General features: G+C 64.9%; 53 protein-coding genes and 1 tRNA gene (1 of these 54 cut by a window edge). 23 read left to right on the top strand and 31 right to left on the bottom strand.

The window, feature by feature from the left end:
• The 5 genes from VSR82_RS27595 to VSR82_RS27575 all read right to left on the bottom strand — a co-directional run.
• Positions 1–129 carry the start of a DUF427 domain-containing protein gene (locus VSR82_RS27595; RefSeq protein WP_013090413.1) on the bottom strand. The gene continues 252 nt to the left of window position 1, outside the view, so only the first 129 of its 381 coding nucleotides appear in the window; it begins with the start codon at positions 127–129; its stop codon lies off the left edge, out of view.
• 147 nt (positions 130–276) lie between these two features.
• Positions 277–771 carry a carboxypeptidase regulatory-like domain-containing protein gene (locus VSR82_RS27590; RefSeq protein WP_429458024.1) on the bottom strand — a complete coding sequence of 165 codons (495 nt, stop codon included), beginning with the start codon at positions 769–771 and terminating at the stop codon, positions 277–279.
• 266 nt (positions 772–1037) lie between these two features.
• Complete coding sequence (locus VSR82_RS27585; protein WP_429458022.1) at positions 1038–2564, bottom strand: DegQ family serine endoprotease; 1527 nt, start codon at positions 2562–2564, stop codon at positions 1038–1040.
• A 168-nt stretch (positions 2565–2732) separates the two neighbouring features.
• Positions 2733–4031 (bottom strand): ATP-binding protein, encoded by a 1299-nt coding sequence (locus tag VSR82_RS27580; RefSeq protein WP_429458020.1) that lies wholly within the window; start codon positions 4029–4031, stop codon positions 2733–2735.
• Between the two features lie 4 nt (positions 4032–4035).
• The gene (locus VSR82_RS27575) at positions 4036–4698 is read right to left on the bottom strand and encodes a response regulator (RefSeq protein WP_429458018.1); all 663 of its coding nucleotides are present in this window, start codon (positions 4696–4698) and stop codon (positions 4036–4038) included.
• A gap of 315 nt (positions 4699–5013) precedes the next feature.
• Between VSR82_RS27575 and dacB the strand changes: the two genes are divergently transcribed.
• From dacB to VSR82_RS27560, 3 genes are all read left to right on the top strand, one after another.
• A complete protein-coding gene (gene dacB / locus VSR82_RS27570; RefSeq protein WP_429461833.1) occupies positions 5014–6597 on the top strand; it encodes a D-alanyl-D-alanine carboxypeptidase/D-alanyl-D-alanine endopeptidase in 1584 nt (527 codons plus the stop codon).
• A 188-nt stretch (positions 6598–6785) separates the two neighbouring features.
• Complete coding sequence (locus tag VSR82_RS27565; protein WP_410848569.1) at positions 6786–7796, top strand: sterol desaturase family protein; 1011 nt, start codon at positions 6786–6788, stop codon at positions 7794–7796.
• A gap of 95 nt (positions 7797–7891) precedes the next feature.
• A complete protein-coding gene (locus VSR82_RS27560) occupies positions 7892–9121 on the top strand; it encodes an SGNH/GDSL hydrolase family protein (protein WP_429458016.1) in 1230 nt (409 codons plus the stop codon).
• 106 nt (positions 9122–9227) lie between these two features.
• Here VSR82_RS27560 and VSR82_RS27555 read toward each other — a convergent pair whose 3' ends face one another.
• From VSR82_RS27555 to VSR82_RS27515, 9 genes are all read right to left on the bottom strand, one after another.
• Positions 9228–10277 (bottom strand): L-threonylcarbamoyladenylate synthase, encoded by a 1050-nt coding sequence (locus VSR82_RS27555; protein WP_498858245.1) that lies wholly within the window; start codon positions 10275–10277, stop codon positions 9228–9230.
• 10 nt (positions 10278–10287) lie between these two features.
• A complete protein-coding gene (locus VSR82_RS27550; protein WP_429458011.1) occupies positions 10288–11484 on the bottom strand; it encodes a 5-(carboxyamino)imidazole ribonucleotide synthase in 1197 nt (398 codons plus the stop codon).
• Between the two features lie 104 nt (positions 11485–11588).
• Positions 11589–12107 carry a 5-(carboxyamino)imidazole ribonucleotide mutase gene (purE, locus tag VSR82_RS27545; protein WP_368583969.1) on the bottom strand — a complete coding sequence of 173 codons (519 nt, stop codon included), beginning with the start codon at positions 12105–12107 and terminating at the stop codon, positions 11589–11591.
• A 57-nt stretch (positions 12108–12164) separates the two neighbouring features.
• On the bottom strand, positions 12165–13055 hold the full coding sequence (locus tag VSR82_RS27540; RefSeq protein ID WP_013090424.1) for a phosphoribosylaminoimidazolesuccinocarboxamide synthase: 891 nt from the start codon (positions 13053–13055) through the stop codon (positions 12165–12167).
• A 133-nt stretch (positions 13056–13188) separates the two neighbouring features.
• Positions 13189–14253, bottom strand: coding sequence for a class II fructose-bisphosphate aldolase (fba, locus tag VSR82_RS27535; protein ID WP_368583970.1), 1065 nt, complete (start codon positions 14251–14253; stop codon positions 13189–13191).
• Between the two features lie 187 nt (positions 14254–14440).
• Entirely contained in the window at positions 14441–15877 is a 1437-nt protein-coding gene (gene pyk, locus VSR82_RS27530; RefSeq protein ID WP_013090425.1) for a pyruvate kinase, read from the bottom strand.
• A gap of 436 nt (positions 15878–16313) precedes the next feature.
• Positions 16314–17507 (bottom strand): phosphoglycerate kinase, encoded by a 1194-nt coding sequence (locus VSR82_RS27525; protein WP_429458008.1) that lies wholly within the window; start codon positions 17505–17507, stop codon positions 16314–16316.
• A gap of 279 nt (positions 17508–17786) precedes the next feature.
• On the bottom strand, positions 17787–18110 hold the full coding sequence (locus VSR82_RS27520) for an AzlD domain-containing protein (protein WP_429458006.1): 324 nt from the start codon (positions 18108–18110) through the stop codon (positions 17787–17789).
• A complete protein-coding gene (locus tag VSR82_RS27515; protein WP_429458003.1) occupies positions 18107–18862 on the bottom strand; it encodes an AzlC family ABC transporter permease in 756 nt (251 codons plus the stop codon). Before VSR82_RS27515 ends, VSR82_RS27520 begins: the two co-directional genes overlap by 4 nt.
• Positions 18863–19088: 226 nt before the next feature.
• Here VSR82_RS27515 and VSR82_RS27510 point away from each other — a divergent pair, with 226 nt between their 5' ends.
• From VSR82_RS27510 to VSR82_RS27485, 6 genes are all read left to right on the top strand, one after another.
• On the top strand, positions 19089–20012 hold the full coding sequence (locus VSR82_RS27510) for a branched-chain amino acid transaminase (RefSeq protein ID WP_429458000.1): 924 nt from the start codon (positions 19089–19091) through the stop codon (positions 20010–20012).
• Between the two features lie 74 nt (positions 20013–20086).
• Positions 20087–20281 carry a zinc-finger domain-containing protein gene (locus VSR82_RS27505; RefSeq protein ID WP_013090430.1) on the top strand — a complete coding sequence of 65 codons (195 nt, stop codon included), beginning with the start codon at positions 20087–20089 and terminating at the stop codon, positions 20279–20281.
• Positions 20282–20479: 198 nt separating this feature from the next.
• A complete protein-coding gene (waaF, locus tag VSR82_RS27500; RefSeq protein WP_176105137.1) occupies positions 20480–21505 on the top strand; it encodes a lipopolysaccharide heptosyltransferase II in 1026 nt (341 codons plus the stop codon).
• Between the two features lie 167 nt (positions 21506–21672).
• On the top strand, positions 21673–22119 hold the full coding sequence (locus VSR82_RS27495; protein ID WP_368583975.1) for a nuclear transport factor 2 family protein: 447 nt from the start codon (positions 21673–21675) through the stop codon (positions 22117–22119).
• Positions 22120–22171: 52 nt separating this feature from the next.
• Positions 22172–23224 carry a hydrolase gene (locus VSR82_RS27490; RefSeq protein ID WP_429457997.1) on the top strand — a complete coding sequence of 351 codons (1053 nt, stop codon included), beginning with the start codon at positions 22172–22174 and terminating at the stop codon, positions 23222–23224.
• On the top strand, positions 23217–23795 hold the full coding sequence (locus VSR82_RS27485; RefSeq protein ID WP_368583977.1) for a DUF2946 family protein: 579 nt from the start codon (positions 23217–23219) through the stop codon (positions 23793–23795). Before VSR82_RS27490 ends, VSR82_RS27485 begins: the two co-directional genes overlap by 8 nt.
• A 30-nt stretch (positions 23796–23825) precedes the next feature.
• Here the strand turns inward: VSR82_RS27485 and VSR82_RS27480 are convergent, their stop codons facing one another.
• The gene (locus VSR82_RS27480; protein ID WP_429457994.1) at positions 23826–25556 is read right to left on the bottom strand and encodes a M48 family metalloprotease; all 1731 of its coding nucleotides are present in this window, start codon (positions 25554–25556) and stop codon (positions 23826–23828) included.
• 187 nt (positions 25557–25743) lie between these two features.
• Between VSR82_RS27480 and moaC the strand changes: the two genes are divergently transcribed.
• Positions 25744–26223 carry a cyclic pyranopterin monophosphate synthase MoaC gene (gene moaC, locus VSR82_RS27475; protein WP_368583979.1) on the top strand — a complete coding sequence of 160 codons (480 nt, stop codon included), beginning with the start codon at positions 25744–25746 and terminating at the stop codon, positions 26221–26223.
• A 31-nt stretch (positions 26224–26254) separates the two neighbouring features.
• Positions 26255–26605 carry a nucleotide pyrophosphohydrolase gene (locus VSR82_RS27470; protein ID WP_368583980.1) on the top strand — a complete coding sequence of 117 codons (351 nt, stop codon included), beginning with the start codon at positions 26255–26257 and terminating at the stop codon, positions 26603–26605.
• Between the two features lie 57 nt (positions 26606–26662).
• Here VSR82_RS27470 and VSR82_RS27465 read toward each other — a convergent pair whose 3' ends face one another.
• From VSR82_RS27465 to recA, 8 genes are all read right to left on the bottom strand, one after another.
• Positions 26663–28447 carry a PglL family O-oligosaccharyltransferase gene (locus VSR82_RS27465; protein ID WP_429457989.1) on the bottom strand — a complete coding sequence of 595 codons (1785 nt, stop codon included), beginning with the start codon at positions 28445–28447 and terminating at the stop codon, positions 26663–26665.
• A gap of 167 nt (positions 28448–28614) precedes the next feature.
• Positions 28615–29238: a pilin gene (locus tag VSR82_RS27460; RefSeq protein ID WP_429457987.1), complete on the bottom strand. Its 624-nt coding sequence runs from the start codon at positions 29236–29238 to the stop codon at positions 28615–28617.
• Positions 29239–29395: 157 nt separating this feature from the next.
• On the bottom strand, positions 29396–30100 hold the full coding sequence (locus VSR82_RS27455) for a TerC family protein (protein WP_018437749.1): 705 nt from the start codon (positions 30098–30100) through the stop codon (positions 29396–29398).
• Positions 30101–30266: 166 nt separating this feature from the next.
• The gene (gene sucD, locus VSR82_RS27450) at positions 30267–31148 is read right to left on the bottom strand and encodes a succinate--CoA ligase subunit alpha (protein WP_013090441.1); all 882 of its coding nucleotides are present in this window, start codon (positions 31146–31148) and stop codon (positions 30267–30269) included.
• Positions 31149–31278: 130 nt separating this feature from the next.
• A complete protein-coding gene (sucC, locus tag VSR82_RS27445; protein WP_013090442.1) occupies positions 31279–32448 on the bottom strand; it encodes an ADP-forming succinate--CoA ligase subunit beta in 1170 nt (389 codons plus the stop codon).
• Positions 32449–32505: 57 nt separating this feature from the next.
• Positions 32506–33180 carry a DUF2889 domain-containing protein gene (locus tag VSR82_RS27440; protein ID WP_368583983.1) on the bottom strand — a complete coding sequence of 225 codons (675 nt, stop codon included), beginning with the start codon at positions 33178–33180 and terminating at the stop codon, positions 32506–32508.
• Between the two features lie 129 nt (positions 33181–33309).
• Positions 33310–34077 (bottom strand): recombination regulator RecX, encoded by a 768-nt coding sequence (recX, locus tag VSR82_RS27435; protein WP_429457984.1) that lies wholly within the window; start codon positions 34075–34077, stop codon positions 33310–33312.
• A gap of 7 nt (positions 34078–34084) precedes the next feature.
• Positions 34085–35161, bottom strand: coding sequence for a recombinase RecA (gene recA, locus VSR82_RS27430; protein ID WP_368583985.1), 1077 nt, complete (start codon positions 35159–35161; stop codon positions 34085–34087).
• A 254-nt stretch (positions 35162–35415) separates the two neighbouring features.
• Between recA and VSR82_RS27425 the strand changes: the two genes are divergently transcribed.
• The 4 genes from VSR82_RS27425 (at position 35416) to VSR82_RS27410 (ending at position 39815) form a co-directional block, all read left to right on the top strand.
• The gene (locus VSR82_RS27425) at positions 35416–36216 is read left to right on the top strand and encodes a response regulator (protein ID WP_429457981.1); all 801 of its coding nucleotides are present in this window, start codon (positions 35416–35418) and stop codon (positions 36214–36216) included.
• Positions 36217–36225: 9 nt separating this feature from the next.
• Entirely contained in the window at positions 36226–37764 is a 1539-nt protein-coding gene (locus VSR82_RS27420; protein WP_368583987.1) for a sensor histidine kinase, read from the top strand.
• 229 nt (positions 37765–37993) lie between these two features.
• The gene (locus VSR82_RS27415; RefSeq protein ID WP_368583988.1) at positions 37994–39652 is read left to right on the top strand and encodes an MFS transporter; all 1659 of its coding nucleotides are present in this window, start codon (positions 37994–37996) and stop codon (positions 39650–39652) included.
• Positions 39653–39738: 86 nt separating this feature from the next.
• Positions 39739–39815, top strand: a tRNA-Met gene (locus tag VSR82_RS27410).
• A 63-nt stretch (positions 39816–39878) separates the two neighbouring features.
• Here the strand turns inward: VSR82_RS27410 and VSR82_RS27405 are convergent.
• Positions 39879–41090 (bottom strand): MFS transporter, encoded by a 1212-nt coding sequence (locus tag VSR82_RS27405; RefSeq protein ID WP_429457977.1) that lies wholly within the window; start codon positions 41088–41090, stop codon positions 39879–39881.
• 433 nt (positions 41091–41523) lie between these two features.
• Between VSR82_RS27405 and VSR82_RS27400 the strand changes: the two genes are divergently transcribed.
• Complete coding sequence (locus tag VSR82_RS27400; RefSeq protein ID WP_176121782.1) at positions 41524–41859, top strand: hypothetical protein; 336 nt, start codon at positions 41524–41526, stop codon at positions 41857–41859.
• Between the two features lie 76 nt (positions 41860–41935).
• On the opposite strand, the gene VSR82_RS27395 is transcribed toward VSR82_RS27400, so the two are convergent.
• Complete coding sequence (locus VSR82_RS27395; protein ID WP_429457974.1) at positions 41936–42379, bottom strand: MarR family winged helix-turn-helix transcriptional regulator; 444 nt, start codon at positions 42377–42379, stop codon at positions 41936–41938.
• A gap of 137 nt (positions 42380–42516) precedes the next feature.
• Here VSR82_RS27395 and VSR82_RS27390 point away from each other — a divergent pair, with 137 nt between their 5' ends.
• Complete coding sequence (locus VSR82_RS27390; protein ID WP_410848584.1) at positions 42517–44055, top strand: DHA2 family efflux MFS transporter permease subunit; 1539 nt, start codon at positions 42517–42519, stop codon at positions 44053–44055.
• 23 nt (positions 44056–44078) lie between these two features.
• On the opposite strand, the gene VSR82_RS27385 is transcribed toward VSR82_RS27390, so the two are convergent.
• On the bottom strand, positions 44079–44792 hold the full coding sequence (locus tag VSR82_RS27385; protein WP_368584071.1) for a FadR/GntR family transcriptional regulator: 714 nt from the start codon (positions 44790–44792) through the stop codon (positions 44079–44081).
• 132 nt (positions 44793–44924) lie between these two features.
• Here VSR82_RS27385 and dgoD point away from each other — a divergent pair, with 132 nt between their 5' ends.
• The gene (gene dgoD, locus VSR82_RS27380; RefSeq protein WP_176121784.1) at positions 44925–46073 is read left to right on the top strand and encodes a galactonate dehydratase; all 1149 of its coding nucleotides are present in this window, start codon (positions 44925–44927) and stop codon (positions 46071–46073) included.
• 177 nt (positions 46074–46250) lie between these two features.
• A complete protein-coding gene (locus VSR82_RS27375) occupies positions 46251–46553 on the top strand; it encodes a hypothetical protein (RefSeq protein ID WP_498858244.1) in 303 nt (100 codons plus the stop codon).
• A gap of 180 nt (positions 46554–46733) precedes the next feature.
• Here the strand turns inward: VSR82_RS27375 and VSR82_RS27370 are convergent, their stop codons facing one another.
• Together VSR82_RS27370 and copC are read right to left on the bottom strand one after the other, a co-directional pair.
• Complete coding sequence (locus VSR82_RS27370; protein ID WP_368583992.1) at positions 46734–47663, bottom strand: CopD family protein; 930 nt, start codon at positions 47661–47663, stop codon at positions 46734–46736.
• A complete protein-coding gene (gene copC / locus VSR82_RS27365) occupies positions 47660–48037 on the bottom strand; it encodes a copper homeostasis periplasmic binding protein CopC (RefSeq protein WP_368583993.1) in 378 nt (125 codons plus the stop codon). The genes VSR82_RS27370 and copC overlap by 4 nt, the downstream gene beginning before the upstream one ends.
• A 342-nt stretch (positions 48038–48379) precedes the next feature.
• Between copC and VSR82_RS27360 the strand changes: the two genes are divergently transcribed.
• The 4 genes from VSR82_RS27360 (at position 48380) to VSR82_RS27345 (ending at position 52970) form a co-directional block, all read left to right on the top strand.
• Positions 48380–49111, top strand: a complete 732-nt coding sequence (locus VSR82_RS27360; protein ID WP_176380868.1) for a c-type cytochrome — start codon at positions 48380–48382, stop codon at positions 49109–49111.
• A 21-nt stretch (positions 49112–49132) separates the two neighbouring features.
• A complete protein-coding gene (locus VSR82_RS27355; RefSeq protein ID WP_368583994.1) occupies positions 49133–50434 on the top strand; it encodes a c-type cytochrome in 1302 nt (433 codons plus the stop codon).
• A gap of 132 nt (positions 50435–50566) precedes the next feature.
• A complete protein-coding gene (gene trhA / locus VSR82_RS27350) occupies positions 50567–51187 on the top strand; it encodes a PAQR family membrane homeostasis protein TrhA (protein WP_429457968.1) in 621 nt (206 codons plus the stop codon).
• Between the two features lie 226 nt (positions 51188–51413).
• Positions 51414–52970, top strand: coding sequence for a DEAD/DEAH box helicase (locus VSR82_RS27345; RefSeq protein ID WP_410848586.1), 1557 nt, complete (start codon positions 51414–51416; stop codon positions 52968–52970).
• Positions 52971–53029: 59 nt separating this feature from the next.
• On the opposite strand, the gene VSR82_RS27340 is transcribed toward VSR82_RS27345, so the two are convergent.
• The 3 genes from VSR82_RS27340 to VSR82_RS27330 form a co-directional block, all read right to left on the bottom strand.
• Positions 53030–53563, bottom strand: coding sequence for a hypothetical protein (locus VSR82_RS27340; protein ID WP_429457965.1), 534 nt, complete (start codon positions 53561–53563; stop codon positions 53030–53032).
• A gap of 99 nt (positions 53564–53662) precedes the next feature.
• Complete coding sequence (locus VSR82_RS27335; RefSeq protein ID WP_368583997.1) at positions 53663–54490, bottom strand: ferritin-like domain-containing protein; 828 nt, start codon at positions 54488–54490, stop codon at positions 53663–53665.
• 340 nt (positions 54491–54830) lie between these two features.
• Positions 54831–56201, bottom strand: a complete 1371-nt coding sequence (locus VSR82_RS27330; RefSeq protein ID WP_429457963.1) for an MFS transporter — start codon at positions 56199–56201, stop codon at positions 54831–54833.
• Positions 56202–56277 lie beyond the last annotated feature (76 nt).

Below are 56277 nucleotides of genomic sequence, written 5' to 3'. Positions count from 1 at the left end.
TAGCGTCAGCGCAGCCTGGGTGTCGGCCATCGTCACGCCGCCGTGAATCACGCGCACGCGATGGCCGTTGTCGCGAATCACGATGGTATGGCCGTCGGGCCGCTCCGCAGATGTCGACGCATCACTCATGTCCAGGCTCCATGGTGGGGTGGGCGCTGCACTACCGGCTGTTGCCGCATGAACGGCAAAGCCACGGGACACGCCCGTGGCTTCATTATCGGCCAAACTCCGGCCGATTGCGCGCGCTTCCTGCGCCGCGGCGGACGGATCGAGCCGCTACTTCACGTTCCAGGTGAACGCCGATTTGACGTTGCCGTGCGCGGGCACACTGACCGAGCGCGTCTGTTCGCGGTCGTTGTAGTTCGCGTGCACCGTATAGCTGCCGGGGCTCAGGCGCACCAGCATGAATGGTCCGCGCGACGTCGTGTTCAGCACTTCGCTGTTATGTGCATCCACGATGCGCACGTGCACATCGGCCAGAAAATCGGCGTTGGGTCCGGTGAAACGCAAGGTCAGTGGCCACTGGGTTCGCGCTTGTCGCAGCGCCCGCGATTCGTCGAGGCCGACACCGCCCGATACGTACGATACGTCGCCCTGCTGCTGGACTTGTGGCAGACCGCCGCCGTTGGTGTTGCCCGCGCTGGTGTTGTCGGTCGTCGAGCCACCCGTTACTCCCGCCTGCTGCGCGTATGCGCCGCCCGCCAGTCCGAGCGTGAGCGCCACGCACAGCGCGGCGGCTACGATCTTTTGCTGCTTGCGTTGCATTTCCATCAGTTCGCTCTCCTTGTTCGAGTCCTTGCTCGGACCCTGAACGGGTTAAGCAACCTACGTGCCAACCGCCCGGCAGCGTCAACCAACATGCATCACCATCGTGGCATCAAGCCGCCTGACGCCCCTCGGTCTGTCCATGCCGCTCGCGGCAGCGCGGTGGATAGGCGAAAAAAAGCCGGTCCTTGCAGTAAATGCAAAGGACCGGCAATCGCTACTACAGCTCAAACTGGGGTGGGCGATCCCTTCGAAACGCCCGGGTAACTGGATCAGCCGAGGTCAACAGGCACGAAAATCTGCGCGTTGTCCCGCTGGATCAGCAGCGCAATGCTGTTGCCTGCGCCCGAGATCATCTGCTTCAACTGATCGATGTTCGTGACCGGACGGCCGTTGACCGCGAGAATCACGTCGCCCGCCTGGATGCCGGCGCTCGCCGCCGCACCGCCCGCCTGCTGCACGAGCAGACCGTGCGACACCGACGCGCTGCTCTTCTCTTCCGGCGTCAGCGGCCGCACCGCGACCCCGAGACGGCCTTGCAACTGAGTCTGCTGATCGGTCTTGCTCGCCGACGCGACCTTCGCGTCCGAGAACGAACCAATCGTCACCTTCAGGTCCTTGCTGGCCTTATCGCGCCACACTTTCAGCGTCGCCGAACTGCCCGGCGCGAGGCCTGCGATCTTCGACGGCAGATCCGTCGAATCGTTGACTTCGTCGCCATTCACCGACAGGATCACGTCGCCCGGCTGCAAGCCAGCTTTGGCCGCCGGACCGTTGGCGTCGACCGAACTGACCAGCGCGCCTTGCGGCTTCTGCATGCCGAACGACTCGGCGAGCGTCTGGTTCAAGCCCTGCACTGCGACGCCGAGGCGTCCGCGGCTCACGTGACCGGTCTTAACGAGATCGTCCTTGACCTTGATCGCCTCGCTGATGGGGATCGCGAACGACAGACCCTGGAAGCCGCCCGTCTGCGAGTAGATCATGGAGTTGATGCCGATGACTTCGCCTTGCAGATTAAAGAGCGGACCACCCGAGTTGCCTGGGTTCACCGGCACATCGGTCTGGATGAACGGCGTGTAGTTTTCGTTGGGCAGCGTGCGCGACTTCGCGCTGATGATGCCCGAGGTCACGGTGTTGTCGAAGCCATACGGCGAGCCGATCGCGACGACCCACTGACCAACCTTGCTCTGGCGCGGATCGCCGATCTTCACGGTCGGCAGATCGCTCGCGTTGATCTTCAGCACGGCGACGTCGGACTGTTTGTCGGCGCCAACCACCTTCGCCTTGAACTCGCGCTTGTCGGTGAGCTTCACGGTGACGACGTTCGCGCCATCGACCACGTGCGCGTTCGTCAGAATGTAGCCGTCGTTGCTGATGATGAAACCCGAGCCGAGGCTCGAGCTCGGCTGGTCGGGCAAGTCGCCGCCGTCGCCGCCATCGCCGCCTTGCATGCCAGGCACGCCGCCGAAGAACCGCTTGTAGAACTGATAGAAAGGATCGTTCGGATCGATCGGCAACTGGTTGCCATGGCGGTTGCCGCCATTACCGCGCATCGCCGCTTGCTTGACCACGTGCTTCGCGCTGATGTTGACGACGGCCGGACCGTAGGTCTCGACGAGACCGGAGAAATCGGGGATACCAGTTTTGGCGGCAGCCTCGGCCGGCATCATCGCGGCGGCTTCCGCCGGCGAGATGATCTGCGGTGCGGGCACATCGCGATGGCCCGCCACATAGCCGGCTGAAAGCGCAGCGGCCACAGCTACCGCAACGGCGCCGCGGGACAAGGTTTTCGCGTTCATCATGAGCTCCTGACTGGAGAAAGTGACTTTGGATGTCGAGGAGCGTAAGGGGCGTCACTTAAAAGAATCTTAAGCAGCGCCAGATCGCGGGAACCTTATCGGACCGCCCGCAACAGCCCGTCGCAACGGCATGAACGCCGGTTTTGGCCGAACAGTAAACCACCATGCTCAAAAGCGGACGATGACCTGTAAACCACCGGCCGGCGAATCATCGAGCGAGACTTGAGCATGATGTTGCGTGGCGATCCGGCGCACGATCGCGAGACCGAGGCCACTGCCCGCCACGTCGGTGCGCGCGCGGTTCGCGCCCGCTCCCGCGCGATAGAAGCGGTCGAATACGCGCTCGCGATCGGCCGGATCGATGCCGGGGCCGCTATCGGCGATCCGCACCACCGGACGGCCGTCCTCGACGCGCAGGCTGACGTCGACACTGCCGCCGCGCGGCGTGTACTTGGTCGCGTTGTCGAGGAGGTTGTTGAACATCACGCGCAGCGCTTCGGCGTCGCCGGTCACGCTGGCAGGCTCGCTCGCCTCGATGCCGAGGTCGACGCCGCGATTCAGCGCGAGCGGCGCGTAGGTCGCGACGCACTCCTGAAGCAGCTCGCGCAGATCGAGCGCCCCGGCGACGGCGGCGCCGTCCGGCTCGGCGCGCGCGAGCGCGAGCAGTTGCTCGGCGAGCCGCGTCGCGCGCGTGACGCCCGCCTGCAAATCCGCGAGCGCTTCGCCGCGGGCCGTGTCGTCCTTGGCTCGCGCAACCAGTTGCGCCTGAATCTGTACCGCGGCAAGCGGCGTGCGCAATTCGTGCGCGGCATCGGCAACGAAAGCTTTCTGGATATCGAGCGCGGTCGCGAGCCGTTGCAGCAGCCCGTTCAGCGCCCGCACGAGCGGCCGCACTTCGAGCGGCAGACGCTGATCGGGCAATGGATCAAGCGCTTCGGGATGACGCAAGTCGAGCGCGCTCGTCACGCGCCGCAGCGGCTGTAGCCCACGGCCGACGATCACCCACACCGCGAGCCCGAGCAGAGGCAGCAGCACGATCAGCGGCCACAGCGTGCGCAGCGCGACATCGGCGGCGAGCCGGTTGCGCACCGACAGCGGCTGCGCGAGCTGCACGACGTTATCGCCGACGATCGCGCCATACACGCGCCATTCGCCGCGGTCGGTGCGCTCGGTCGAAAAACCCAGTTCGGCGCGCGGCGCGAGCGGCGCGCGCGGCCGCGAGTAATACATCAGCATGCCGTTGCGGTTCCAGATCTGAAGCACGATGCCCTCGTCGCCGGTATCGCGGCCGAGCACCTGCGAGAAAGGTTCCGCCGGCAGCGCCGCGGCGATCTGCTCGAGCTGGTAGTCGAACAGTTCGTTCGCTTCGGCGAGCGCCTGCCGGTAGATCAGCCAACCCGCGATGCCGACGCCGAGCAGCATGAGCGCCAGCAGCCAGAACAACAGTTGTCGGCGAATCGAGCGCATCGGCTCAGGCGTCCTTCGCGATCATGTAGCCCAGCCCGCGCACGTTGCGGATCAGATCGGCGCCGAGCTTCTTGCGCAGCGCGTGGATATAGACCTCGACGGTGTTGCTGCCGATCTCCTCGCCCCAGCCGTACATCTTTTCCTCGAGCTGGCTCTTTGAAAGCACCGCGCCGGGCCGCGCGAGCAGCGCTTCGAGCAACGCGAATTCGCGCGCGGACAGCGCGACCGGCGCGCCATCGAGCGTCACCTGGTGCGACGCGGGATCGAGGGTCAAGTTGCCGTGGCGAATCGTCGAATCGCTGCGGCCGGCTTGGCGCCGGATCAGCGCTCGCATGCGCGCGCCGAGTTCGTCGAGATCGAAAGGTTTGACAAGGTAATCGTCAGCGCCGGCGTCGAGGCCTTTGACACGATCGGCCACCGCGTCGCGCGCGGTGACGATCAGCACCGGCAGCGCATTGCCGCGCGCGCGCAGTGCGCGCAGCACTTCGAGACCGTCGCGCTTGGGCAGACCGAGGTCGAGCAACGCGAGGTCGTAAGGCTGGGCGGCCGCCGCGTGCAGCGCCGCTTCGCCGTCCTCGACCCAATCGACGGCAAAGCCTTCGCCGCGCAGCGCCTTGCGCACGCCTTCGGCGATCATCCGGTCATCTTCGACTAGCAGGATGCGCATGGTTGTCCGTTCCAAATCATTGGATGATGCCGCATTCTAGCGCCCGCTTCCGGCCTGCGCGGTGTGTGGCGCTTTTTTCACCGCAGCGTCGCAGCATGTCACTACAATGGGCGCTTTGCGTCGCGCGACGGCCGTTGGGCAGCGCGACGGCGCGCTACCGCGCCATCGAACCGCCCAGCTTGCCGTTTCATTCTCCCGCGCACGCCGCGCGCAGCACACCTTGAAATCCCGCTCGTCCGTTCTCCCGTTCACCCGTTCATGACGCACGCTTTTCTGTCTTCCGTCGCACGCCCTATGGCGCTGCGCTCGCGCCGTATGCTCCATCGCGCAGTCTTCATGCCTAACCGCTTCGCGACGCGCGCGGCCGTCTGGCTCTGCGCCGCCGCGCTCGGCGCGGGCGCGCTGCTGCCGCTGGCCGCGCAGGCACGCATCAAGGCCACCCATCCGAGCGTCAACGTCACGACGGTACTGCCGCAACCGGTGATGGCCGGTCTGCACCGCGCGCACGTGCCGTTGTCGTCGATCAGCGTGGTCGTCGAAAAGGTCGGCGATCGCACGCCGATCCTCGCGCTGAACGCCGGCAAGCCGATGATGCCCGCCTCGACGATGAAGCTCGTCACCACCTATGCAGGCCTGTCGATCCTCGGCCCCGGCTACCGCTGGCGCACCAGCGCATACGCGGACGGCCCGCTCGACGCGAGCGGCGTGCTGCACGGCAATCTGTACATCCAGGGCACCGGCGACCCGAAGCTCGTGCCCGAAGAGCTGATCGACCTCGTGCAGAAGATTCACAAGGCGGGCATCAACGGCATCGACGGCGCGCTGGTGCTCGACAAGCGCTACTTTGATCCGTCGACCCGTGACCTGCCCGCGTTCGACGACGACGTGAACGCGCCGTACAACGTCGGCCCCGATCCGCTTCTGTACGCGTTCAAATCGCTGTCGTTCACGCTGACGCCATCGCCGGACGGCACAGTGGCGATCGACGTGCTGCCCGCGCTCGCTCAGTTGCGCATCGACAACCAGTTGCGCGCGACGAACGGCCCATGCCGCGGCGAACTGCCGACGCCGACCGTCACGCCACAGCCTGACGGCACACTCGTTGCGTCGTTCATCGGCGACCTGCCGGTGCGTTGCGACTCGCGCACGATCAACGTCGCGGTGCTGGATCACTCGACGTTCTTCGCGCGCGGCTTCCTCGCGCTGTGGCAGCAAACTGGCGGCACCTTCACGGGCACGATCCGCGAAGGCGCGGTGCCCGTCGGCGCGAAGCTCGTCGCGACGCATGAGGGGCCGATGCTGTCGGACATCGTTCGCGACATCAACAAGTTCAGCAACAACACGATGGCGCGCAACCTGTTCCTGACGATCGGCGCCGCCGAGGAAAGGGCGCCCGCCACACCCGCGAAAGCCGCGCGCGCGGTCGAGGCTTTCCTGACGCGCGACAGCCTGAACACCGAATACCTATCGCTCGACAACGGCTCGGGCCTGTCGCGCGACGAACACATCACCGCGCTCGCGCTCGCCGATGTGCTGCAGCGCGCGAACGCGAGCCCGGTCGCGCAGGTGTTCGTCGATTCGCTGCCGATCGCCGGTGTCGACGGCACGATGCGCAACCGCCTGACCAGCCAGGGCGCGGGCGGCAACGCCCATATCAAGACCGGCACGCTGCGCGACGTGCGCGCGATCGCGGGCTACGTCGCATCGGCCGACGGCAACAGCTACATCGTCGTCAGCCTGATCAACGATCCGCATTCGGAAGCGGCGCGCGCCGCGCACGACGCGCTGCTCGAATGGGTGTACGAAGGCCCGTCGCAGGGCTTCACGAAGGTCTCCGCGCCCATCGAGGAAGTGCGCGAGAAGCCCAGGAAAAACCCGCGCAAGCGCGGCGGCCACTGAGTATTCCTTCTAGCGATGCCGCGCGCGGCAAGCTTCTAACCGTGTACGCTGTCGGGCAACATGCGGTGCGCGACATCACGCGCTTGCCGCGCAGGGCGCCGGTCGTCGGACCGCGCGACCTTCACCAACGATAACGACACCACCCGCCGCGTACCGCGCGGCGGTCAGGGACCAGGAAGGGAGACACGATGCAATTCGATGCCGAATTGCTGCTGCTCGCCATGGCGCCCGTCTTTCTTGCCTGCATCGGCTGGGAGGCGTGGCACGCGAGCCGCACGCGCCCGGCCGAGAGGCTCTACAGCTGGCGCGACACGCTGTGCAACGCCGCCCTCGCGCTGCTGCAGCAGGCGGCCGACAAGCTCGCATGGCTCGCGATCATCCCTGTCTACGCGTTCTTCTACGAGCACTACCGCATTCATACATGGCCGGCGACGTGGCTGTCGTTCGTCGTGCTGTTCGTCGCGCAGGACCTGCTCTATTACGTGTTTCATCGCTGCAGTCATCGGGTGCGCTGGCTGTGGGCCGCGCACGTCGTGCACCACTCGTCGGAGCGGATGAATTTTTCGACCGCGTTCCGCCAGAGCCTGATGTATCCGATCTCCGGCATGTGGGTGTTCTGGATTCCGCTCGCGTTCCTCGGCTTTGCCCCTAAGCAGATCGTCGCGATCGTGCTGATCAATCTCGGCTTCCAGTTCTTCGTGCATACGCAGGTGATCGGCAAGCTCGGCTGGCTCGAGTACGTGTTCAACACGCCGTCGATCCATCGTGTGCATCATGCGCGCAACGATCGCTACATCGATCGCAATTACGCAGGTGTACTGGTGATCTGGGATCGCCTGTTCGGCAGCTACGTCGACGAAGATCCGCACGAGGCGCCGCAGTACGGCATCGTCGAGCCGCTTTACACGTACAACCCGCTGAAGGCGACGTTTCACGAATGGGCGTCGATGGCCGCGGACTTCGCGAGCGTGCGCGGCTGGCGCAACAAGTGGAGCGCGCTGTTCGCGCCGCCCGCCTGGGCCGCCGCTTATCATGCGCAGCAGCGCGCGGTGTTGCCTGGCGGCGCCAGCGGCCTCCACGCGGGATCGAACTTGCATACGCATGCGGGTACGAACGACATCATGAGCAAAGCTTCCGCCGAACTACCCGGCTTGAACACCAACCATACGGCCGCGCTGCGGACATCGCGCAGGCCGTAGAAGATTCTGTAAGCTGTCGTCACGCCGCCAACGCGGTGGACGCCGCCTGCAACGCATGGCATCAAGGGCCACATATAAGAGGAGATGTAGTCAACATGAATCAAACCGCTTCGAAGAAACAGCAATGGTTGCGCGTCACGCAGATCGCCGTGGCGAGCGCCGCGTTCGCCGCGCTGGCGGCATGCGGCGGTGGCGGCGACAACAATAGTTCGAGCAGCAACACGCCGCCGGGGGGCGTCTCGCTGCAGGTCGTGTCGTTCGGCGACAGCCTGTCGGATGTCGGCACCTACCAGGCCGCGGTTCAGGCGAACGTCGGCACGGGCGGCGGCCGCTTCACGACCAATCCGGGCGAAATCTGGACGCAGAAGGTCGCCGAGTACTACGGCGGCACGCTCACCCCCGCCTACGTCGGCGGCTTCGGCAACCCGCTCACCGCGGCGGGCGGTCTCGGTTATGCGCAAGGCGGATCGCGTGTCGATTTGCAACCGGGCATCGGCTTCGCGCCGAACAGCATGGCCGCGACTACGGTGCCGGTCACGACACAGGTCAGCCAGTATCTGTCTGCGCACAACAACAGCTTCAATGGGAACCAGCTCGTGCTGATCAACGGCGGCGCGAACGACATCTTCATCGCGGTGCAAACGATCTCGGCTGCCAGCGCGCAAGCGGCGGCAACGGCGGCGGCGGCGATCGCAAACGGCGCCAACCCGGCCGACGCGCAGGCGGCAGCAACTGCCGCGATCCAGTCGGTCGCGCAGGCCCAAGGAGCGGCGATCGTGACCGCGGCGACCAAGTTCGTCGGCACAGTGCAAAAGATCGTCGCCGCGGGCGCGCAACATGTGGTGGTGTCGAACGTGCCTGATATCGCGAAAACGCCGCAAGGCCTCGCCGCGGGCCCACAAGGCCTGGCAGTCATCGACGGGCTGGTCCAGGCCTACAACAGCGTGCTGAAGCAAGGCCTCGCGTCGACCTCGCAGGTGATCTACCTGGACTCGTACACGTTGCTGGACCAGACGTTGGCCAACTATCAGGCGCTCGGCTTCACCGTGTCGAATACGGGCACCGCGTGTAACTTGGCGTCGATGAACGCGGCCGCGACCGCCTACGCGACGAAGAACCCGAGCGTGCTCGCATCCGGTCAGACGCCCGCGGATTTCGGCAACTTACTCGCGTCGTCGCTGTTCTGCTCGCCGCAGACCTACACGGTGGCCGGCGCGGACCAGAGCTACGTTTTCGCCGACCTCGTGCATCCGAGCACCCATACGGGCGCGCTGATCGCGCAGCAGGTCGAGAAGCAAATCGCTGCTAGCGGGCTTGGCAAGTAACACAGCGTCAAGCTTGCCTGGATAGCAAAAGGCCCGGCTCGTTGAACGAGCCGGGCCTTTGCCTTTTTCGGGTAGCCGCGCTATGCACCGCAGCGAGCCGATCGCATCAGTTCTGCGCTTCGAATGCCGCCGCCGCGCGCCCGAGCCGATCGTTGACCGCGATCCATTCGATCGTGTCCGGCAGCTTCTCGATCAGAATTCGCGTGACGTTCGCGCGATCGAGCGCGCGCAGCAAGCCGTAGAGTTCGCGTGCATAGACGTGCGGATCTTCCGGCGCGGCGACGAAATGCACGCCGTCGGCATCGGCCCACTGTCCCGCACGCGACGCGCGCGCGACCAGCGCGACGCGCTCGCCCTGCTCGCGCACCGCGAGCAGCGGCTCGAGCTCGCTGAACGGCAGCAGCGCGAGCGGCGTGCGCGGCGCGTAATGCGCTTTCAACGTGCCCGACGCGCGTGGCGCGGTCGCGTCCGACCCGTCGGGCAGACGCGGCGCGTCGCCGAGCACGTCGGCGATATCCTGCGGCGTCACGCGACCTGGCCTCAGCAGCGCCGGAAAGCCGCGCGACAGATCCAGAATCGTCGACTCGATGCCGACATCCGACGCGCCGCCATCGAGCACATGAATCGCGCTGCCGAACTCGTCGCGCACATGCTGCGCGGTGGTTGGGCTCACATGTCCGAAGCGGTTGGCCGACGGCGCGGCGACGCCGCCATGCCCGCTGCGCAACGCGCTGAACGCTTCGAGCAACGCCTGCGCAACCGGATGCGACGGGCAGCGCAAGCCCACCGAGTCCTGTCCGCCGCTGACCGCCGCGGGTATGCGCGCGGCGCGCTTGAGGATCAGCGTCAGCGGTCCCGGCCAGAATGCGTCGATCAGGCGCTGTGCATCGGATGGCAAATGTTCGACCCAGTAGTTCGGATCGCCGTGCGGCGCGAGATGCACGATCACCGGATGATTGGCCGGCCGCCCCTTCGCCGCGTAAATGCGCGCGACCGCGTCCGGGTTCTCGGCATCGCCGCCGAGGCCGTACACGGTCTCCGTCGGAAACGCGACCAGCCCACCCGCGTCGAGCAAGGCCGCCGCCTGCTCGATCTGCGCCGCGCTGACCGGCAACGCGTTGGTAGCGTCCTCGGCGGGTTTCTGTTGATCCGGCATGGCGCGCGCTTCAGCTGGTAGCGATATGCAGCAGCCGCGCGCAATCGCGCGCCGCCGTGCGGGCTTCTTCGAGCGTCGACGCGGTGAAGTTCACGTGACCCATCTTGCGGCCGCAACGCGCCTCTTCCTTGCCGTACAGATGCAGGCGCGCGGCCGGCATCGCCGCGACTTCCTGCCACGGCGGCGTGACCGCCGCGCGCTTCGGACCGTCCGGGAACCACACGTCGCCGAGGATGTTCAGCATCACCGCCGGCGAATGCTGGCGCGTGTCGCCGAGCGGCATGCTGGTCATCGCGCGCACCTGCTGCTCGAACTGGCTCGTCGCGCACGCGTCGACCGTGTAGTGGCCGGAGTTGTGCGGACGCGGCGCCATTTCGTTGGCGACCAGCGAGCCGTCTTCGAGAACGAAGAACTCGACGCACAGCACGCCGACATAGCCGAGCTTCCCGGCGATCTGCAGCGCGGCCTGTTGAGCCTGCTGCACGAGCGCGGGCGATGCGTCCGGCGCGGGAACGATGGTGTGCGACAGCACGCCGTCGCGATGGGTGTTCTGCGCAAGCGGATAGACAACCGACGCCCCGCTCGCCGTGCGCGCGATCAGCGCCGACACTTCGAACTTCAGCGGCAGGCGCTTCTCCAGCACGCACGGCACGCCGCCGAGCGATGCATGCGCCTCGCGCACTTCCTCGGCGTTGCGCACGCGAACCTGGCCCTTGCCGTCGTAACCCATGCGCGCCGTTTTCAGGATGCCGGGCAGCACCGCTTCGAGCTCGGCATCGCCCAGCGCCGCAAGCGCATCCGACGACTCGATCACGACGTGCGGCGCAACCGTCACGCCCGACGACGCGATAAAGCGCTTCTCGGCGATCCGGTCTTGCGCGACGGCGACGCAACGCCCGGCCGGGCTCACGAAGGTAGTCTTGCCGAGAAAGTCGAGGCTCGCGGCCGGCACGTTCTCGAATTCGGTCGACACCGCCGCGCACAGCCGCGCGAGTTCGGTCAGCGCCGCTTCGTCGTCGTAGGCTGCGCGCAGGTGGCGGTCGGCGACCGCGCCGGCCGGGCTGGTTTCGTCCGGATCGAGCACGGCGACGCGATAGCCCATCGCCTGGGCGGCAAAACAGAACATGCGGCCGAGCTGGCCGCCACCGACCATGCCAAGCCATGCGCCGGGCAGAATCGGTGAAACCGGTGTGTTGTCTGGGTTCATCTTGGTGGTCGGTCGCAGCCGGATACGCGTCGCGCTCGCATACAGAGCGGCGGGCACCCGGCCGGGGGTCGGACAGGGGACGTCTTATCAAACAACCGGCGCGCTTACAGCGCCGGCAATACCATCGCGTGAGCCGCTTCGTTCTGGCGCACGCGGAATGCAGCGAGCTTGTCCGCGTATTCGGTGCTGGTGCCGGACAGCAGCGACACCGCGAACAGCGCCGCGTTCGCGGCGCCCGCCTCGCCGATCGCAAAGGTCGCGACCGGCACGCCCTTGGGCATCTGCACGATCGAATGCAGCGAATCGACGCCCTTCAGATACTTGCTCGCGACCGGCACGCCGAGCACCGGCACCGTGGTCTTCGCGGCCAGCATGCCCGGCAGGTGTGCGGCGCCGCCCGCGCCCGCGATGATTGCGCGAATGCCGCGCTCGCGCGCGCTTTCAGCATAGGCGAACATTTCGTCTGGCATGCGGTGCGCGGACACGACCTTCGCTTCGTACGGCACGCCGAATTCCTGCAGAATCGCGACGGCGTTTTTCATCACTTCCCAGTCGGAACTGGAGCCCATCAATACGCCGACGACCGGCGCATCATGCTTGTGGGCGGTTTGTGCTTCACTCATCTTTACGGCTTCCTTGTTTCCGGGCGATGCGCGCCTGACACGGCGCGCGCAATCAGATCAGTCGAGCTTGTGCCCGGTCAGGCGCTCGAGCGCTTCCTGGTACTTCTCGCCCGTCTTCGCGACCACGTCGTCCGGCAGCTTCGGCGCCGGCGGCTCTTTCTTCCACGGCTGGGTTTCGAGCCAGTCGCGCACGAACTGCTTGTCGAACGACGGCGGGTTGGTGCCGACCTGGTACTGATCGGCCGGCCAGAAGCGCGACGAATCGGCCGTGAGCGCCTCGTCCATCAGATACAGCTTGCCGTGGTTGTCGAGACCGAATTCGAACTTCGTGTCCGCGATGATGATGCCGCGCGTCGCCGCGTAATCAGCGGCTTCCTTGTACAGCCGGATCGAGATGTCGCGGATCGTGGCCGACAGCTCGGTGCCGATGCGGCGCTCCATCTCGTCGTAGGTGATGTTTTCGTCGTGGTGGCCCATCTCGGCCTTGGCGGCCGGCGTGAAGATCGGCTCGGGCAGCTTCTGCGCGTTCTGCAGGCCTGCCGGCAGTTGCACGCCGCAGACCGAACCGGTGGCCTGGTAATCCTTCCAGCCGCTGCCGGCCAGATAGCCGCGCACCACCGCTTCGACGAGAATCGGCTCGAGACGCTTGACGACCACCGCGCGACCCTTGACCTGCTCGACTTCGTCCGGCGCGACCACCGACTCGGGCGCGACGCCCGTCAGGTGGTTCGGCACCACGTGCTGGAGCTTCTCGAACCAGAAGTTCGCCATCGCGTTGAGCACGCGGCCCTTGTTCGGAATCGGCTCGCCCATGATCACGTCGAACGCCGACAGACGGTCGGTCGTGACGATCAGCAACTGGTCGTTGCCCACCGCATAGTTGTCGCGGACTTTGCCGCGGCCGAGCAGCGGCAGCGAGCGGAGCGTGGATTCGTAGAGGGTAGACATCGTCGTGATTCGCTAAAAGTGGGGCAAAAAATGTGACCGGAACAAAAGGGAAACGCCGTTCCCCCGATGATGCGGGAACGGCGATCGGACGACAACCTGGCCAAACGGCCAGGTGCGGAGCCAAAACTACAGCTTAGCGGACGACTTGCGAGAGCTCGCCCGACTTGTACTTCTCCGCAATTTTATCAAGCGAAACCGGCTTGATCTTGCCAGCCTGGCCTTCGCAGCCGAATTGCATGTAACGGTCGATACAGATCTTCATCGCCGCTTCGCGCGCCGGCTTCAGGTAATCGCGCGGATCGAACTTGCTCGGGTTGGTCGCCATGTAGCGGCGGATCGCGCCCGTGATCGCCAGACGCAGGTCGGTGTCGATGTTGACCTTGCGCACGCCGTGACGAATACCTTCCTGGATTTCCTCGACCGGCACGCCGTAGGTCTCCTTCATGTCGCCGCCGAATTCGCGGATTTCCGCGAGCAATTCCTGCGGCACCGACGACGAACCGTGCATCACGAGGTGCGTGTTCGGAATGCGCTGATGGATTTCCTTGATGCGCTGGATCGAAAGAATATCGCCCGTCGGCTTCTTGCTGAACTTGTAGGCGCCGTGCGAGGTGCCGATCGCGATGGCCAGCGCGTCGCACTGGGTCAGCTTGACGAAGTCGGCGGCCTGCTCCGGATCGGTCAGCAGCTGCTCGCGCGTCATCGTGCCTTCGGCGCCGTGGCCGTCTTCCTTGTCGCCCTTCATCGTTTCGAGCGAACCGAGCACGCCCAGTTCCGCCTCGACGGTGACGCCGATCGAGTGCGCCGCTTCGACGACTTTGCGCGACACTTCGACGTTGTACTCGTACGATGCGACCGTCTTGCCGTCGGCTTCGAGCGAACCGTCCATCATCACGCTGGTGAAGCCGCTGCGGATCGCCGCCATACACACCGCCGGCGACTGACCGTGATCCTGGTGCATCACGACCGGAATGTGCGGATACGACTCCACCGCTGCTTCGATCAGATGGCGCAGGAACGGCTCGCCCGCGTACTTGCGCGCACCAGCCGACGCCTGCATGATGACCGGGGCGTTGACCTTGTCGGCCGCGGCCATGATCGCCTGCACCTGCTCCAGGTTGTTCACGTTGAATGCCGGAAGGCCATAGCCGTTTTCCGCGGCATGGTCCAGCAGTTGACGCATTGATACGAGAGGCATGCTTAAACTCCTTGGATTGAAACGAATTCTTTTGCCGTCGGCATCTTTTGCGGCGATTTTATCGCGAAGCAGGCGGCGTTCCCGCGGCGACACCGGCGCTTTGGTGCGCCGTCGCACATGGGCCGTGCGGCTCTCGCCGGCCTGCTTCGCTCAATCGAGCCCGTGCCGATCGAGCAGTCCTGCCTGATCAGTACGGCTCACCGACCCGCACGATCTTCAACGTATTGGTGCCGCCCGCTTGACCCATCGGCTCGCCGACCGTCAGCACGACCATGTCGCCGTGCGAAGCGTAGCCCTTGCCGACCACCGTTTCGAGCGCCTGCTGCAGCGCCGTGTCGCGGTCGGTGTTGGTGTCCAGATGCAGCGACGTCACGTTGCGGTAAAGCGCCATCGCCCGTTCGCTGCCGACGCGCGGCGTCAGCGCGAAGATCGGCACGTGGGTCCAGTGGCGCGACATCCACAGAGCGGTCGAGCCCGACTCGGTCAGCGCGACGATCGCCTTGGCGCCGAGGTGATAGGCGGTGAACAGCGCACCCATCGCGATCGACTGGTCGATCCGCGTGAACGTGCGGTCGAGGAAGTCCTTGTCGAGCTCCGACTGCTCGGACTTTTCCGCTTCGACGCAGATCGCGGCCATGGTCTCGATGGTCTGCACCGGATACTTGCCCGCCGCCGATTCCGCCGACAGCATCACCGCGTCGGTGCCGTCGAGCACCGCATTGGCGACGTCCGACACTTCCGCGCGGGTCGGTACCGGCGCGTGGATCATCGACTCCATCATCTGCGTCGCGGTGATCACGAACTTGTTCGACTCGCGCGCCATGCGGATCATGCGCTTTTGCAGCGCCGGCACGGCGGCATTGCCCACTTCCACGGCCAGGTCGCCACGCGCGACCATGATGCCGTCCGACGCGTCGAGAATGCCTTGCAGCGCCGGAATCGCTTCAGCGCGTTCGATCTTCGCGATCATCTTCGGCTTGATGCCGTACGGCGCGCCGGCGATGTTCGCGAGCTGGCGGGCCATTTCCATGTCGGTCGCGTTCTTCGGGAACGACACCGCGATGAAATCGACACCGAGCGACATCGCCGTGCGGATGTCCTCCATGTCCTTCGCGGTCAGCGCGGGCGCCGACAGACCGCCGCCCTGGCGGTTGATGCCCTTGTTGTTCGACAGCTCACCGCCGATCTTCACGATCGTGTGGATCTCCTGGCCGATCACGCGCTGCACGTTGAGCACGATCAGGCCGTCGTTGAGCAGCAGCACGTCGCCCGGTTTCAGGTCGCGCGGCAGATCCTTGTAGTCGAGGCCGACGCGCTCGTCGTTGCCGAGCTCGCATTCCGCATCGAGGATGAAAGGATTGCCGGTGACGAGCGTCGTCCGGCCGTTCTCGAATTTGCCGACGCGAATCTTCGGGCCTTGCAGGTCCGCCATGATGGCGACTTCGCGGCCGGCCTGACGGGCCGCCTCGCGAACGTATTCGGCGCGCTGACGATGGTCGTCGGCGGTGCCGTGTGAGAAATTGAGCCGCACCACGTCCAATCCTGCCTGAATCATTTGCAGCAGGATTTCCGGCGTGCTGGAAGCCGGACCGACAGTAGCGACAATCTTGGTGGCGCGATGCATGAGTCTCCTCGTCTGGATGGGATCGCTGGAAAGAGCGCTGCGGGGCTGCTGCGGAGTTCGCGCATCGAAAGATGCTACGTGGGGTCGCGCGCCGGTTGTGGCCGGTGTCGCTTTGTGGAGTGAGGCAGGTGATGCGGGTGATGCGGTATTCGGGACCGGCGCCTCGCGCGCCGGAGATCCGCTGTGCTGCTTGCCGGAAGGCTGTTCCGGCCGGGCCGAATCGTGTTGGCCAGATTCGGCTTGCAAAGTTGGCGGCTGCTCCGCGTCGGTGGCCGCCGGCGCTACTAGCGCCTCGGCGGCCACGTCCTGTTCGGCCCTCGCCGACGCAGCGACCGCGCGTGTCGCGCGCTCCCGTGCCGGCGTTGTCGCGTTACCGCGCGGCGCTTTCGCGCCACGCGCCTTGGTCGACTTCGCCGCTGGGGAGCGCGTCGCCACGTTAAGCCCGCGATTCCAGAACTTCGACCGCCGGCAGCTTCTTGCCCTCGAGGAACTCGAGGAACGCGCCGCCGCCCGTCGAAATGTAGCTGACCTGATCGTGGATGCCGTACTTGGCGATCGCCGCGAGCGTGTCGCCGCCGCCCGCGATCGAGAACGCCGCCGAGCGCGCGATCGCGTCCGCGAGCGTCTTCGTGCCGTTGCCGAACTGGTCGAACTCGAACACGCCGACCGGGCCGTTCCACACGATCGTGCCGGCCTTCTCGAGCTGTGCGGCGAGCACCTTGGCCGTTTCCGGGCCGATGTCGAGGATCATGTCGTCGTCCTGCACATCGGCGACGGCCTTCACTTCGGCCTCCGCGGTCGGCGAGAACTCCTTGGCCGTGACCACGTCGGTCGGGATCGGCACTGAGGCGCCGCGGGCCTTCGCCGCGTCGATGATCGCCTTCGCTTCGGCGACAAGATCGGCCTCGGCGAGCGACTTGCCGATCTTCAGGCCGGCCGCGAGCATGAACGTATTGGCGATGCCACCGCCGACGATCAGCTGGTCGACCTTCTCAGCGAGCGACTTCAGGATGGTCAGCTTGGTCGACACCTTCGAACCCGCGACGATCGCCACCAGCGGACGCTTCGGTGCGCCGAGCGCCTTGCCGAGTGCCTCGAGCTCAGCCGCGAGCAGCGGACCGGCGCAGGCAACCGGCGCGTACTTCGCGATGCCGTGCGTGGTCGCTTCCGCGCGGTGCGCGGTGCCGAACGCGTCGTTCACGTAGATGTCGCAGAGCTTGGCCATTTTCTGCGCGAGCTCGTCGGAATCTTTCTTTTCGCCCTTGTTGACGCGGCAGTTTTCGAGCAGCACGACCGAGCCCGGCGCGACGTTCACGCCGTTTTCGACCCAGTTCGCGACGAGCGGCACGTCGCGGCCGAGCAGCTCGGCGAGACGCTTCGCCACTGGCGCGAGCGAATCTTCCGGCTTGAAGTCGCCTTCGGTCGGGCGACCCAGGTGCGAGGTGACCATCACGGCGGCGCCGGCGTCGAGCGCGGCCTTGATGGCCGGTACGGAAGCGCGGATGCGGGTGTCTTCGGTGATGTTGCCTTGATCGTCCTGCGGCACGTTCAGATCGGCGCGGATGAACACGCGTTTGCCGGACAGCTTGCCTTCGGCGATCAGGTCGGAGAGACGCAATACCTTGTTCATGGGCTTGAGTAGGCGAGTTGATGAGAAGGCGGTGGCGGACAGCGCGCGGGGACGAGGCGCGGCGAACTCCGGCGCTTCGGCCCAACGGCTCCGCGGGATCGGGCGCCGGCGGCCGGCCGCGGCACTAGGCGCCTTGCTGCGGCGCGCTCAACCCGGAAAAGGGCATTTTAACTGATCCCAACGGCCATCTGACCGCGACGCGGCGAATGTCGCGTATTTGACCGCGAGGCCGTCGATGCCGCGCGCCGCGGCGTCATCGCCACACCTGGGGCCGGACCGTCACAGGAAGACGCGCATCAGCGTGAACACGACCATCCCGGTCACGATCGTGCCGAGCATGGTGCGGCGCCACAAAAACCAGCCGAGGCCGGCGAGGGTCGCGTAGAGCTCATGATTGGAAGCCGCGAACGACAGCCCCTCGGGTGTCGTCAGCACGTCGGGCACCACCACGGCGGCGAGCGCGGCGGCCGGCGCGTAGCGCAGCATTTTCTGCACGCGCGCGGGCAGCACCGTGCGCTCGCCGCCGATCAGGAACATCGCGCGCGTGAGCGCGGTGACGAAGGTCATGCCGATGATGGCGAGCCAGATTTGCGTTGAGGTCATCGGGAGTCTCCGGCGCGATCGTTTACGCCGCGGATGCGGCGCAGGTCCGCGCGCTCGATCATCAGGTCGGCTGCGCTGCCGGCGACGATCGCCGCGATCACCGCGAACGGCAGCGCGAGCCGGTACGGCAGATCGAGCGCGAGCAGCGCCACGATGGCGGCCACGCTGACCGCGGCCAGCGTGGAGCGCGTCGCGACCGCCGACACCATGATGGGCAACAGCGCGAGCGTACCGGCGAGCGCGAGCCCCCAGTTGTCGGGAATCAGGCTCGCGAGCAGGATGCCGACGATCGACGACACCTGCCACGACAGCCAGCTCGCTACCGCCATGCCCCAGAAGTACGCCTCCTTGCCCGGCACGTAGCCGGTCGGAAAGCTCCTCTTGACGAACAGCAGATAGATCACGTCGCCGTTGAAATAGCCGAGCACGATGCGCCGCCACATCGGCAGATAAGAGAAGTGCGGCGCGAGGCCGACGCTGAAGATCACGAAGCGGGTGTTGACCATCGCCGCGGTCAGCAGCACGGTCCACACCGGCAGCTTCGCCGCGAGGAGCGGCAGCACCGCCAGCTGCGACGAACCGGCGTAGCACAGCAGCGACATCGTGAGCGCCTGCGGCAGCGTCAGCACGGACTTGCTCATCGCGATGCCCGTCACGAGGCCCCAGGAAAAAATTGCCATCAGCGTGGGCGCATAGGCGCGCGCGCCTTCACGAAAAGCGCGGCGATCGGTGTCGGACAGTCGAGCGAGCATCGGGCGAAGATTGCGGGCGCAGGAAACGCCGTCGAGAAGGCCGGGCCGGCACCAGCTTGCGAGACCTCCTGCTGGCGCATCCCGATTGGATTTATGCGTGCGCTGGATTATAGCGTCCAGGGTGCGCCCAAATGCCCGTTGTGTGTGCAAAAGACGCTAAAATAGCGCTCCCGGCTATGTCCTGCGCTCATGGCCGCACCTCATAACGCACCTGCTGGAGAACCGTATGTCAATGGCCGACCGCGACGGCAAGATCTGGATGGATGGCAAGCTCATCGACTGGCGCGATGCCAAAATCCACGTGCTCACCCACACGCTGCACTACGGCATGGGCGTGTTCGAGGGCGTGCGCGCTTACAAGACGGCCGACGGCGCCACCGCGATTTTCCGCCTGCAGGAGCACACCAAGCGCCTGCTGAACTCGGCGAAGATCTTCCAGATGGACGTGCCGTTCGACCATGAAACGCTCGCCGCCGCGCAGCGTGAAGTGGTGCGCGAGAACAAGCTCGAAACCTGTTATCTGCGCCCGATCATCTGGGTCGGCTCGGAAAAGCTCGGCGTGTCGGCCAAGGGCAACACGATCCACGTCGCGATCGCCGCGTGGCCGTGGGGCGCGTACCTCGGCGAAGACGGCATCACCAAGGGTATTCGCGTGAAGACGTCGTCGTTCACGCGCCATCACGTGAACGTGTCGATGGTGCGCGCAAAGGCGTCGGGCTGGTACGTGAACTCGATCCTCGCGAACCAGGAAGCGATCGCCGACGGCTATGACGAAGCACTGCTGCTCGATGTCGACGGCTACGTGTCGGAAGGCTCGGGCGAGAACTTCTTCCTCGTCAACAACGGCAAGCTGTACACGCCCGACCTGTCGTCGTGCCTCGACGGCATCACGCGCGACACCGTGATCACGCTCGCGCGCGACATGGGCATCCATGTGATCGAAAAGCGCATCACGCGCGACGAAGTCTATACCTGCGACGAAGCGTTCTTCACCGGCACGGCAGCCGAAGTCACGCCGATCCGTGAACTCGACAACCGCCAGATCGGCGCCGGCGTGCGCGGCCCGATCACCGAAAAGCTGCAGTCCGCCTTCTTCGGCGTCGTGAACGGCAAGAGCGAGAAGTACGCGCACTGGCTCACGAAAATCTGAGCGACGTTCTGAGATGCGCAGCGCCGCCCGTCGGCGGCGCACTGCAAGCACCCCGCATACAACGAGAAAGTGTCATGAGCGAAATCAAGGAAATGCCGCTGGTCGAACTGACGGCAAAAGATCTGCCGGCATATTGTCCGAACCCGGCCATGCCGCGCTGGAGCGCGCATCCGCGCGTCTTCATCGACGTGTCGCACGGCGAAGCGCGTTGCCCGTATTGCAGCACGCGCTACAAGCTGCGCGACGGCGAAGTGATCAAGGGTCATTGATCGAACGCATCGAGCGGTTCTGAGCCGGCTTCAGCGGCGCGAGGCGTGACGTTCTGATCGCGCGCTCGACGCGCCGCAGGCTCGATCGCACGACCCGCGGGCCTCGCGCCGCGCGGCTTCCCGCTTTCCCCTTCTACCCATCCGAGCGCCACGCGCATCGCGCGCGGCGCTTGTTATCGACACCGGACACTCACCCTGATGCGTCGCGCGTTGGTTATCGCACCGAACTGGATCGGTGACGCATTGATGGCGCAGCCGCTGTTTGCGCGCCTCGTGAAATTGCATCCGCGCATCGTCATCGACGCGGTCGCGCCCAGCTGGGTCGCCCCCGTGCTCGAACGCATGCCGGAAATCCGCGACGTCTACGCGACCGATCTCGCCCACGGTAAGCTGCAGATGCTGCGCCGCTGGCAGCTGTCGAGCGATCTGCGCGACGTCGGCTACGACGCGGCCTACGTGCTGCCGAACTCGTTCAAGTCAGCGCTGATTCCGTGGCTGGCGGGCATTCCGCTGCGCATCGGCTACACCGGCGAGAGTCGCTACGGCATGTTGAACGTGCGTCACGCGAATCCGCGCAAGGACGCCCGGCCGCCGATGGTCGGCCACTACGCCGCCCTCGCCTACGCGCCCGGCGCCAAGGTCCCCGAAGATCTGCCGATGCCCCGTCTCGACACGGATCTGAACGAGGCGTCGCGCGTATCGGCGCGCTTCAATCTCGATACCCGCGTGCCGCTGCTGGTGTTCTGCCCGGGCGCCGAGTACGGTCCCGCCAAGCGCTGGCCGCCCGAGCACTTCGCGGCGCTTGCGCAGATGGTCGGCCAGTCGTTCCCGTACACGCAGATCGTCGCGCTCGGTTCGCCGAAAGACGCGCCGCTCGCGCAGGCGATCGCCGAAAAAGCGCCGAACGTGCGCAACCTGTGCGGCCAGACCGCGCTCGGCGAGGCCTGCGCGCTGATCGCTCGGGCCAACGCGGTCGTCACCAACGACTCCGGCCTGATGCACGTCGCCGCCGCGCTGCGCCGCCCGCTCGTGGCCGTTTTCGGTTCGACCGATCCGCGCCACACCCCGCCCTTGTCCGAGCTCGCGAAGGTACAATGGCTTCATCTCGAATGCAGCCCCTGTTTTGAGCGCGAGTGCCCACTCGGTCATCTGAACTGCCTGAAGCAGCTGAGCGCCGAGCAGGTTTTCGGCGATTTGCGCGGCATGCTGCTCGCGCAGCGCTGAGCCGACTGGTACTTGCACGCAACACCGCACGCCCCCGAGCGCGTCGCGTCATGTTCGCGCCTTGCGGCACGGGCAAGCTGACGCCCGGGGGCGATGGTCCGGCGCTCTGGACCGTCCCGCTACCGCTGACCCGCAACCGCGCGCCGCGCACTAGAGACTGACGAGCCATGCCACGTTTTGCCCATATCTTCGAAGCCGCCGCCGATACCCTGAACGCCTACTATCAGGCCGTCGCCGAGGTCAATATCGACAGTTTGATGGGCTTGTGGATCGACGAGGAGTTCGTCAGCTGCATCTGCGCGGACGGCTCGCATCTGCACGGTATCGAGAACATCCGCAATGGCTTGCAGGCTCAGCTCGAAGCGCTGCCGGTGTCGATCGAGCCGCTCGACATCCGCGTCTACGACAGCCTCGGCACCGTCGTCTATGCGATTGCCGAAGCGCATCGTCCGGCCGATCCGACCGCCACGCCCGCGATGGTCTTCACCACCTACGTAATGGTCCACGAGCGCGGCGAATGGCGCATTGCGCATATTCACGCGAGCCCGATGCCGAACGAGGCCGCCAGTCAGTTCGCGACCAAGATGCGGCATGGCCAGGGCCCGCTGCACTGACGCGCGGCACCACGACCGATTCAGATTCACGTTTTTTCGCTTTTCCGCCGGTATGAGTTCGACGCCACATAAACCCGCTTCCTCCGGTACGGCCCCCGCCAAGGTGGCGGCCGCCGTCGAGGCGACCGTCGAGCTGCTGTACCGGGCGCCGCTGTGGCTGCCCAACCGGCATGCGCAGACGATCGTCCCGTCGTTGTTCGCGCGCCGCCCCGCCGTGTCGTTTCGGCGCGAGCGCTGGGACACGCCGGACGGCGATTTCATCGATCTCGACTGGGTCGCGCACGAAACTCCGCCCACCGATACCGCTCCGCTTTTCGTGCTGTTTCACGGCCTCGAAGGCAGTTCGTCGTCGCACTACGCGGTCGCGCTGATGGCCGCCGCGCGCGAATACGGCTGGCACGGCGTGGTGCCGCACTTTCGCAGCTGCAGCGGCCCGCTGAACCGGCTGCCGCGCTTCTACCATCTGGCCGACAGCAATGAGGTCGACTGGATCCTGCGCCGCCTGCGCGCCGCGCATCGGGGGCCGGTGGTCGCGGCCGGCGTGTCGCTCGGCGGCAACGTGCTGCTTCGCTGGCTCGGCGAGCGGCAAAACGATGCGGCGCAGGTGGTAGCCGCCGCCGCCGCGATTTCGACACCGATCGACGTCCACGCGGGCGGCCGCGCGCTGTCGCAGGGCTTCGGCCTCGTCTATACGCGCAGCTTCCTGAAGACGCTGAAACACAAGGCCAACCAGAAGCTCGAGCAGTTCCCGGGCCTATTCGATCGCGACGCGATGCTCGCGAGCCGCACGATGTACGAGTTCGACAACGTGGTGACCGCGCCGCTGCACGGCTTTCGCAATACCGACGACTACTGGAGCACCGCAACCACCCGTCCGCTGCTGCCGCTCATTCAAGTGCCCACGCTGGTGCTCAACGCGCGCAATGACCCGTTCCTGCCGGCCGAAGCGCTGCCGTCGCGGCAGGAGGTATCGGCGGCGGTCGAGCTTTATCAGCCCGAGCACGGCGGCCACGCGGGTTTCATGACCGGGCCGTTCCCGGGCCGCATCGACTGGCTATCGCGGCGCTTGTTCGGCTATCTGGAACAACACGTCGATCATGGATGACATCGTCAAACAGTCACTCGCCAAATGGCCGAACGTGCCGAGTTGCACCGGCTGGTTGATGCTCGACCGGCGCGGCAACTGGCGCATGCGCGACGAAGCGGCCCAGGCGAGCGGCGCGCACGGCGTGCCGATCCGGCACGAGGCGCTGCTGGGCTTCATCAACCGGAACTACGAGGCCGATGAGCGCGGGCAGTGGTATTTCCAGAACGGGCCGCAACGCGTGTATGTCGAGCTGGCTTACACGCCGTGGGTGGTCAGATTGTCCGCGCGCGCGGATGGCACGCTCGCACTGCACGACCAGGGCGGCGGCGCGTTCGAGCCGGCGGCGGTGTTCGTCGATGAAGACGGCGGCATTCTGTTCGCCGATCGCTCGCAGCCGGCACGCATCGCGGCGCTGCACGATCACGACCTCGAAATCTTCTCGGATCACGCGACGCTCGCCGACGATGGTTCATTGAGCGGCGCATTCCACTGGAGCGCTCAACTCACACTGCCGCTGCAAAGCGTGCGACGCGATCAGGTGGCCGCGCGCTTCGGCTTCGTCGCAAGCCCGGCGGCGGCGCAGGTCTGACGCACGCGCCGGCGTGCACCTGCGTCCACCCTACCCCTTCTCGTCGAGCCGCTCCTCCTTGTAGCGGTTCTCCATCTCGTGCAGACGCGCGTCGACGGTCGCCAGGTCGTAATAGCCGATCGTCTTCAAGTCGCGCGCGTCCTTCAACTGCCGGATCGCCGAGGGCCACGCGCCCTCCAGCGCGAACTTTTCCGCCATCGCGCGATGCTGCGTCAACGCATCGCCACTGCCCGCACTCGCCTGCGCGAGATACAACCACCACGCGGGTTGATCGGGATGCGTCCGGGTTTCCTTCTTCGCGAGCGCCTGCGCGTCGGTGAAACGGTGCAGCGTCAGCAGCGTGCGGATATGCATATCGATCGCGGCGTTCGACTGCGGCCAGCGCTTCTGCGCGAAGTCGGCGAGACGCGCGGCTTCGTCCGCATGACCGGCACTGCGCGCGATGTCGGTCGCGAGCACGTCGAGGCTCGGCGAATCGCGCTCAGGCTCGCCTTCCGCACGCGCGCCGGAGACGAACGTCGCGCGCGCGCTCGCAAGGGAGGCGGCCGCGTCGTCGTAGCGCTCGAGCAACATCTGCCCGTAGGCGATGCCGTACCAGTTGGCCGCAACGTTCAGCGCGGTGCGGTCCTCGATTTCCGAGCGCAAACGCGAAATCTCGTCCGCGTAGTCGCTGCGCGAATGGCCCTGCAACAGACCCGCGCGCGCGCGCACGAAGCCGTACTCGGAGTCTTGATGCGGCTGCCGGTACGGCGCGCGGCGCGCACGGTCCTCCATGTCGGCGATCCGCTCGCCGGTCAGCGGATGCGTGCGCGCGTAGGCCGGAATGCCGTTGTCGTTCATCGCCGCGCGGTCGAGCCGGTGGAAGAACGTCGGCATCGCGTAGGGATCGTAGCCGGCACCGGCGAGCAGCAGAAAGCCGACGCGGTCCGCCTCCTGCTCGGCCGATCGTGAGAAGCGCAACTGGCTGTCGACCGCATACGCCTCGCTGCCGAGCGCGATCGCGCTGCCGAGGTCGCCGCTATGCGCGAGTACGCCTGCCAGCACGCCGAACAGCACGCCGACGAGCGCCGCGTAGCCGCTGCGCTCGCCGTTGGAGATCATCCGCGAGATGTGCCGCTGCAGCACGTGTCCCATCTCGTGACCCAGCACCGCCGCGAGTTCGGACTCGGTCTGCGTCGCCACGATCAACCCGGTGTTCACGCCGATGAAACCGCCCGGCAGCGAAAACGCGTTGATCTGCGCGTCGCGCACCCCGAACAGTTCGAAATCCGGACGGTAACCGCCGATATACAGCGCGCTGGCCGCCGCTGCGAGCTTGGCGGCGACCGAATTCAGGTAGTCGCGCACGAGCCAGTCGTCGAGATAATCGGGGTCGCGGCGTATGTCGCGCATCACGCGCTCGCCGAGCTTGCGTTCGGCCTGCGGAGTCAGCGAGCCGGCGCCGCCGCTGCCGAGATCGGGCAACTGCTGCGCGACGATCGGCGCGCGCCAGTCGTTGCTGCCGGTTTTGCCGCCATTGCTGCCGCTAGCGCCGCCATTGGAAAAACGGCTCTGCGCGCCGCCGTAGGTGCCGAACACGCCGCGCGCGATGTCGGGCGGCAGGCTCGGATCGACCGCGTCGCTCGGGCCGCTAACGAGCGGCGCCTCGGACGATGGGGTTCCCGGCGCGAGGGCCGCTCCGCCGGTCGATTGCGCGAACGCGCCGGGCGGCATTGCGAGTGCGACAGATAGCAAGGCAGCGAGGAATCGTTTTGAATGCATCGCGAAGCCGGTCTGACGAAGTCGAAAAACATCGCCCGTGGCCCGGACTAAGATAGCGGGCAAGGACGTCGAAGGACGCGTACAAGGCAAAACGCACGGTACCGCACAGCGCAAGTGTAATCAGCCGCCGCGCCGATTCGGGGCCGCGCCGCACTGCTATGATAGGCGCCCTCTGAAGGAGTCAACCATGCCTGAACTCACTCATTTCGATGCGTCTGGTGACGCGCATATGGTGGACGTCGGCGGCAAGCAGGAGACGAAGCGCATCGCGATCGCGCGTGGCTCGATCCGCATGCTGCCCGACACGTTCGCGCTGATCCGCGACGGCAACGCCAAAAAGGGCGACGTGATCGGCGTCGCGCGGATCGCGGCGATCCAGGCCTCGAAGCGCACCGCCGATCTGATTCCGCTGTGCCACCCGCTCGCGCTGACACGCGTGAAAGCCGACTTCGAACTCGACGAGCAGATGCCCGGCGTGCATTGCACGGTCCAGGTCGAGACGTTTGGACGCACGGGCGTCGAAATGGAAGCGCTCACCGCCGTGCAGGTCGGGCTGCTGACCGTGTACGACATGTGCAAGGCGGTGGACCGCGGCATGACCATCACCGATGTGAAGGTGATGGAAAAGCATGGCGGGAAATCGGGGGACTGGGTCGCGCAAGCTTGAAGCGCGGGTCGACAACTATCCGGGTAGCACCATGACCATCGACGAACTGCTCAAGCAGCTACTGGCGTTTCGCGACGCGCGCGACTGGCGGCAGTTTCACACGCTGCGTAACCTGATCGTCTCCACCGGCATCGAAGCCGGCGAGCTTCTGGAGACGATTCAATGGAAGTCCGACGCGCAGATCGACACGCTGCTCAGTGATCCCGAGCAATCGACGAACCTCCGGCACGAGTGCGCCGACGTCTTCATGTACCTGCTGCTGGTGGCTCATACCGCAGGCTTCGATCTCGTCGACGCGGCCGCGGAAAAACTGAAGCTGAACGAAGCGCGCTACCCCGTCGACAAGGCGAAAGGCACGGCCGCGAAGTATTCCGAGTTGTGAACTTAGAGGCGAGGAGGCCTGCCTTGACGCGAGCACGCCGAAGCCTCCGCGGCCCGATCAATCTTCGTCGCTGTCGTCATCCGGTGCCGCATCCGCTGCGGGCCTGCCGTAGCGCTTCACCAACTGCTCCTTGAAACCCGCGAGCGACTTCTGCTCGTCGACGAGCTGGTACACATAGCCGAGCTGCGCGGGCCAGTCCTTCAGTTCCTCCGCGAAAATCCGCAAGCGTTCGACCGTATCGAGCGCCGCCGCGGTATCGCCGGTCAGCGCCTGTAGCACCGCGTAGCGACGCAGCACGGTTTCGCCCGGCAACAGTGCGATCGCCTGCTTGTGCATCGCGAGCTTGCGTTGCAGGTTCAGCGGATTCATCGGCTGCAGTGTCGCCAGACCGTATTCGCCCCACGCGCCGAACATGAACGAAGGATCGGCGGCGTACTGTTCGGCTGGACGCTGACCGTAGTACAGCACCTCGGCGCGCGCATAGTCGCGATAGATCGGATACAGCGCGGCGAGTCCGCCGAATACCACGACCGCGAACGCGCCGAGCGACAGTTTCGCGGGCACCGCGCGCAACGGCCGCGTTTCGAGCAAGCCGAACACGAACATCGCAGGCAACAGGAAGAACATGTACTGCTGCGGATACTCGACGAGCGCATGCATCGTCAGCACGCCGATCAGCGCGATGCCGAACACGCGCGTGGCGCTTTGCGGCGCACGCACGACACGCACGAGCCACGCGACGAGACCCACGAGCACGATCCCGAGTCCGATAAGACCGGTTTTGGCGAGCAGATCGACGAAGATGTCATGCGAGTTGTTGGCGATTTCGACGCCGCCCAATTGCCTGACGAGCGCGAACTGATAGCTCGGAAATTCGCCCCAGCCGACGCCGAGCAGCGGATGCTGCTTGAACATCGTCCAGCCGTATTTCAATAGCGCGATGCGCGGCGCGATTTGACCGGCATCCTGGAAGCGCTCGGCCGCCGACTGCCCGAGTTCGAGGTGAAAACGCACGTTGGCCCAGCGAATCACCGCATTGACCACGAAAAACAGCACCGCGAGCGCGATCGGCACCAGCCAGTCACGGCTGCTACGACGCGATTGCGGTTCGTTGCGAGTCTGCGCGAACGCCATCCAGAAGCCGGCCACGACGATCACCCCCATCTGCAGCCACGGACCGCGCGACACGGTCAGCGCGAGGCCGACGGAGAAAATCGTCGACACGAGCAGCCAGATAGGCAGCGCGATGCGGCGCGTCTGCACGAGGTACAGCGCGCCCGCCATCGCGAACGCGATATAGGTCGCGAGGTGGTTCGCCTGCGCCATGTTGCCGAACGGCCGGCGATCGACAGTGATGTTGTACGCGACGATGAGCGGCGCCACGCGCGTTTCGAGGTGAAACAGCTGGATCACCTGGCTGAACACCGAGAACAGGCCGCCGACGATCAACGCCCCCGCCGCCCAGCGCAACGCGGTCTCGTCGAGTTTCACACGCGTGAAGCCATAGCCCACGTGCGCGGCCATCCACGCAGCGAGCAGGAAGCCCGCGCCGAGCCAGTTCATCGACGGCTCAGCGACCGGCAGCACGAACGTTTGCAGCACCAGCAGGAGGCCGAACAGCAAGGGCACGAGCGCGACCATGGGCGACGCGAAGCTCACGCGCGGCCGGGCGGTCGCGACCGTCAGCATGACGGCCGCCCCGGTCAGCAGATACAGCGCGAGCGAGGTGAATTCGGAGTAGAAGGTTGGGATCGGATACGTATGGTTGGCAACCGCGTAGGGCAGGATCAACGCAAGAGCCAGCAGTACGAGAGACAGGTAGCGCGCGAAAGGGGTGGGCATCGAATCAACGGTGGGCGTCAGCAACCGGCGCACTATACAAAAATTTCGTTGCACTGTGCGCCGGTTCGGCCGAAATAGGCTGCAAATCAGCCCTTTACGTTGTGGCTTCGAGTCGTCCGGTCAGCGCCCGGCCGTCGTCTCGTTGGCTTGTTCAGTTCATCTGCCCCTTACGATCGGCACTCGGGCGGCGCCAGATTCGCCGCGAGCGTCGGCGCTTCACCCGGCATCGGCCCCGACCCCGGCGCCGGCAACGAAGACGCGCTCTTGCCGCTCGCAAAGCATTCCCACGTCAGCGCGCCCGTCTGCACCGTGTCCTTGGCCAACGCGACACGTGCGCTCGGCGCATCGGCGTTGTCCGGCACCGAGGGCACCAGCGTTATCGTGTTCGCGCCGGCCTGCGCGACGCGCGTCGAGTACCTGATCGTGATCTGACCGGTGTCGTCGTCGATCTGGATGGACTCGACGTTGCGGGTGGCGGGCGGCGACGCATAACCGCCGCTGAATGCGTTGCCGCTCGCGGCGTTTTCGGCCACCGCGAGCCGCGCCGACGCCGCGAGCGACAAGCCCTCGCCGACCCGGCTGCGCGCCAGATAGTCCTGATACGCGGGAATCGCATAGGCCGCGATCACGCCGACGATCGCCAGCACGATCATCAGCTCGATCAACGTGAAGCCGACGCCGCAGCGCCGGCAAAGGCGCGCGAACCAATTCTCGCGCCAACGTGCGCGGCGCGACCTACGCGAAAATTGCGTCGATTGAGAGTAAGGGGAATACGGCAGGGTAACGATCATCGGCAGACTCCTGATACGAGAAACGCGTGACCCGTGGATCGGGAACAGGCGTTTCCATCGTAGCGAGCGACGCTTGCGCGTCACAGTCAGCCGGATGGCCAGGCTTGCATTCGGACGGCATCACGGCTTAGGCAGCGGCGCACCGTCGATGCCATGCTCACACCGCCGCGCGTTTCGCGTTACGGCGCTTCAACAGATAACCGACGATCACGACGAACAGCGCGCCCGCGATGCTCATCCCGTATTCCGCGACGGGCGTGTCGAGGATCGGCCAACGGTCGCCGGCCGGGTCGTTGACCATCAGACCGCCCGCGATCCAGCCGAGCAGGCCCGCGCCGAACAGCACGATGCCCGGAAAGCGATCGAGCAGCTTCAGAATCAGCTGGCTGCCCCACACGATCAGCGGAATGCTCACGACGAGGCCAAAGATCACCAGAGCCAACCGGTGCTCGTGCTCCGCGGCTTCGGCCGCGCCCGCGATCGCGATTACGTTGTCCACGCTCATTACCGCATCCGCGATGATGATCGTCTTCACCGCCGAGATCAGCTTGTCGGCCGGCTTGACGTTGTCGTGAACGTCGTGCGCGGGCGCGAGCAAGCGCACGCCGATCCACAGCAGCAGCAACCCGCCCGCGAACTTCAGGAACGGCACGTCGAGCAGCGCGACCGCGAATGCGATCAGCACGACGCGCAGCAGGATCGCGCCGGCGGTTCCCCACACGATGCCGCGCATGCGTTGCGACTGCGGCAGGTTGCGGCAGGCGAGCGCAATGACGACCGCGTTATCGCCGCCGAGCAGCACGTCAATGACGATGATCTGAAAGACCGCGCCCCAATTGAGCGTCGTGAAGAATTCGAGCATGGAAAAAAGAATAAGAAAAAATCTACCGAGCGGACAGCACGACGGCGCAAGTGCGGACGAAAAAAAAGCGGGGGAGTCTGCACTCCCCCGCTTTTCGGGACCGCTCGCTCACGAAAGGACTTCGTAAGCGTATCAAAATCGCGCGCTCACGGCACGCGAATTCGATTTACAGCATCGCCTTCAGAAGACGCGCCATTTCCGACGGGTTCTTCGTGACCTTGATACCGCATGCGTCCATGATTTCCAGCTTCGCTTCAGCGGTGTCCGCACCGCCCGAGATCAGCGCGCCGGCGTGGCCCATGCGCTTGCCCGGAGGCGCCGTGACGCCGGCGATGAAGCCAACCACCGGCTTCTTCATGTTGTCCTTGATCCAGTGCGCGGCGTTCGCCTCGTCCGGACCGCCGATTTCGCCGATCATGATGACGGCGTCCGTATCGGGATCGTCGTTGAACATCTTCATCACGTCGATGTGCTTCAGACCGTTGATCGGATCGCCGCCGATACCGACTGCCGAAGACTGGCCGAGGCCGATCGCGGTCAGCTGGCCGACTGCTTCATACGTCAGCGTGCCCGAACGCGATACGACGCCGATGCGGCCCTTGCGGTGGATGTGACCCGGCATGATGCCGATCTTCAGTTCGTCCGGCGTGATCGTGCCCGGGCAGTTCGGTCCGAGCAGCAGCGTCTTGCGGTTTTCGCGACGCATACGGTCCTTGATCTCGATCATGTCGCGGACGGGGATGCCTTCCGTGATACAGATTGCGAGATCCAGGTCGGCTTCGACGGCTTCCCAGATTGCCGCAGCAGCGCCTGCCGGCGGAACGTAAATCACCGACACGGTTGCGCCCGTTTCAGCCTTGGCTTCAGCGACGCTAGCGTAGATGGGGATGCCTTCGAAATCTTCGCCGGCGCGCTTCGGGTTCACGCCCGCGACGTACGCTTCGCGGCCGTTTGCGTATTCACGGCAAGCACGCGTGTGGAACTGACCGGTCTTGCCGGTGATGCCCTGCGTGATGACCTTGGTGTCTTTGTTGATCAGAATCGACATGTATTGACCTCTGTTCGTTTGGCGTCGCGCGGTAGCGCCACGCGGCGCGATGCTTCACGCCTGTGTCGCTCGCGCGCCGCCACTCGTCATTTTGGCAAATGAGCTGGTAAATGCGCCGTAGACAGGTGGCTTACGCCTTGCCCGAAGCAGCCGCGACGACCTTCTGAGCCGCTTCTTCCATGCTGTCCGCCGAGATGATCGGCAGGCCGGATTCGGCGAGCATCTTCTTGCCCAGGTCTTCGTTCGTGCCCTTCATGCGGACCACGAGCGGCACCTTCAGCGACACGGCCTTCGACGCCGCGATCACGCCTTCCGCGATCACGTCGCAGCGCATGATGCCACCGAAGATGTTGACCAGAATCGCGGTCAGGTTCGGGTTCTTCAGCATGATCTTGAACGCTTCGGTAACCTTCTCGGTCGTAGCTCCTCCGCCGACGTCGAGGAAGTTCGCCGGTTCGCCGCCGAACAGCTTGATGGTGTCCATCGTTGCCATTGCGAGGCCAGCGCCGTTCACGAGGCAGCCGATGTTGCCGTCGAGCGAGATGTACGCGAGGTCGAACTTCGACGCTTCGATTTCAGCCGGATCTTCTTCGTCCAGATCGCGGTAAGCGACGATTTCCGGGTGACGGAACAGCGCGTTCGAATCGAAGTTGAACTTCGCGTCGAGTGCGATGACCTTGCCGTCGCCGGTCAGGATCAGCGGGTTGATTTCGGCGAGCGATGCGTCGGTTTCCCAGAATGCTTTGTACAGGCCTTGCAGGATCGCGCGGGCTTGCGGGATCGAAGCGTCGGGCACGCCGATCTTCTTCGCGAGGTCGTCTGCTTCCGAGTCCTTCAGGCCGGTCGACGGATCGACCGCAACCTTGTGGATCAGCTCAGGCGTCTTTTCCGCGACTTCTTCGACGTCCATGCCGCCTTCGCTCGATGCCATCACGACGATCTTCTGCGAAACGCGATCGATCACGAGACCAACATACAGTTCCTTCTTGATGTCAGCGCCTTCTTCGATCAGAAGGCGATTGACCTTCTGGCCTTCCGGACCGGTCTGGTGCGTGACGAGCTGCATGCCGAGGATCTGGTTCGAGTACTCGCGAACCTGTTCCAGCGACTTGGCGACCTTGACGCCGCCGCCCTTGCCACGGCCACCTGCGTGGATCTGAGCCTTGACGACCCACACCGGGCCGCCGAGCTCTTCCGCGGCCTTGACCGCATCATCCACCGAGAAGACCGGCTTGCCGCGCGGTACCGCGACGCCGAATTTCCGCAGGATTTCCTTACCCTGGTACTCGTGAATCTTCATGCGTGATTCCCTTCAGTCTGAGAGTTGGATAGAACTTCGATTCCGTTTTGCCGCCGTTCAGGCCGGCGCGTCGCCGCTTGGTGCGCGAGTCGCCGCGTCGTCCGACGAGGCCGCGCGTTCCGCCGGACGCGGTGCGTGGCCATACCAGCGCGGATAAAACTGTTTCACCGCCTCGCCGTCGAAACGCAGCGCGTGGCAGCGTCCCAACTGGAATGGCGGTTTGTCGTTGGAATGCTCGCCTGTGCCGTTAGACGATTCGTCTCCCGAACCCGCGTTCGCGCCCGGCGTGCCTTCATCGGTGTTCCAGACTTCGCCGGCGAACGCCTGGATCGCGGCGGTCGGCAGCATCGCGCACAGCTCGGTGAGATGCGTGCAACCGGCCGTGCCGGCCAGCAAACGGGCAGCATCGCGACGGAAGTTGTGGAACAGATTGAGCCCGATGAGGGCACGGTAGGCGGGATTGCTGGCCTGGCATAACCCTGGATAGGGTACCCAGTCGGACGACGCCTCGGCGTCGACGACATTGAGCTTGCGATCGATGGTGATGCGAAGCCAGAGTTCATGGATCGGCTGACCATTGGGCCGGATTCCCGACGGAAGCGCCACATCTCGAGGCTTTTCGTCGGTCAGGCACGCTTCCACATCCCACAGGCCATCGGCTCGCTCGTAAGCTTCCGCTCTGATTGCGCGACGATGGCGCAACTGACGGGACACTGGCGGGGAGAGCGACATGCGGGAAGGAAAGGCCGGATTGGAAAACTTCTGGATTTTAGCATAACGGGTATTTGGGACAGCCCCGATTGCGCACGGCCTCGCGCCGGGCTACGGCGCGGCAATCGACCGGCCGTCGGGGCTGACGTGCTAGTCGCCGTCCCAGATGTCGTCAATACCCTTCAGGATTTTGCCGATCGTCGCGCCGGAGAAGCCGCGCGACGCCAGGAAGCGCGCCTGCTTCGCGCGCTCGGCCGGGGTTTTCGGCAGCTGGCCGAACTTCTTGCGCCAGACCGCCTGAGCGCGCGCGAGTTCGGTTTCACGCAATTGCGCACTCGCCTCTTCGACCAGCACTGGGTTCAGCGCGTGCTGCTTCAGTTCGCCGAGAATGCGGCTCGTGCCGAGCCGCGTTGCGCGCCGGTGAACCAGACTTTCCGCGAAGCGCGAGTCCGATAGCCAGTTTTCGGCTTCCAGTGAGTCAAGCACCGTGTCGAGCGAATCGGTTTCCTCGACGTAGGGCTTCAGCTTGCGCGCGAGTTCGGCGCGGCTATATTCGCGACGCGACAGATAGCCGAGCGCGCGCGCTTTCAGCGGACGGGTTGGGCGTTGTGATTTTCTGCTGTCGTCTTGGTCGGCCTGCCCCGGTTTCGCTTCGCCGGCCTGGCGACGCGAACGGGTGTAGGTGACTTCGGAGGGGGATTGGGAATCGTGTCCGGAGAGATCCGGGCTGGACGATGCTGCAGGGGATCCGGACCGTGTACGCTGCGGCCCGCGGCCTGCGGCGCGGTCATGTGCGTCGAACGATTCGAACGGATCGAATGGATCGCCGGAATCAGGCGATCCATCCGCCGTGTCGCGCGGGCCGTCCGGATAGCGTCCGGAGTCGGAACCGGACAGAGGCCGGCCTTTGCGTATCACGTGATGCTTACTCTTCTTCGCCCGCGACTTCAGCGTCCGCGCCGGTCACGGCGTCCGCCATCGCGGTGACGCCCAGCGATTCGCGGATACGGTTTTCGATTTCGCGAGCGATGTCCGGATTTTCGCGCAGGAATTCACGCGCGTTGTCCTTGCCCTGACCGATCCGCTCGCCGTTGTAGCTGTACCATGCGCCAGCCTTGTCGACGATCTTCGCCTGCACGCCGAGGTCGATGATTTCGCCCTGACGCGAGATGCCCTCACCGTACAGGATGTCGAAGATGGCTTCGCGGAACGGCGGCGACACCTTGTTCTTGACGACCTTCACGCGTGTTTCGTTGCCGATCACTTCGTCGTTCTTCTTGATCGAACCGATGCGGCGAATGTCCAGACGCACCGATGCGTAGAACTTCAGCGCGTTACCGCCCGTGGTGGTTTCCGGGTTGCCGAACATCACGCCGATCTTCATGCGGATCTGGTTGATGAAGATCACGAGGCAGTTCGTGCGCTTGATCGTGCCGGTCAGCTTGCGCAGCGCCTGCGACATCAGACGCGCCTGCAGACCCGGCAGCGAGTCGCCCATTTCGCCTTCGATTTCCGCCTTCGGCACCAGCGCCGCGACCGAGTCGATCACGATCATGTCGATCGAGCCCGAGCGCACCAGCGCGTCGGCGATTTCGAGCGCCTGCTCGCCGGTGTCCGGTTGCGAGACCAGCAGGTCGGCGACGTTCACGCCGAGCTTGCCCGCATATTGAATGTCCAGCGCGTGTTCCGCGTCGATGAACGCCGCAGTGCCACCGAGCTTCTGCATTTCGGCGATGACCTGCAGCGTCAGCGTGGTTTTACCGGACGATTCCGGACCGTAGATTTCGACCACGCGGCCGCGCGGCAAACCGCCGACGCCCAGTGCGATGTCGAGGCCGAGCGATCCGGTGGAGACCACCTGGATGTCTTCGACTGCCTCACCTGCGCCGAGCCGCATGACCGACCCTTTGCCGAACTGCTTTTCGATCTGCGCGAGCGCGGCGGCGAGAGCCTTGCTCTTTTCAGCAGTCAGTCCAGCCGAGCCTTTCTTGCTTTCTTCCATGAATCGTCCTTTGCTATGATGAACGGCGTCTGAGGCAGGTGTGCACCCGTGGTTTCACTCGAATTGAGCGGAGCCTGCAGGACATCACACGAAACGCAGACACTGTATAAAAAAACAGTGGTTTTGGCAAGCGCGATTATGATGCGAACGCGCATTTTTAATGTCGCGTCACCCCCACTACCCACAATAATGTTCGGAGACCGCTGCGCGCCGGGGCAAGCCCCACGGTGCCGGCAAAGCCAGGCTGGCGCACCATGCGAATTCTGATTGCCGAAGACGACAGCATACTCGCGGACGGTCTGGTTCGATCACTCCGCCAATCGGCCTATGCGGTCGATCACGTCAAAAGCGGCGTAGAAGCCGATACCGCGTTGTCAATGCAGACGTTCGACCTATTGATCCTCGATCTGGGCCTGCCGCGCATGTCCGGGCTGGAGGTGCTGCGCCGCCTGCGCGCGCGCAATTCGAACCTGCCCGTGCTGATCCTGACCGCCGCAGACAGTGTCGACGAACGCGTCAAAGGCCTCGACCTCGGCGCCGACGATTACATGGCCAAGCCCTTCGCACTGAACGAACTCGAAGCGCGCGTGCGCGCGCTGACGCGGCGCGGTGCCGGCGGCGGCCCGACCGTCGTGCGGCATGGCTCGCTGTCGTTCGATCAGGTGGGCCGCATCGCCTATGTCAACGACCAGGTGATCGATCTGTCCGCGCGCGAGCTCGGTCTGCTCGAAGTGCTGCTGCAACGGATCGGTCGGCTGGTCTCGAAAGAGCAGCTCGTCGACCATCTGTGCGAATGGGGCGAGGAAGTCAGCAACAACGCGATCGAAGTCTACGTGCACCGGCTGCGCAAGAAGATCGAGCCGAGCGGCGTGCGCATCATCACCGTGCGCGGGCTCGGCTACTGCCTCGAAAAAGCGGCGCCGCCCGCGAATGCGAACACGCCCGCCGCCGGCTCCGAGCCGCAAACGGCGCAAACGGCACAAGCGGCACAAGCAGCACCACCTTCCCCCGCGCCGTCGTCCGCCGCGATGCCGGCGAGCCATCACTACAAATAGAGGCCAGCGATGTCCGCACGCGCTGATCGCGCCACGGCGCACGCGGCGGACCTCGACGAGGCGCGCGACGCGCGCTACGCCAACCCGTTCGCCCCGCCCGACGAAACCGAAGCCGCCGCCGAGGCGCGTCCGCGCTCGCTGTTCGGCGAGATTCTCGACTGGATGCTCGCCCCGCTGCTGCTGTTGTGGCCGATGAGCCTCGCGGTCACCTATCTGGTCGCGAAATCGATCGCGAACGGGCCGTTCGACCGCGCGCTCGAAACCGACGCCTATGTGCTCGCGCGCCAGATCCATCCGGTCAACGGCGTCGCGGAGCTGTCGCTGCCCGACTCGACGCGCGACTTCCTGCGCGCCGACAACGTTGACAGCGTGTTCTTCCAGGTGCTCGGCACGCGCGGCGAGCTGGTGGCCGGCGAGCGCGACATGCCGCTGCCGCACGAGGAGGACCGCCCGCCACCGGGCCTCGTCGAATTCCGCGACGACGTGCTGCGCGGCAACGACATCCGCGTCGCGTATACGACCGTCGAGTTTCCGCAGACGCCGGGCGCGCAGCCCGTGCTGGTGCAGGTCGCCGAAACGCTCGACAAGCGCAGCCAGCTCGCCAACGACATCATCAAGGGCGTGATCCTGCCGCAGTTCGTGATCCTGCCGCTCGCGATCCTGCTCGTGTGGTTCGGGCTATCGCGCGGGCTCGAGCCGCTGCATGCGCTGCAGGCGCATATCCGCGCGCGGCGGCCGGACGATCTGTCGCCGCTCGAAGCGCGCCGCGCGCCGCCGGAAATCGAGCCGCTCGTCACGTCGTTCAACGATCTGCTCACGCGCCTCGAACAGAACATGGAGCTGCAAAAGCGCTTTATCGCCGACGCCGCGCATCAGATGAAAACGCCGCTCGCCGGGCTGCGCACGCAGGCCGAGCTTGCGCTGCGCCAGAACGCGTCGGCCGAGGTGCATCGCTCGCTCGAACAGATCGCGACGAGCTCCGAGCACGCCGCGCGGCTCGTCACGCAGCTGCTCGCGCTCGCGCGCGCGGAGAACCGTCGGTCGGGGCAGATCTTCACGCCGGTCGAACTCGGCGAACTCGCGCGCAGCGCTGTGCGCGAATGGGTGCAGGCCGCGCTCGCGAAGCAGATGGACCTCGGCTACGAAGCGCCCGACGAGCCGGTCGAGGTCGCCGGCAATCCGGTGATGCTGCGCGAAATGCTGTCGAACCTGATCGACAACGCGATCCGCTATACGCCGGCGGGCGGCCGCATCACCGTGCGCGTGCGGCACGACGCCCCGGCGCGGCTCGTGCATCTGGAAGTCGAGGACACCGGGCTCGGCATTCCGGCCAGCGAGCGCTCGCGCGTGGTCGAGCGCTTCTACCGGATTCTGGGCCGCGAGGGCGACGGCAGCGGCCTCGGTCTCGCGATCGTGCGCGAGATCGCGGCGATGCACGGCGGCGAGCTCGCCATCGACGACAACGTCTACCAGGAATCGCCGCGGCTCGCCGGCACCCTGGTGCGCGTCAGCTTGCAGGTGCTCGAACGGGGGCGGGACTTACCCTAACACGGCCGTATTGTCAGCTTGATCGTCAGCGTGTTTTTGAGATATTTCAGCGCGGATCGCGCAAATATCGCCGCACATTGACCGAAATTGATCGCCTGTTCGCCGGTTTACCGGACTACCCCAGGTTTTGGCGTCGAGTCAGAACGCCGTAAGTTTCCACTCCAATAATCGGTTGCACGGGGACGCCTGCGCTGGCGATCCGTGTGTATATCAATATTGGAGACGACATATGGCTACCGTTGGCGGGCAACTCTCGCACGCGCCGATGACGCGCGATGAGAAGCGGGTGATCTTCGCATCGTCGCTGGGTACGGTTTTCGAGTGGTACGACTTTTATCTGGCCGGTTCGCTTGCGGCCTTCATCAGCAAGAGCTTCTTTTCCGGCGTCAATCCGACCGCGGCGTTCATTTTCACGCTGCTCAGCTTCGCCGCGGGCTTCGCGGTGCGGCCGTTCGGCGCGGTAGTATTCGGACGGCTCGGTGACATGGTCGGGCGCAAGTACACGTTCCTGATCACGATCATCATCATGGGTCTGTCGACGTTCCTCGTCGGCTTCCTGCCCGGCTATGCGGCGATCGGCATCGCTTCGCCGGTGATCTTCATCGCGATGCGCCTGCTGCAAGGTCTCGCGCTCGGCGGCGAGTACGGCGGCGCCGCGACCTACGTGGCCGAACACGCGCCGGCGAACCGCCGCGGCTTCTACACCGCGTGGATCCAGACCACCGCGACGCTCGGCCTGTTCCTGTCGCTGCTCGTGATCCTCGGCGTGCGTACTTTCATGGGCGAAGACGCGTTCGGCGCCTGGGGCTGGCGCATCCCGTTCGTCGTGTCGATTCTGCTGCTCGCGGTGTCGGTGTGGATTCGCCTGCAACTGCATGAGTCGCCGGTGTTCGAGCGCATCAAGGCCGAGGGCAAGACCTCGAAGGCGCCGCTCTCCGAAGCGTTCGGCCAGTGGAAGAACCTGAAGGTCGTGATTCTCGCGCTGCTCGGCCTGACGGCCGGCCAGGCTGTCGTGTGGTACACGGGCCAGTTCTACACGCTGTTCTTCCTCACGCAGACGCTGAAGGTCGACGGTACGAGCGCCAACATCATGATCGCGCTCGCGCTGCTGATCGGCACGCCGTTCTTCCTGTTCTTCGGCTCGCTGTCGGATCGCATCGGCCGCAAGCCGATCATCATGGCCGGTCTGCTGATCGCCGCGCTGACGTACTTCCCGCTGTTCAAGGCGCTCACGCACTACACGAACCCGGCGCTCGAAGCCGCAACCGCGAAGTCGCCGATCGTCGTGATCGCCGATCCGGGCGAGTGCTCGTTCCAGTTCAACCCAGTGGGCACGGCTAAGTTCGTGACCTCGTGCGATATCGCGAAGGGCGCGCTGTCGCGAGCCGGCCTGAACTACGACAACGTCGCGGCGCCGGCCGGCACGATCGCGCAGATCCGCGTGGGTGATACGGTCGTCAACACGTTCGACGGCCGCGCCCCCGACGCGAAGGAGCAAGCCAAGACCTTCGAGAAGACGCTCGCCGCGACGCTGAAGGCCGCCGGCTACCCGCCGAAGGCCGATCCGGCTCAGATCAACTGGCCGATGAGCGTCGTGATCCTGACGATCCTCGTGATCTACGTAACGATGGTCTACGGTCCTATCGCGGCGATGCTGGTCGAGATGTTCCCGACGCGCATCCGTTATACGTCGATGTCGCTGCCGTATCACATCGGCAATGGCTGGTTCGGCGGCTTCCTGCCGGCGACCGCTTTCGCAATCGTCGCCGCGCGGGGCAACATCTACTCGGGGCTCTGGTATCCGATCATCATCGCGGTGATCACCTTCGTGATCGGCATGCTGTTCGTGCGCGAAACCAAGGACTCGGATATCTACGCAAAAGATTGAGTGGACCGCGAGTCCGGGCCACCTGAAAAAGTTGTGCGCCGGGGGTTGACAGCCTCCGGTTGCCCCAGCATAATCTCGCTTCTTTCGGCGAATTAGCTCAGTCGGTTAGAGCGACGGAATCATAATCCGCAGGTCCGGGGTTCGAGTCCCTGATTCGCCACCAGCTTCAAGAAAAAGCCGCTGTCCCACAAGGACAGCGGCTTTTTTGTTTTTCAACGCTGCCACGTCAACTCAGGTCGTTACGCGATCCGGCCGGTGTCGGGTGAAAGAGAAGCGCCACGACGGTCACCACACCGAACGCCGCCCCCGCATAAAACGTCATGGCGGCACCCACACGTTCCCACAGCTGACCTGCGATAACGCTCGAAACCAGCGTCACGATGCCGCTCAGCAGATTGAAGAAACCAAATGCAGTCCCACGCAGATGCGCCGGCGCCGTGTGCGCGACCATCGTGGCGAGCAGGCCTTGAGTCATCCCCATGTGCAGCCCCCAAAGCGCTACCCCGACGACGACGACACCCCAGTGGGTGCCGTGCGCCAGCACGAGGTCGGCGCCGATCAACACGATCAGACCACCGATCAGCAGCCGCGTATGACGCATCGTGTCCGCGAGTTTCCCGAATGGATAAGCGGACAGCGCGTAGACGACATTCATTGCCACCATGACCAGCGGAACGAGCGCAATCGGTACGCCGCTACCCATCGCACGAAGCACCAGGAAAGCCTCGCTGAATCGCGCCAACGCGAACACAGCCCCTATCCCTACGACCCACCAGTAGTCCAAACCAAGGTCCTTGAGACTCTGCCACCTCACAGGGTTGCTTCTCTTCGCGCGAACCTCGTGCTCGGGCTCGGTGATACCGAACGTCAAAAGCGCGACCGCGAGCACGCCGGGAATGACGGCAAGCCAGAACGCAAGCCGAAAATTGTCTGCCCATATCAGCATGATGAGAACGGCCAGCAGTGGTCCGACAAACGCACCGACCGTATCGAGCGACTGGCGCAGGCCGAAGGCCGCGCCACGAAGGTGTTGCGGCGTGACATCTGCGATGAGCGCATCGCGAGGCGCACCACGAATGCCCTTGCCGACACGGTCGATGACGCGCGCCGTCACCACGACTCCCACCGACGACGCAATGGCAAAAAGCGGCTTGCTCATCGCGCCGAGCGCATACCCGGCGACGGCGAGCCACTTCCGGTTGCCGAGGTAGTCACTTAGCGTTCCCGAAAACACCTTGACGATTTGAGCCGTGGCCTCCGCGACGCCTTCGATGAGCCCAATCGCGCCGGCCCCGGCGCCAAGGCTCGCCAAGAGAAACATTGGCAGCAGGCTGTGGATGATTTCGGATGAGATGTCCATGAAAAGACTTACACATCCTAGAACCCACACGCTGCGTGGAATCTGCCGCACGACATTGACTTGCGATTCGTTTCGCATTCGATAGGGATGGCATCAAATAACGCGGTAGAAACGGTACGGACGCATGCGAGCGCTAGCGCAGTTCGCTACGACCGCTACATCTTATCTGGCATCGCTGAGTCGGATACCTCCGCGGCGCGTCACCGATGGCGGCGCAAGAATTGCTGTCGCACTGTGGGAAATGCCCAGCGCTGGGTCTGGCTCGTTCATCGCGAGCGTGGCTTGCGAGCGAGCGTTACGCGAGCATCCGGATGGAACGAACGATGAGCAATGGCGTCGCAGAGTATGGGCAGTGAAGCGCCGCGGGTTTCGTTGGCAGCTCCGTCTCTTGAGAGAATAGCGCCCCGAGAAAGTCTGGCAAGTTCTCTCCGGAGGTTCAACGCGCGTCCACAATGCAGAACCTGGCAGGCTTCCTTCCGCAATTCCGTCGCAACTTCGAGGAGGTTCCTAAATGACGTTCCGCACCGTCGCGCTTGCCGCAACCACCGCTGCGCTCACGCTCGCCGGCACGACCGCCGCCCTCACCGCACAGGCCCAAACGCCGAGCACGTCCGACAGTCAATGGCGCGCCAGTTCGACCATGCTCGCGACGCTGCTGCAGGACGGCTACAAGATCGTCGCCGTGGTCAACAACGGGCCGGCCGACACGATCTTCGTGCAGCGCGATCAGAGCGCGTTCAAATGCATCGATGCGCAGCAACCGGAAGCAAAAGCGAAAACGGCGGCCGCGGGCTGTTATGAGCTGGTACCGCCGAGCGGCGGCGCGCCAGCGTCGGAATCCAAATAACGTGATTTGAAGCGCGTGCCCAACGTCGCTCGGGCTCGCGCGAAAGACTTCAGCGCCTCGCCGACACCGCGACGCTTCAGCGATCCACCAGCCGGCTCAGGTTGCCGCGCACCCGCTGGAGCAGCGCGATCAACTGCGCCGCTTCTTCATCGCTGAAACCATTGAGCGCTTCGAGCGCGACCTCGTCGCCGACCTTGCGCGCCTTGCCGAGCGTGCGCTCGGCCTTCGGTGTCATGCGCACCTGGCGCTCGCGGCGATCCTGCGGATTTGCGGTCCGCGCGATCCAGCCGCCCTCCTCCATCCGATCGAGCAGCCGGCCCGCCGAGATCGGCGCGACCTCGAGCAGATCCGCGAGCCGGGCCTGATTGATCTCGCCGTAATGGCCGAGATAGGCGAGCACGCGACACTGCGCGCGAGTCAGGTCGACCGACGACTTCGCGTGATCGTCGAATCGCTTGCCCGCCAGCCGGCCGACGTCGTAGATCAGAAAGCCGAAGCGCTCTTCGAATTGGGTTTTCATGCGCGGATTATACGGAAGCAGTTCGGCTTTCAGCGTGCTTACCCCCTGCGTTCGAGGTTCAGCACAACTCCCAATAGCGCAAACCCGCATTGGCGATATACTAAGCATGCTTACGATATCGACCCTCCCCACCTTTCATGTCTTCCGCCTCCACGCCGGCGAGCGCCACTGAGCTGCTCAACCGGCCGATGATCACAGTCTCGATCATGCTCGCGACGCTGATCCAGACGCTCGACAGCACGATCGCCAACGTGGCGCTGCCGCATATGCAAGGCACGCTGTCCGCGTCGCAGGACGAGATCACGTGGGTGCTGACTTCCTATATCGTCGCCGCCGCGATCGCCACGCCGCTGACTGGCTGGCTGGCGGACCGCCTGAGCGTCAAGCGGCTGCTGCTGATTGCAATCGGCGGCTTCACGGTGGCATCGGCGTTGTGCGGTCTCTCCGAGACGCTGTCGCAGATCGTCGTGTCGCGTTTGCTGCAAGGGATTTTCGGCGCGTCGCTCGTGCCGCTGTCGCAGTCGATCCTGCTCGACATCAACCCGCGCGAAAAGCAGGGCCAGGCGATGGCCGTATGGGGCATGGGCGTGATGGTCGGGCCGATTCTCGGGCCGACGCTCGGTGGCTGGCTCACCGATAGCTACAACTGGCGCTGGGTGTTCTTCATCAACGTGCCGATCGGCGCGTTCGCGCTGTTCGGCGTCGCAACCTTCCTGCCCACGCGCGAGCCCAAGCACGACGTGAAGTTCGACGCGTTCGGCTTCGTCACGCTCGGCCTCGCAATCGGAGCGTTGCAGGCGATGCTCGATCGCGGCGAGCAGCTCGACTGGTTTTCATCGACCGAGATCGTGATCGAGGCGCTCGTCGCGGCGATCAGCTTCGCGTTCTTCCTCGTCCACACGGCGACGGTCGGCGAGCGCTCGTTTTTCAAGTACAAGTTGCTGAAGGACCCGAACTTCGCGACCGGCACGTTTTTCATCTTCGTGATCGGCGCGGTGATGTACGCGACCCGCGCGCTGCTGCCGCCGATGCTGCAGAACCTGATGGGCTATCCGGTCGCGACCACCGGCCTCGTCACCGCGCCGAGCGGCGCCGGCACGATGGTCGCGATGCTCATCGCCGGCCGGCTGCTCAGGCGCGTCGACGCGCGGCTTCTATTGCTCTGCGGCTTCCTGATCTCGGCGTTCGCGCTGTGGCAGATGATGCATTACACGATCGTGCTGTCGGAGTCGAACATCGTGTGGCCCGGCGTGATCCAGGGCTTCGGGCTCGGCCTCGTGTTCGTGCCGCTGTCCGCACTGACGTTCTCGACGCTGTCGCCGGAGCTGCGCGCGGACGGCACCGCGACCTATAGCCTGATGCGCAATATCGGCAGCAGTATCGGCATTTCGATCGTGCAGACGCTGATGACGCGCAACACGCAAATCTCGCACGCGGACCTCGCCGCGAACGTGACTGCGTTCAATCCGGCGCTGCAGTCGATGCTCGACGGCGGCTCGAGCTACGACATCGCGGCACTGAACGCGTCGATCACGCAGCAGGCGGCAATGGTCGCGTATCTGAACGACTTCAAGCTGATGTTCGTGGCGACGCTGCTGGTCATCCCGCTATTGCTGCTGATCCGGCCGTCGCATAAGGCGCCGGATGCGTCGGCCGCGCATGCGGCGATGGATTGAGATCGAGCTCGGCGCTGTCCGCCTCAGCCTTCGATTCGCCCGCGCGTCACGCCGAGCAATGACGACATCGCCGCGTACGCCGCCGCGGTATCGCGCGCGCGGATCGCGTCGTACACCGCCGTGTGCTCGGCGAGCGACGCGTTGAACACATCGGCGCGTTTCGCATTGAGCCGCAACTGTGCCTCGAGCGTGCGCTCGATCAGCGCGCCGAGCGGAATCAGCAATTCGTTGCTGCACGCGGTCAGCACGCACAGATGGAACTGCAGATCCGCACGCACCCATTCATCGACGTTACGCGCCGCCACCATCGCGGCATGGGCGGCCGCAAGCGCGCCCAAGGTGTCATCGGTGCACGCGGTGGCCGCGAGGCCGGCCGCGTAAGGCTCGATCATCTCGCGCATTTCCTGCAGCTTGAGTGCGAACGCCATCGGCTCGGCGACGCGCGAATACCAGTCGAGCAGATCGGCATCGAGCAGATTCCACGCGGACTTGACCCGCACGCGTGTACCCACGCGCGGCCGCGATTCGATCAGTCCTTTCGACGTCAGCGTGCGCAGCGCCTCGCGCAGCACCGTGCGGCTCACACCGAACGTCTCCATCAACTCGGCTTCGCGAGGCAGGATCGACTCCGGCGCATAGTCGCCGCGCAGAATCGCGGTCGCGAGCAGTTGGGTGACTCGCCCATGCAGATCGTGCGGAATGGTTTTCTCCTCGCGGGTGGTGGTCTCGTCGCGCAACGGCGACGAGTATTCCAAATCTCACCACTATGTGACAAATAGTACTATTAATAGTATTTTAGTGCACTTTTGTTGTAGCATGGAACTCCCAAAATTCTTTGCGTGCCGGCAGATCGTCAGGAGACTCACATCATGAAAATCACCAAGCTCGAAACCTTCATCGTCCCGCCGCGCTGGTGCTTCCTCAAGATCGAGACCGACGAAGGCATCGTCGGTTGGGGCGAGCCGGTGGTGGAAGGCCGCGCGCATACGGTCGCCGCCGCCGTCGAGGAACTCTCCGACTATCTGATCGGCAAGGACCCGCTGTTGATCGAGGACCACTGGCAGGTGATGTACCGCGCGGGCTTTTATCGCGGCGGTCCGATCACGATGAGCGCGATCGCCGGCGTCGACCAGGCGCTCTGGGACATCAAGGGCAAGCATCACGGCGTGCCGGTGCATGCGCTGCTCGGCGGCCAGGTGCGCGACAAGATCAAGGTGTACTCGTGGATCGGCGGCGACCGCCCGAGCGATGTCGCGAACAACGCGCGCGCGGTGGTCGAGCGTGGCTTCAAGGCCGTCAAGATGAACGGCTCGGAAGAGCTGCAGATCATCGACACCTTCGACAAGGTGCAAGGCGTGATCAACAACGTCGCGGCGGTCCGCGAGGCGGTCGGGCCGAACATCGGCATCGGCGTGGACTTCCACGGTCGCGTGCACAAGCCGATGGCGAAGGTGCTCGCCAAGGAACTCGATCCGTACAAGCTGCTGTTCATCGAAGAGCCGGTGCTGTCGGAGAATGCAGAGGCGCTGCGCGACATCGTGAACCAGACCAATACCCCGATCGCGCTCGGCGAGCGTCTGTATTCGCGCTGGGACTTCAAGCACATCCTGTCGGGCGGCTACGTCGACATCATCCAGCCGGATGCCTCGCACGCGGGCGGCATCACGGAGTGCCGCAAGATCGCCGCGATGGCCGAAGCCTACGACGTCGCGCTCGCGCTGCATTGTCCGCTCGGCCCGATTGCGCTCGCAACCTGCCTGCAGATCGACGCGGTCAGCTACAACGCGTTCATCCAGGAACAGAGCCTCGGCATCCACTACAACCAGGGCAACGACCTGCTCGATTACATCAAGAATCCGGAAGTCTTCAAATATGAAGACGGCTTCGTGTCGATCCCGCAGGGCCCGGGCCTCGGCATCGAAGTGAACGAAGAGAAGGTGCGCGAGATGGCGAAGGTCGGTCATCGCTGGCGCAATCCGGTGTGGCGTCACACGGACGGCAGCGTCGCCGAATGGTGATTCGTAGGCCATTGCGCCCGCGCGTTCCGGCCACGTGACGCGCGGGCCGCCCGCCCTGCCTCGATCTCCGCCCAGCCTTATCCCGCCCGGCCCTCGCCACGTTTGTTCGGTATCGGACAGACGCATGGTCTGCTCCTTGCTGAAATGCATGCCGACAACGCATGCAGCGGGGACACCATGGGCGAATTCCTTCCTGACTATCTGATCCGCGAACAGGCGGCGGTCGGCGCGCTGGTCGTCTTCGGCGTGCTGCGCATCATCGGCGCGATGGTCGCCTACGAGCGCGGATGGAGTATCGCGGTGGTCGGGAAATGCTCTATCGCGGCGGCAGTGCTGTACTGCCTGCCGCAGGTTTTCGATCTGCTCACGCAGATGGTCGGCACGCACGCGGCCGGCGCCGAACTCGAAGGCAAGGCCGCGGGCTGCGCGATCGCGTTGTTCTGCGCGCCGATTCTCGGTCACCGCCTCGGTCTCGAGTAAGCGCGCTTCGAGCCGGGCCGCGTGATGCGACTGACGCCTGCATTGCCGGAACGGGCGCGCGACGACGCGCCGTTTGCCTGAAGAGTAGTAGCGGGTGCGCTGGCCACAGCCAGGCGACCGTGTGTATTGCGCCGCACGTGCTTCGCAGTGCGGCGCTTTTTTATGCGGCTCGCCGCGCGTTCAACCGAGCGCAGCAAACGCCGGCACGGTGTGCGACAACGCGGCCGCGACGACGAACACACCGATCATCACGAGCGCTTCCAGATAGATCACGTTGACGAAGGTATGCGCATCCATCGTCGACGCGGTACGACGCAGCCGCGGCAGCGCCGAGGTTCGATTCAGCGCGCCGAGCACGAGCGCGAGCGCGACCAGTACGAGCTTCAATGTCAGCACATGGCCCCACGTGCTCCCCTGAATCGCTTCGAACGACCCGCCCGAGCCGCGCACGGCATTGAAGACGCCCGACAGCAACACCAACGCGACCGCGACGAGCGACACGTTCGACACCTGGGTCGCCGTGCGAATCAGCATGCCGCGCGCGGTCGATGCGCCGAGCGCCGGCAGCACCGCGAAGCCCGCGGCCATCGCGACACCGCCCCATACGCTCGTCGCGAGCACGTGCAGCGTCTGCATGCCGATCGCGGCCGACATCACGCCGGCATCCGCAGCATGACCGAGCGACGCCTTGCCCGCCGAGATCGCGAGCACCGCGAGCCACAGCAGCGTGTTACGCAGCATGCCCGTGCCATGGCTCAGCGCGGTGCCGAGCAGCACCAGCGCGCCGCCGAACGCGACGCTCCAACCATAGCCGACATGCGTTTGCGTCAGCACCATCGGCACCATGCCGAAAGCCGCGGGCAACGCGACGCCGCTCATCGACGCCGCCTGATACAACAGCCAGCCGAGATCCGCGAGCACCAGCACGATGGTCGCCGCGAGCATCGAGCGATGTGCGCGCATCCAGCCGGGGCGCGCCGGTGAAGTGCCTTGCAGCCCGTCTTTCGCGAGCCAAGCGCCGAGTAGCGCCGAGCCAACGGCGAAGCCGAACGCGACGTTCATGAGCGCGGCCATTGCGACCTGCCCGATCCACAGTCCGTCGAAGTTCATTTGACGTTGAACGCGAAGTCGCCTTGCGTACGATGGCCATCGGTGGCCACCGCGACCCAGTGCACCGCATAGCGGCCGCTCGACAACTGAGGCAGCGCGAGGCGCATCTCGCGGGCGTCCGCGCTGTCGACCGTCGATGCGGTCGAAGCCGCGGACTTGCCGCTTCCATCGGCGAGTGTGATCTTGCTGAACGCCGGCTCGAGCGGCTCGGTGAAATGAATGGTCACGTCGGCGGGCGCGACGGCCTCGGCGTTCGCGGCCGGCACGCTCGAGATCGGATGCGCATGCGCGAACGCGGTGGATGACATGGCCAGCGCCACCGCGCCGGACATCAACGCTCGCAGCGTCGATGAGGAGAAATCGAATAGCTTCATGTAAGGCCGATAGCGGATGAGAACGAACGGAACAAAGCCGGGCCGACGACGCGCATCGTCTGCACGACGGCCGGCGAAGCCCGGAAGTGTACGCTTCGATGGCGCGCGCGGGGATCGGTTCAACCTTGCTTGATGAGACAAAGCTGTTGATCACGACGCGCGACGCAACTGAAGTCCCAAACTGGCAAACGCGACACACTGTCGCATGGCGGTCACACCTGGAACCGCATCTAATGCGGCAAATAGTCACCATTACCCTTCGATGATAGAATGCTGCGTCGCCGCAGCGACGGCTGTCCTTCACACCGAGCCGCCCGAAGTTCGGTCAGGTCCCCGATTCTGATGGAGTTACGCGTGTCTTCAAGACGCCTCTTCCGCCCGTTGCTTGCCCTTCTGCTGATCGGCTCCGCGGGTGTCTATAGCGCTGCGAAAGCGCAGACCCAACCGAAGGCCCCCGACACGATGGAAGCGCGCGTGCAAGGCTGCACGGCCTGCCACGGCTCGCATGGGCAAGGCACCGACAACGACTACTTCCCGCGTCTCGCGGGCAAACCGGCGGGATATCTGTTCAATCAGTTGCAGAACTTCCGTGAAGGGCGCCGCAAGTACCCGCCGATGAACTACCTCGTCACGTATCTCTCCGACGACTACCTGCATCAGATCGCCACCTTCTTCTCGCAGCAGCGCCCACCGTATCCGACGCCGGCCAAGCCGACGGCCTCCGCCTCCACGCTCGCGCGCGGTGAGCAGATCGTGCTGCATGGTGATGCGAACAAGCAGGTTCCCGCGTGCGCGGCCTGCCACGGCAAGGCACTGACCGGTATGGAACCGGCGATCCCGGGTCTCGTCGGCCTGCACGCCGACTACATCAGCGCGCAGCTCGGCTCATGGCGTTCGGGCACGCGTCGTGCGATCGCACCGGACTGCATGCACACCATCGCCACGCGCCTTAGCGACGAAGACGTGAACGCCGTCGCGGCCTGGCTTGCCACGCAGCAGGCTCCGCAAAACCCCGTGCCGGCTCCGGCCCGCTCCTTGAAGACTCCGCTTGCCTGCGGCAGCGAACCGCAATAAGGCGCCGGGAGAGACATTCAAATGAAACGCAAGTCTTTGTTCGCCCTCTCGGCAGTCGTCGTGGTCGCGGCCGCCGCACTCGTTCCCGTCCTGTGGTCGGGCGGCGACCATCTGCACAGCAGCGGCGCGGCCGTCGCGGCAACGCCCGCGGACCAGGCCGACCTGATCAAGAAGGGCGAGTACCTCGCCCGCGCCGGCGACTGTATCGCCTGCCATACCGTGCGCGGCGGCCAGCCGTTTGCGGGCGGCCTGCCGATGGCCACGCCGTTCGGCACGATGTTCACGCCGAACATCACGCCTGACGACCAGTACGGCATCGGCAAGTGGACCCAGGACGACTTCTATCGCGCGATGCACACCGGCCGCTCGAAAGATGGCAGCCTGCTCTATCCGGGCTTCCCGTTCACGAGCTACACGAAGGTCACGCGCGCCGACTCCGACGCGATCTACGCGTACCTGCGCTCGGTCACGCCGGTCAACGTACCGAGCCGTCCGCACGAACTGAAATTCCCGTTCAACCAGCGCAACATGCTGATCGGCTGGCGCACGCTGTTCTTCCGTGAAGGCGAGTTCAAGCCGGACCCGACCAAGTCGGTCGAATGGAACCGCGGTGCGTATCTGGTCGAAGGCCTCGGCCACTGCGGCATGTGCCATACGTCGATCAACGCGATGGGCGGCCCGGTCAGCTCGGCGGCATTCGCGGGCGGTCTGATTCCGCTGCAGAACTGGTATGCGCCGTCGCTGACGTCGAACAGGGAAGCCGGCCTCGGCGACTGGGACCTGAAGGACATCGCCGATCTGCTGAAGACCGGCGTGTCGAACCGCGGCGCGGTGTTCGGTCCGATGGCCGAAGTGGTTCACAACAGCCTGCAGTATCTGTCGACCGAAGACATCAACGCGATGGCGACGTACCTGAAGACGATTCCGCAGAAGAGCGAAGCGCCGGAACCGCTGCAGCTCGAAACCTCGGAAAAGTTCGGCGGCGAACTGCTGAAGCAAGGTCAGAAGATCTACGCTGACAACTGCGCGAAGTGCCACGAAGACAATGGTCTCGGCCGTCCGCCGGCATTCCCGCCGCTCGCGAACAACCAGTCGATCCAGATGCCGTCGGCGGTCAACCCGATCCGCATGGTGCTGAACGGTGGTTATCCGCCGAGCACGGACGCGAACCCGCATCCGTACGGCATGCCGCCGTTCGCACAGTCTCTGTCGAATCAGGAAGTCGCAGCGGTCGTGACGTACATTCGTATGTCCTGGGGCAACCACGGTACGGCCGTGTCGCCGCAGCAAGTGGCCGAGCTGCGTTCGGCGCCGCTCGACTAAGCAGGGTTTGACGTACCCTGGGCGCGGCCTGCGAGTTTCGCGGCCGCGCCCTTCGTTTTTTCAGGACCGGTATCATGTGGGCCTGTTTGTGTTGGCGGTCGCCTTCGTGGGACCGTGCAGGAGGAAAGAGTCGTGCCTGTCGGTGAGCGTTTGAACAGCATTACCCATCTCGTCGGCGCCGTGCTGTCGGTGGTGGGGCTGGCGGCGCTCGTCACGATGGGCGCGCTCGCCGGCGACGCGTACAAGGTCGTCAGCTTCAGCGTGTATGGTGCGATGCTGTTCATGCTGTATGCGATCTCGACGCTGTATCACAGTGTCAGCCATCCGCGTCTGAAGGCGATTCTGCAGAAATGCGATCATTCGGCGATCTACCTGCTGATCGCCGGCAGCTACACGCCGTTCACGCTCGTCACGTTGCGTGGACCGTGGGGCTGGTCGCTATTCGGCGTGAGCTGGGGGCTCGCTGCCCTCGGCATCGTGCAGGAACTCACGCTCGGGCGACGCACCCGCAGCGTGTCGATGGTGCTATATGTGTTGATGGGATGGCTCGCGCTCGTAGCCGTCCGCCCGCTGGTGCAGGCGTTGCCGGCCGCGGGTACCGCGTGGCTCGTGGCCGGCGGCGTCATCTATAGCGCCGGCATCTATTTCTTCATCAACGACGAGCGCATCCGCCACGGACATGGTATCTGGCACCTGTTCGTACTGGCGGGCAGTCTGTGTCAATTCGTCAGTGTCGCGCGCTATGTCGCGTGACGTTCCACGGCGACGAATTGCAACTTAAGGCCAGTCGACGTGTCTGCATAGCGCGTTGAAACCATTCGGCACATCTGTGAGCGTGCCGCCGATTTCTCCGTGAACGGAACCGGGCTGCGGCCTCGCACACGCCATGCTGGCGTGTCGATGCCGCGCTGGTTTTTCCGCGTTGGGGTCCTATGGACTCAGCGGGGCCGTTCGCGAAACTGCATTGCAAAGAGCTTTTATGTCTTTTGATTCCCTCGGCTTGTCCGAACCGCTGGTCCGCGCTGTCAACGAACTCGGCTACACCAGTCCGACTCCGATCCAGACTCAGGCGATTCCGGCCGTGCTCAACGGCGGCGATCTGCTCGCCGGCGCGCAAACCGGCACCGGCAAGACCGCCGGCTTCACGCTGCCGATCCTGCAGCGCCTGAATTCGATGGCGCCGGCCGCCGGCGGCAAGCGCGTGGTGCGCGCGCTGATCCTCACGCCGACGCGCGAACTCGCCGCGCAGGTCGAAGAAAGCGTGCGTGCTTACGGCAAGTATCTGAAGCTGAAGTCGACCGTGATGTTCGGCGGTGTCGGCATCAATCCGCAGATCGATGCGTTGAAGCGCGGCGTCGATATCGTCGTCGCGACGCCGGGCCGTCTGCTCGACCATATGCAGCAGAAGACCATCGACCTGTCGCATCTCGAGATTCTCGTGCTCGACGAAGCGGACCGCATGCTCGACATGGGCTTCATCCACGACATCAAGCGCGTGCTCGCGAAGCTGCCGCCGAAGCGCCAGAACCTGCTGTTCTCGGCGACCTTTTCCGACGAGATCAAGGCGCTCGCCGACAGCCTGCTCGACTCGCCGGCATTGATCGAAGTCGCGCGCCGCAACACGACGGCCGAAACGGTCGCGCAAAAGATTCACCCGGTCGATCGCGACCGCAAGCGCGAACTGCTCACGCATCTGATCCGTCAGCACAGCTGGTTCCAGGTGCTCGTGTTCACGCGCACCAAGCACGGCGCGAACCGCCTCGCCGAACAGTTGACGAAGGACGGCATCAGCGCGCTCGCAATCCACGGCAACAAGAGCCAATCGGCCCGCACGCGCGCGCTCGCCGAGTTCAAGGACGGCACGCTGCAGGTGCTGGTGGCGACCGACATCGCCGCACGCGGCATCGACATCGATCAGCTGCCGCACGTGGTCAACTTCGATCTGCCGAACGTGCCGGAAGACTACGTGCACCGCATCGGCCGCACCGGTCGCGCGGGCGCGACGGGCGAGGCGGTGTCGCTCGTGTGCGTCGATGAACTGCAGTTGCTGAAGGACATCGAGAAGCTGATCAAGCGTCCGGTCCCGCAGGAAGTGATCGCCGGTTTCGAGCCGGACCCGACCGCGAAGCCGGAGCCGATCCAGCGACGCGGCCAGGGCGGCGGCGGGCGTTCGCCGCGCCAGGGACAAGGCGCCGGGCGCCGTGACGGCGGTGCTGGTGGTGGCGCATCGGCCAAGCCGGCTCAAGGCTCCGGTCAGCGTTCGGGACAGCGTGCGTCGAATGCTCAGCCCGCGCCGCGGCCGCAAGGTGCGAAGCCGGCCGGCAATGGCGGTCAGCCGCGTCGCGATATGCAGCGGCACGACGATCGGCCGCGTGCGGCCGCGCACGATGGCGCTCCCGCGCACCAAGCGCCGCGCAAGCCGCAAGGCAATCGTTCGTCCAACGGCAATCCGGGCGCGTTGCTCGGCGGCGGCGTGAAGCGCAACGATGCGCCGCGCGGCGCGCAACCGTCGCGCAACGGCGACCGCGGCCGTTAAGCGTCGCTCCGCCTAAAGGCTGCCGGCGCATCAGCCGTTTAGCGCTTCCTGCTCGAAGACTAACGGCTGCTCGCGGCGGCAGCCCGCTTCAAATGCTCGACCTGCTGTTCCCATCGCTCGAGCACCGCATTCCCCTCTCCCTGCAATTCGAACGTGATGCCGCCCGTCAGGCGCGCATAACGGACGCTTTGCGCTTCCGCTGTGTCGATCGAGCCGAGCAGATAGACGAGGCCGCTGTCGTCGCCCGCAACCTCGGGCAGCGGCACAACACGCAACTGCACCTGATAGAACGCCGCATCGCAGACGAAGCTCAGCGCCGCGCGCCCGCTTTGCGCAATCGCGCGTGTCGCGCGCGCTTGCGGCCAGAGCGCAATGCACAGCGTGCGCGAGTCGGGTGCATAGAGTTCGCCGACGCTCAGCAGCGATGTGCGCACGTGCCCGTTCGCATCGACGCTCAACAGCGACGCGGTGAAGCCCGCCTTGTCCGCAAGCGACGACCCGTCGAACAATGCGCGCACGTTGGCCGGCCATTCGTCGAACACGTTCTGTTCGAGCGGACGCGCGGAGGTAGATGCGGAGGAGGAATCGCTCATGCCATCGATCCAGTCGAAGTAGTCGGTAAAGCACAATCATGCCTCGAAAAAAGCAAAGCCCGCATCAGCGGGCTTGGCTTTCTGATTCTCCTCGAAGGCTCAGCGAAAGAACACATGCTGCGTGATCTTCGCGAGCGGATAATGCACACCCGGCTGAATGCGCGCCGGCAGATCGAGCGGCTTGAGCAGCATCTTCACGCACATGTCGGCGGACAGATTGCGCCGCACCAGCTTATTGATGCGCGCCGCGCGCTCACGGTTATACGCGGAGTCGTGCACGCGCTCCGGATAGCGAATCGCGAACACGTGGCGCAATGCGATCTCCGAATCTTCGTTCTTGATTTCCATCACGCGACGCATCAACGCGCCGAGCACCGCGAGCCGGCCATTGCCCTCAATCCGGTTGTACTTCTTGAAGTACTTGAAAAAGTGTTTGTAGTGGCGGACTTCGTCGGTGCGGATGTTGTCGGTGATCTGCTTGAGCACCGCCTCGTCCGAGCATTCGTTGATCGCTCGATACAGCGTCGCGGTACCCGTTTCGACGACGCAACGCGCGACCATCTCCAGCGCGCGGGTCTTTTCGAAATCCTCGACCGAGCAAGTCAGCGAATATTCGCCCATGAAATTGCGGAACGCGGTGTGCCAGTCGAACTCGGGCCATACGTACGCGATATAGGTCTGCAGCGCCCGGCCGTGCTGCATTTCCTCGGGCTCCCACTCGTGGTTGAGCCAAGCCGAGACCTCAGGGTCGTCGTTGAAAAATGTACTCAGATTGCTGGTGTAGAGATCGGTGCCGCTTTCGATGAACGAAGCAGCGCACAGCAACAGCAGCAGGTCTTCGTTGGCCGCGGCCTTCTGCCGGTCGATGCGAGTCAGATCGATGTCCTCGATCCGCCAGGGCATGACATGGTTCAGCTCCGTGTGCATTGTGTCTTGCTCCCATGCTGTACCGACCCGTGGAGTTCTTCGCAACCGCCCCCGCGCTCGCCGTGATGTTCTCCGTGCCGGATACAACGCCGTGAATTAGAGTTGGGCCCTTGTACTCTGCATGTTAGCCGGAGATATCCGACCATGCAGTTCACACAGCACAGACCATGCCGCAACGACGCAGTTCCGATTCCAAGATAGTCGAAATCTTGCCGCGTATTAAAACGATGTGCGCAAGGCAAAAAAAAAGCCAGCCCAAAAGGCTGGCTTTTCGGACAGACACCAGGTCCGGCGGGGTTGGGGCACGGGCGCCCCAAGTGGCCGCCCTCTTCCTCAGGCATCAGGCAGGTTGTACCTCGCCCGAGACGGGGCGGTCGCGACGCATGCGCAGCGCAACGATGATCAGCGATACGCCCGAAAGCACCGCCGCAAGCAGCACGTAATAACTCGGCGCGAGTTTGTCGCCGGTCAAATGAATGAAGGTTTCGACGATGGTCGGCGCGAAGCCGCCGAAGATCGTCACGCCGATGCTGTAACCGATTGAAAGGCCAGTCGAGCGCACCCGCGTCGGGAAGATCTCCGACATCAGCGCGGGCATCGGCCCCGAGTACGAAGCCTTGAAAATACCGGCGACGCCTTGCAGCACGAGCAGCCAGCCAATCGTCGGATGGGTCTGCAACCATGCGAACATCGGATAGATCAGCAGGCCCATCAGGATCGACGTGCTCAGCATGATGCGAATTCGGCCGATGCGATCGGACAGCGCGCCCATGATCGGCGAGAAGATGAACTGCATGCCGCCGTTCAGCACGACCACGCCGAACGACGCGGCCGCCGCCATATGCAGTTGCTTGACCGCGTAGAGCGGCATATAGAGCTGCAGCACGTACACCCCGACCGTCGACTGCGCAACGATACCGATCGCGAGCAGCAGGTTGACCCACTGATTCGAGAACGACGCGTCCTTCGAACCGTTCACGGCCTTGGGTTCGCCAGCCGCTTCGCTAGCCGCGCGCTCTTCACGCAATGCGAGGAATTCGGGCGTCTCGTCGAGATGCGAGCGGATGTAGTAGCCGACCGGCCCGACCAGCAGACCGAACACGAACGGCACACGCCAGCCCCAACTGTTCAGATGCTCGGCCGGCAGCCACGCGGTCAGCAGCGAACCGAAGGCTGCCGCGGTGATCGCCGCGAGACCCTGGCTTGCGAACTGCCAGCTCGCGTAGTAGCCGCGCCGCGTCGCGCTGTGTTCGACCATGAACGCGGTCGCGCTGCCGAACTCGCCGCCGACCGCGAAGCCCTGCACGAGCCGCGCGAACAGCACCAGCAGCGGCGCCGCGAGACCGATCGTCGAAAACGGCGGCATCACGGCCATCGTGAAAGTACCGACCATCATCAGCGCGATCGCGAGCGTCAGCGCCGCCTTGCGGCCCTTGCGGTCGCCGTACACGCCGAGCACGATCGCGCCGAGCGGGCGCATCAGGAACGAGATGCCGAAGGTGGCGATCGCGAGCAGCGTCGACAGCCACTCGTCCTGCATCGGGAAGAACTGTTTCGCGATGACCGTCGCGAAGTAGCCATAGACCAGGAAGTCGAACCACTCGAGCGCGTTACCGATCGACGACGAGAAAACGATCCGCCGCACCATTGCTTTCGAAAGCGGCGCGGCGTGAGGAGAAGCGCTTGTCGCATGCGACGCGGGGGTGTGCATGATGGTCTCCTGCTTGCCTGCTGCGTGATTGCTGTGTTGGGCGCGGCTTCGCCTGCATCGGCGAGGCGGCTGGTGG

Origin of the sequence: Burkholderia sp. JPY481 (assembly GCF_038900515.1) — a bacterium.
In the GTDB taxonomy this organism is placed as follows: domain Bacteria; phylum Pseudomonadota; class Gammaproteobacteria; order Burkholderiales; family Burkholderiaceae; genus Paraburkholderia; species Paraburkholderia youngii.
The sequence above is the reverse complement of the archived record's forward strand: the minus strand, read 5'-3'. Positions and strand labels throughout refer to the sequence as shown.

What these genes read in the sequence shown, in the direction of transcription:
- VSR82_RS27590 (WP_429458024.1), bottom strand. Translation starts at nt 771, where the DNA reads ATGGAAATGCAACGCAAGCAGCAAAAGATCGTAGCCGCCGCGCTGTGC.
- VSR82_RS27585 (WP_429458022.1), bottom strand. Translation starts at nt 2,564, where the DNA reads ATGAACGCGAAAACCTTGTCCCGCGGCGCCGTTGCGGTAGCTGTGGCC.
- VSR82_RS27580 (WP_429458020.1), bottom strand. Translation starts at nt 4,031, where the DNA reads ATGCGCTCGATTCGCCGACAACTGTTGTTCTGGCTGCTGGCGCTCATG.
- VSR82_RS27575 (WP_429458018.1), bottom strand. Translation starts at nt 4,698, where the DNA reads ATGCGCATCCTGCTAGTCGAAGATGACCGGATGATCGCCGAAGGCGTG.
- dacB (WP_429461833.1), top strand. Translation starts at nt 5,014, where the DNA reads ATGCTCCATCGCGCAGTCTTCATGCCTAACCGCTTCGCGACGCGCGCG.
- VSR82_RS27565 (WP_410848569.1), top strand. Translation starts at nt 6,786, where the DNA reads ATGCAATTCGATGCCGAATTGCTGCTGCTCGCCATGGCGCCCGTCTTT.
- VSR82_RS27560 (WP_429458016.1), top strand. Translation starts at nt 7,892, where the DNA reads ATGAATCAAACCGCTTCGAAGAAACAGCAATGGTTGCGCGTCACGCAG.
- VSR82_RS27555 (WP_498858245.1), bottom strand. Translation starts at nt 10,277, where the DNA reads ATGCCGGATCAACAGAAACCCGCCGAGGACGCTACCAACGCGTTGCCG.
- VSR82_RS27550 (WP_429458011.1), bottom strand. Translation starts at nt 11,484, where the DNA reads ATGAACCCAGACAACACACCGGTTTCACCGATTCTGCCCGGCGCATGG.
- purE (WP_368583969.1), bottom strand. Translation starts at nt 12,107, where the DNA reads ATGAGTGAAGCACAAACCGCCCACAAGCATGATGCGCCGGTCGTCGGC.
- VSR82_RS27540 (WP_013090424.1), bottom strand. Translation starts at nt 13,055, where the DNA reads ATGTCTACCCTCTACGAATCCACGCTCCGCTCGCTGCCGCTGCTCGGC.
- fba (WP_368583970.1), bottom strand. Translation starts at nt 14,253, where the DNA reads ATGCCTCTCGTATCAATGCGTCAACTGCTGGACCATGCCGCGGAAAAC.
- pyk (WP_013090425.1), bottom strand. Translation starts at nt 15,877, where the DNA reads ATGCATCGCGCCACCAAGATTGTCGCTACTGTCGGTCCGGCTTCCAGC.
- VSR82_RS27525 (WP_429458008.1), bottom strand. Translation starts at nt 17,507, where the DNA reads ATGAACAAGGTATTGCGTCTCTCCGACCTGATCGCCGAAGGCAAGCTG.
- VSR82_RS27520 (WP_429458006.1), bottom strand. Translation starts at nt 18,110, where the DNA reads ATGACCTCAACGCAAATCTGGCTCGCCATCATCGGCATGACCTTCGTC.
- VSR82_RS27515 (WP_429458003.1), bottom strand. Translation starts at nt 18,862, where the DNA reads ATGCTCGCTCGACTGTCCGACACCGATCGCCGCGCTTTTCGTGAAGGC.
- VSR82_RS27510 (WP_429458000.1), top strand. Translation starts at nt 19,089, where the DNA reads ATGTCAATGGCCGACCGCGACGGCAAGATCTGGATGGATGGCAAGCTC.
- VSR82_RS27505 (WP_013090430.1), top strand. Translation starts at nt 20,087, where the DNA reads ATGAGCGAAATCAAGGAAATGCCGCTGGTCGAACTGACGGCAAAAGAT.
- waaF (WP_176105137.1), top strand. Translation starts at nt 20,480, where the DNA reads ATGCGTCGCGCGTTGGTTATCGCACCGAACTGGATCGGTGACGCATTG.
- VSR82_RS27495 (WP_368583975.1), top strand. Translation starts at nt 21,673, where the DNA reads ATGCCACGTTTTGCCCATATCTTCGAAGCCGCCGCCGATACCCTGAAC.
- VSR82_RS27490 (WP_429457997.1), top strand. Translation starts at nt 22,172, where the DNA reads ATGAGTTCGACGCCACATAAACCCGCTTCCTCCGGTACGGCCCCCGCC.
- VSR82_RS27485 (WP_368583977.1), top strand. Translation starts at nt 23,217, where the DNA reads ATGGATGACATCGTCAAACAGTCACTCGCCAAATGGCCGAACGTGCCG.
- VSR82_RS27480 (WP_429457994.1), bottom strand. Translation starts at nt 25,556, where the DNA reads ATGCATTCAAAACGATTCCTCGCTGCCTTGCTATCTGTCGCACTCGCA.
- moaC (WP_368583979.1), top strand. Translation starts at nt 25,744, where the DNA reads ATGCCTGAACTCACTCATTTCGATGCGTCTGGTGACGCGCATATGGTG.
- VSR82_RS27470 (WP_368583980.1), top strand. Translation starts at nt 26,255, where the DNA reads ATGACCATCGACGAACTGCTCAAGCAGCTACTGGCGTTTCGCGACGCG.
- VSR82_RS27465 (WP_429457989.1), bottom strand. Translation starts at nt 28,447, where the DNA reads ATGCCCACCCCTTTCGCGCGCTACCTGTCTCTCGTACTGCTGGCTCTT.
- VSR82_RS27460 (WP_429457987.1), bottom strand. Translation starts at nt 29,238, where the DNA reads ATGATCGTTACCCTGCCGTATTCCCCTTACTCTCAATCGACGCAATTT.
- VSR82_RS27455 (WP_018437749.1), bottom strand. Translation starts at nt 30,100, where the DNA reads ATGCTCGAATTCTTCACGACGCTCAATTGGGGCGCGGTCTTTCAGATC.
- sucD (WP_013090441.1), bottom strand. Translation starts at nt 31,148, where the DNA reads ATGTCGATTCTGATCAACAAAGACACCAAGGTCATCACGCAGGGCATC.
- sucC (WP_013090442.1), bottom strand. Translation starts at nt 32,448, where the DNA reads ATGAAGATTCACGAGTACCAGGGTAAGGAAATCCTGCGGAAATTCGGC.
- VSR82_RS27440 (WP_368583983.1), bottom strand. Translation starts at nt 33,180, where the DNA reads ATGTCGCTCTCCCCGCCAGTGTCCCGTCAGTTGCGCCATCGTCGCGCA.
- recA (WP_368583985.1), bottom strand. Translation starts at nt 35,161, where the DNA reads ATGGAAGAAAGCAAGAAAGGCTCGGCTGGACTGACTGCTGAAAAGAGC.
- VSR82_RS27425 (WP_429457981.1), top strand. Translation starts at nt 35,416, where the DNA reads ATGCGAATTCTGATTGCCGAAGACGACAGCATACTCGCGGACGGTCTG.
- VSR82_RS27420 (WP_368583987.1), top strand. Translation starts at nt 36,226, where the DNA reads ATGTCCGCACGCGCTGATCGCGCCACGGCGCACGCGGCGGACCTCGAC.
- VSR82_RS27415 (WP_368583988.1), top strand. Translation starts at nt 37,994, where the DNA reads ATGGCTACCGTTGGCGGGCAACTCTCGCACGCGCCGATGACGCGCGAT.
- VSR82_RS27405 (WP_429457977.1), bottom strand. Translation starts at nt 41,090, where the DNA reads ATGCGAAACGAATCGCAAGTCAATGTCGTGCGGCAGATTCCACGCAGC.
- VSR82_RS27400 (WP_176121782.1), top strand. Translation starts at nt 41,524, where the DNA reads ATGACGTTCCGCACCGTCGCGCTTGCCGCAACCACCGCTGCGCTCACG.
- VSR82_RS27395 (WP_429457974.1), bottom strand. Translation starts at nt 42,379, where the DNA reads ATGAAAACCCAATTCGAAGAGCGCTTCGGCTTTCTGATCTACGACGTC.
- VSR82_RS27390 (WP_410848584.1), top strand. Translation starts at nt 42,517, where the DNA reads ATGTCTTCCGCCTCCACGCCGGCGAGCGCCACTGAGCTGCTCAACCGG.
- dgoD (WP_176121784.1), top strand. Translation starts at nt 44,925, where the DNA reads ATGAAAATCACCAAGCTCGAAACCTTCATCGTCCCGCCGCGCTGGTGC.
- VSR82_RS27375 (WP_498858244.1), top strand. Translation starts at nt 46,251, where the DNA reads ATGGGCGAATTCCTTCCTGACTATCTGATCCGCGAACAGGCGGCGGTC.
- VSR82_RS27370 (WP_368583992.1), bottom strand. Translation starts at nt 47,663, where the DNA reads ATGAACTTCGACGGACTGTGGATCGGGCAGGTCGCAATGGCCGCGCTC.
- copC (WP_368583993.1), bottom strand. Translation starts at nt 48,037, where the DNA reads ATGAAGCTATTCGATTTCTCCTCATCGACGCTGCGAGCGTTGATGTCC.
- VSR82_RS27360 (WP_176380868.1), top strand. Translation starts at nt 48,380, where the DNA reads ATGGAGTTACGCGTGTCTTCAAGACGCCTCTTCCGCCCGTTGCTTGCC.
- VSR82_RS27355 (WP_368583994.1), top strand. Translation starts at nt 49,133, where the DNA reads ATGAAACGCAAGTCTTTGTTCGCCCTCTCGGCAGTCGTCGTGGTCGCG.
- VSR82_RS27345 (WP_410848586.1), top strand. Translation starts at nt 51,414, where the DNA reads ATGTCTTTTGATTCCCTCGGCTTGTCCGAACCGCTGGTCCGCGCTGTC.
- VSR82_RS27340 (WP_429457965.1), bottom strand. Translation starts at nt 53,563, where the DNA reads ATGAGCGATTCCTCCTCCGCATCTACCTCCGCGCGTCCGCTCGAACAG.
- VSR82_RS27335 (WP_368583997.1), bottom strand. Translation starts at nt 54,490, where the DNA reads ATGCACACGGAGCTGAACCATGTCATGCCCTGGCGGATCGAGGACATC.
- VSR82_RS27330 (WP_429457963.1), bottom strand. Translation starts at nt 56,201, where the DNA reads ATGCACACCCCCGCGTCGCATGCGACAAGCGCTTCTCCTCACGCCGCG.